The sequence below is a fragment of the Anoxynatronum sibiricum genome (assembly GCF_039414295.1).
Lineage (GTDB): Bacteria > Bacillota > Clostridia > Peptostreptococcales > Tindalliaceae > Anoxynatronum > Anoxynatronum sibiricum.
In genome coordinates this window covers 230,686-288,356 of the sequence record NZ_JBCITM010000001.1, presented here as the reverse complement: position 1 = coordinate 288,356, position 57,671 = coordinate 230,686, and the positions used below count along the sequence as shown (strand labels likewise).

52 protein-coding genes and 2 riboswitches (2 of these 54 only partly in view) are annotated in these 57,671 nt (G+C 48.4%); of the genes, 9 read left to right on the top strand and 43 right to left on the bottom strand.

Translation table 11 applies throughout. The features are described from left to right. On the bottom strand, positions 1 to 534 hold the 5' portion of the coding sequence (locus AAIG11_RS01265; RefSeq protein WP_343184468.1) for a YdcF family protein. 252 nt of this gene lie to the left of the window's left edge; 534 of the gene's 786 nt are visible here — the first part of the coding sequence; its start codon is at positions 532 to 534; its stop codon lies beyond the left edge, outside the window. A 151-nt stretch (positions 535 to 685) separates the two neighbouring features. Continuing rightward, positions 686 to 892, bottom strand: a complete 207-nt coding sequence (locus AAIG11_RS01260) for a hypothetical protein (protein WP_343184467.1) — start codon at positions 890 to 892, stop codon at positions 686 to 688. Here AAIG11_RS01260 and AAIG11_RS18165 point away from each other — a divergent pair. Beyond that, on the top strand, positions 803 to 1,411 hold the full coding sequence (locus AAIG11_RS18165; protein WP_425499397.1) for a TetR/AcrR family transcriptional regulator: 609 nt from the start codon (positions 803 to 805) through the stop codon (positions 1,409 to 1,411). The genes AAIG11_RS01260 and AAIG11_RS18165 overlap by 90 nt on opposite strands. Here AAIG11_RS18165 and AAIG11_RS01250 read toward each other — a convergent pair. From AAIG11_RS01250 to AAIG11_RS01180, 15 genes are all read right to left on the bottom strand, one after another. Further along, the gene (locus tag AAIG11_RS01250; protein ID WP_343184465.1) at positions 1,331 to 2,662 is read right to left on the bottom strand and encodes an ABC transporter permease; all 1,332 of its coding nucleotides are present in this window, start codon (positions 2,660 to 2,662) and stop codon (positions 1,331 to 1,333) included. The two genes, AAIG11_RS18165 and AAIG11_RS01250, sit on opposite strands and share 81 nt — an antisense overlap. Continuing rightward, positions 2,655 to 4,682 (bottom strand): COG1361 S-layer family protein, encoded by a 2,028-nt coding sequence (locus tag AAIG11_RS01245; protein ID WP_343184464.1) that lies wholly within the window; start codon positions 4,680 to 4,682, stop codon positions 2,655 to 2,657. Before AAIG11_RS01245 ends, AAIG11_RS01250 begins: the two co-directional genes overlap by 8 nt. Before the next feature lie 24 nt (positions 4,683 to 4,706). After that, complete coding sequence (locus AAIG11_RS01240; protein ID WP_343184463.1) at positions 4,707 to 5,396, bottom strand: ABC transporter ATP-binding protein; 690 nt, start codon at positions 5,394 to 5,396, stop codon at positions 4,707 to 4,709. Positions 5,397 to 5,574: 178 nt separating this feature from the next. Continuing rightward, positions 5,575 to 7,743, bottom strand: coding sequence for an SF1B family DNA helicase RecD2 (gene recD2 / locus AAIG11_RS01235; RefSeq protein ID WP_343184462.1), 2,169 nt, complete (start codon positions 7,741 to 7,743; stop codon positions 5,575 to 5,577). 92 nt (positions 7,744 to 7,835) lie between these two features. Next, complete coding sequence (locus AAIG11_RS01230; RefSeq protein ID WP_343184461.1) at positions 7,836 to 8,486, bottom strand: sortase; 651 nt, start codon at positions 8,484 to 8,486, stop codon at positions 7,836 to 7,838. Positions 8,487 to 8,511: 25 nt separating this feature from the next. Beyond that, the gene (locus tag AAIG11_RS01225; RefSeq protein ID WP_343184460.1) at positions 8,512 to 9,204 is read right to left on the bottom strand and encodes a hypothetical protein; all 693 of its coding nucleotides are present in this window, start codon (positions 9,202 to 9,204) and stop codon (positions 8,512 to 8,514) included. Positions 9,205 to 9,320: 116 nt separating this feature from the next. Then, entirely contained in the window at positions 9,321 to 10,169 is an 849-nt protein-coding gene (locus tag AAIG11_RS01220; protein ID WP_343184459.1) for an HDOD domain-containing protein, read from the bottom strand. Positions 10,170 to 10,327: 158 nt separating this feature from the next. Then, positions 10,328 to 10,828: a prolyl-tRNA synthetase associated domain-containing protein gene (locus tag AAIG11_RS01215; protein WP_343184458.1), complete on the bottom strand. Its 501-nt coding sequence runs from the start codon at positions 10,826 to 10,828 to the stop codon at positions 10,328 to 10,330. Positions 10,829 to 10,844: 16 nt separating this feature from the next. Then, positions 10,845 to 11,678, bottom strand: a complete 834-nt coding sequence (gene pgeF / locus AAIG11_RS01210) for a peptidoglycan editing factor PgeF (RefSeq protein WP_343184457.1) — start codon at positions 11,676 to 11,678, stop codon at positions 10,845 to 10,847. A 109-nt stretch (positions 11,679 to 11,787) separates the two neighbouring features. Further along, entirely contained in the window at positions 11,788 to 12,060 is a 273-nt protein-coding gene (locus AAIG11_RS01205; RefSeq protein ID WP_343184456.1) for a YkoF family thiamine/hydroxymethylpyrimidine-binding protein, read from the bottom strand. Further along, positions 12,036 to 12,710 (bottom strand): class I SAM-dependent methyltransferase, encoded by a 675-nt coding sequence (locus AAIG11_RS01200; RefSeq protein ID WP_343184455.1) that lies wholly within the window; start codon positions 12,708 to 12,710, stop codon positions 12,036 to 12,038. The genes AAIG11_RS01205 and AAIG11_RS01200 overlap by 25 nt, the downstream gene beginning before the upstream one ends. After that, entirely contained in the window at positions 12,707 to 13,783 is a 1,077-nt protein-coding gene (locus tag AAIG11_RS01195; RefSeq protein WP_343184454.1) for an ABC transporter substrate-binding protein, read from the bottom strand. Before AAIG11_RS01195 ends, AAIG11_RS01200 begins: the two co-directional genes overlap by 4 nt. Positions 13,784 to 13,869: 86 nt before the next feature. Then, positions 13,870 to 13,977: riboswitch (TPP riboswitch) on the bottom strand. A gap of 79 nt (positions 13,978 to 14,056) precedes the next feature. Further along, entirely contained in the window at positions 14,057 to 15,973 is a 1,917-nt protein-coding gene (locus AAIG11_RS01190; protein ID WP_343184453.1) for an LTA synthase family protein, read from the bottom strand. Between the two features lie 165 nt (positions 15,974 to 16,138). Then, the gene (locus AAIG11_RS01185) at positions 16,139 to 16,912 is read right to left on the bottom strand and encodes a copper amine oxidase N-terminal domain-containing protein (protein ID WP_343184452.1); all 774 of its coding nucleotides are present in this window, start codon (positions 16,910 to 16,912) and stop codon (positions 16,139 to 16,141) included. Positions 16,913 to 17,038: 126 nt separating this feature from the next. Next, positions 17,039 to 17,305, bottom strand: coding sequence for a MoaD-like domain-containing protein (locus AAIG11_RS01180; RefSeq protein WP_484477150.1), 267 nt, complete (start codon positions 17,303 to 17,305; stop codon positions 17,039 to 17,041). Between the two features lie 225 nt (positions 17,306 to 17,530). On the opposite strand from AAIG11_RS01180, the gene AAIG11_RS01175 reads away from it, so the two are divergent. After that, positions 17,531 to 17,854 carry a hypothetical protein gene (locus AAIG11_RS01175; protein ID WP_343184450.1) on the top strand — a complete coding sequence of 108 codons (324 nt, stop codon included), beginning with the start codon at positions 17,531 to 17,533 and terminating at the stop codon, positions 17,852 to 17,854. Between the two features lie 67 nt (positions 17,855 to 17,921). On the opposite strand, the gene AAIG11_RS01170 is transcribed toward AAIG11_RS01175, so the two are convergent. The 7 genes from AAIG11_RS01170 to AAIG11_RS01140 all read right to left on the bottom strand — a co-directional run bounded on the left by AAIG11_RS01170 (position 17,922) and on the right by AAIG11_RS01140 (position 26,737). Continuing rightward, positions 17,922 to 18,242 (bottom strand): CC/Se motif family (seleno)protein, encoded by a 321-nt coding sequence (locus tag AAIG11_RS01170; RefSeq protein WP_343184449.1) that lies wholly within the window; start codon positions 18,240 to 18,242, stop codon positions 17,922 to 17,924. A 157-nt stretch (positions 18,243 to 18,399) separates the two neighbouring features. Further along, positions 18,400 to 19,206 (bottom strand): ABC transporter ATP-binding protein, encoded by an 807-nt coding sequence (locus AAIG11_RS01165; RefSeq protein ID WP_343184448.1) that lies wholly within the window; start codon positions 19,204 to 19,206, stop codon positions 18,400 to 18,402. A gap of 157 nt (positions 19,207 to 19,363) precedes the next feature. Further along, a complete protein-coding gene (locus AAIG11_RS01160) occupies positions 19,364 to 21,301 on the bottom strand; it encodes a diguanylate cyclase domain-containing protein (RefSeq protein WP_343184447.1) in 1,938 nt (645 codons plus the stop codon). A gap of 214 nt (positions 21,302 to 21,515) precedes the next feature. Continuing rightward, the gene (locus tag AAIG11_RS01155) at positions 21,516 to 23,651 is read right to left on the bottom strand and encodes a heavy metal translocating P-type ATPase (RefSeq protein ID WP_343184446.1); all 2,136 of its coding nucleotides are present in this window, start codon (positions 23,649 to 23,651) and stop codon (positions 21,516 to 21,518) included. After that, positions 23,632 to 24,051 (bottom strand): ArsR/SmtB family transcription factor, encoded by a 420-nt coding sequence (locus tag AAIG11_RS01150; protein WP_343184445.1) that lies wholly within the window; start codon positions 24,049 to 24,051, stop codon positions 23,632 to 23,634. Before AAIG11_RS01150 ends, AAIG11_RS01155 begins: the two co-directional genes overlap by 20 nt. 374 nt (positions 24,052 to 24,425) lie before the next feature. Then, entirely contained in the window at positions 24,426 to 25,106 is a 681-nt protein-coding gene (locus AAIG11_RS01145; protein WP_343184444.1) for a response regulator, read from the bottom strand. Continuing rightward, complete coding sequence (locus AAIG11_RS01140; protein WP_343184443.1) at positions 25,103 to 26,737, bottom strand: ATP-binding protein; 1,635 nt, start codon at positions 26,735 to 26,737, stop codon at positions 25,103 to 25,105. The genes AAIG11_RS01145 and AAIG11_RS01140 overlap by 4 nt, the downstream gene beginning before the upstream one ends. Before the next feature lie 191 nt (positions 26,738 to 26,928). Then, a riboswitch (molybdenum cofactor riboswitch) is annotated at positions 26,929 to 27,049 on the top strand. Between the two features lie 85 nt (positions 27,050 to 27,134). Between AAIG11_RS01140 and AAIG11_RS01135 the strand changes: the two genes are divergently transcribed. Beyond that, positions 27,135 to 27,824 (top strand): ABC transporter permease, encoded by a 690-nt coding sequence (locus tag AAIG11_RS01135; protein ID WP_343184442.1) that lies wholly within the window; start codon positions 27,135 to 27,137, stop codon positions 27,822 to 27,824. Position 27,825: 1 nt separating this feature from the next. Next, complete coding sequence (locus tag AAIG11_RS01130) at positions 27,826 to 28,533, top strand: ATP-binding cassette domain-containing protein (protein WP_343184441.1); 708 nt, start codon at positions 27,826 to 27,828, stop codon at positions 28,531 to 28,533. On the opposite strand, the gene AAIG11_RS01125 is transcribed toward AAIG11_RS01130, so the two are convergent. Beyond that, positions 28,534 to 29,244: a helix-turn-helix domain-containing protein gene (locus AAIG11_RS01125; protein WP_343184440.1), complete on the bottom strand. Its 711-nt coding sequence runs from the start codon at positions 29,242 to 29,244 to the stop codon at positions 28,534 to 28,536. Positions 29,245 to 29,502: 258 nt separating this feature from the next. Between AAIG11_RS01125 and AAIG11_RS01120 the strand changes: the two genes are divergently transcribed. Beyond that, on the top strand, positions 29,503 to 30,093 hold the full coding sequence (locus tag AAIG11_RS01120; RefSeq protein ID WP_343184439.1) for a class I SAM-dependent methyltransferase: 591 nt from the start codon (positions 29,503 to 29,505) through the stop codon (positions 30,091 to 30,093). Between the two features lie 274 nt (positions 30,094 to 30,367). Here the strand turns inward: AAIG11_RS01120 and AAIG11_RS01115 are convergent, their stop codons facing one another. Next, positions 30,368 to 30,994: a cyclodeaminase/cyclohydrolase family protein gene (locus AAIG11_RS01115; RefSeq protein ID WP_343184438.1), complete on the bottom strand. Its 627-nt coding sequence runs from the start codon at positions 30,992 to 30,994 to the stop codon at positions 30,368 to 30,370. Positions 30,995 to 31,281: 287 nt separating this feature from the next. Here AAIG11_RS01115 and AAIG11_RS01110 point away from each other — a divergent pair, with 287 nt between their 5' ends. Next, positions 31,282 to 31,599, top strand: a complete 318-nt coding sequence (locus AAIG11_RS01110) for an ArsR/SmtB family transcription factor (RefSeq protein WP_343184437.1) — start codon at positions 31,282 to 31,284, stop codon at positions 31,597 to 31,599. A 103-nt stretch (positions 31,600 to 31,702) separates the two neighbouring features. Beyond that, positions 31,703 to 33,400: a CoA-disulfide reductase gene (locus tag AAIG11_RS01105; protein WP_343184436.1), complete on the top strand. Its 1,698-nt coding sequence runs from the start codon at positions 31,703 to 31,705 to the stop codon at positions 33,398 to 33,400. Positions 33,401 to 33,436: 36 nt separating this feature from the next. Here the strand turns inward: AAIG11_RS01105 and AAIG11_RS01100 are convergent, their stop codons facing one another. The 5 genes from AAIG11_RS01100 to AAIG11_RS01080 form a co-directional block, all read right to left on the bottom strand. Then, positions 33,437 to 34,378 carry a dihydroorotate dehydrogenase gene (locus AAIG11_RS01100; RefSeq protein ID WP_343184435.1) on the bottom strand — a complete coding sequence of 314 codons (942 nt, stop codon included), beginning with the start codon at positions 34,376 to 34,378 and terminating at the stop codon, positions 33,437 to 33,439. Further along, positions 34,368 to 35,168 (bottom strand): dihydroorotate dehydrogenase electron transfer subunit, encoded by an 801-nt coding sequence (locus AAIG11_RS01095; RefSeq protein WP_343184434.1) that lies wholly within the window; start codon positions 35,166 to 35,168, stop codon positions 34,368 to 34,370. The genes AAIG11_RS01100 and AAIG11_RS01095 overlap by 11 nt, the downstream gene beginning before the upstream one ends. Positions 35,169 to 35,197: 29 nt before the next feature. Beyond that, entirely contained in the window at positions 35,198 to 38,386 is a 3,189-nt protein-coding gene (carB, locus tag AAIG11_RS01090; RefSeq protein WP_343184433.1) for a carbamoyl-phosphate synthase large subunit, read from the bottom strand. Further along, positions 38,377 to 39,462, bottom strand: coding sequence for a carbamoyl phosphate synthase small subunit (locus tag AAIG11_RS01085; RefSeq protein WP_343184432.1), 1,086 nt, complete (start codon positions 39,460 to 39,462; stop codon positions 38,377 to 38,379). The genes carB and AAIG11_RS01085 overlap by 10 nt, the downstream gene beginning before the upstream one ends. Before the next feature lie 372 nt (positions 39,463 to 39,834). Then, positions 39,835 to 41,697, bottom strand: coding sequence for an ATP-binding protein (locus AAIG11_RS01080; RefSeq protein WP_343184431.1), 1,863 nt, complete (start codon positions 41,695 to 41,697; stop codon positions 39,835 to 39,837). Positions 41,698 to 41,923: 226 nt separating this feature from the next. Here AAIG11_RS01080 and AAIG11_RS01075 point away from each other — a divergent pair, with 226 nt between their 5' ends. Then, positions 41,924 to 42,328: a DUF2177 family protein gene (locus AAIG11_RS01075; protein WP_343184430.1), complete on the top strand. Its 405-nt coding sequence runs from the start codon at positions 41,924 to 41,926 to the stop codon at positions 42,326 to 42,328. Between the two features lie 9 nt (positions 42,329 to 42,337). On the opposite strand, the gene AAIG11_RS01070 is transcribed toward AAIG11_RS01075, so the two are convergent. The 6 genes from AAIG11_RS01070 to AAIG11_RS01045 all read right to left on the bottom strand — a co-directional run bounded on the left by AAIG11_RS01070 (position 42,338) and on the right by AAIG11_RS01045 (position 50,709). Beyond that, positions 42,338 to 44,518 carry a TIM-barrel domain-containing protein gene (locus AAIG11_RS01070; protein WP_343184429.1) on the bottom strand — a complete coding sequence of 727 codons (2,181 nt, stop codon included), beginning with the start codon at positions 44,516 to 44,518 and terminating at the stop codon, positions 42,338 to 42,340. A 388-nt stretch (positions 44,519 to 44,906) separates the two neighbouring features. Beyond that, entirely contained in the window at positions 44,907 to 45,923 is a 1,017-nt protein-coding gene (locus AAIG11_RS01065) for an ABC transporter ATP-binding protein (protein WP_343184428.1), read from the bottom strand. Continuing rightward, a complete protein-coding gene (locus AAIG11_RS01060) occupies positions 45,923 to 46,969 on the bottom strand; it encodes an ABC transporter ATP-binding protein (protein WP_343184427.1) in 1,047 nt (348 codons plus the stop codon). The genes AAIG11_RS01065 and AAIG11_RS01060 overlap by 1 nt, the downstream gene beginning before the upstream one ends. A gap of 2 nt (positions 46,970 to 46,971) precedes the next feature. Beyond that, a complete protein-coding gene (locus AAIG11_RS01055) occupies positions 46,972 to 47,868 on the bottom strand; it encodes an ABC transporter permease (protein ID WP_343184426.1) in 897 nt (298 codons plus the stop codon). Between the two features lie 21 nt (positions 47,869 to 47,889). Then, positions 47,890 to 48,861 carry an ABC transporter permease gene (locus AAIG11_RS01050; protein WP_343184425.1) on the bottom strand — a complete coding sequence of 324 codons (972 nt, stop codon included), beginning with the start codon at positions 48,859 to 48,861 and terminating at the stop codon, positions 47,890 to 47,892. A 162-nt stretch (positions 48,862 to 49,023) separates the two neighbouring features. Beyond that, the gene (locus tag AAIG11_RS01045; RefSeq protein WP_343184424.1) at positions 49,024 to 50,709 is read right to left on the bottom strand and encodes an ABC transporter substrate-binding protein; all 1,686 of its coding nucleotides are present in this window, start codon (positions 50,707 to 50,709) and stop codon (positions 49,024 to 49,026) included. Between the two features lie 417 nt (positions 50,710 to 51,126). On the opposite strand from AAIG11_RS01045, the gene AAIG11_RS01040 reads away from it, so the two are divergent. Next, positions 51,127 to 52,731 (top strand): methyl-accepting chemotaxis protein, encoded by a 1,605-nt coding sequence (locus AAIG11_RS01040; protein ID WP_343184423.1) that lies wholly within the window; start codon positions 51,127 to 51,129, stop codon positions 52,729 to 52,731. 3 nt (positions 52,732 to 52,734) lie between these two features. Here AAIG11_RS01040 and AAIG11_RS01035 read toward each other — a convergent pair whose 3' ends face one another. From AAIG11_RS01035 to AAIG11_RS01010, 6 genes are all read right to left on the bottom strand, one after another. Beyond that, positions 52,735 to 53,682, bottom strand: a complete 948-nt coding sequence (locus tag AAIG11_RS01035) for a hypothetical protein (RefSeq protein ID WP_343184422.1) — start codon at positions 53,680 to 53,682, stop codon at positions 52,735 to 52,737. Between the two features lie 129 nt (positions 53,683 to 53,811). Continuing rightward, the gene (locus AAIG11_RS01030; RefSeq protein WP_343184421.1) at positions 53,812 to 53,946 is read right to left on the bottom strand and encodes a hypothetical protein; all 135 of its coding nucleotides are present in this window, start codon (positions 53,944 to 53,946) and stop codon (positions 53,812 to 53,814) included. Between the two features lie 189 nt (positions 53,947 to 54,135). Beyond that, on the bottom strand, positions 54,136 to 54,726 hold the full coding sequence (locus tag AAIG11_RS01025) for a nucleotidyltransferase family protein (protein WP_343184420.1): 591 nt from the start codon (positions 54,724 to 54,726) through the stop codon (positions 54,136 to 54,138). Then, positions 54,723 to 55,511, bottom strand: a complete 789-nt coding sequence (yqeC, locus tag AAIG11_RS01020) for a selenium cofactor biosynthesis protein YqeC (RefSeq protein WP_343184419.1) — start codon at positions 55,509 to 55,511, stop codon at positions 54,723 to 54,725. The genes AAIG11_RS01025 and yqeC overlap by 4 nt, the downstream gene beginning before the upstream one ends. A 32-nt stretch (positions 55,512 to 55,543) precedes the next feature. After that, positions 55,544 to 57,268, bottom strand: coding sequence for an adenine deaminase (gene ade / locus AAIG11_RS01015; protein ID WP_343184418.1), 1,725 nt, complete (start codon positions 57,266 to 57,268; stop codon positions 55,544 to 55,546). Further along, positions 57,268 to 57,671 carry the 3' end of a xanthine dehydrogenase family protein molybdopterin-binding subunit gene (locus tag AAIG11_RS01010; RefSeq protein ID WP_343184417.1) on the bottom strand. Its footprint extends 595 nt past the window's final position, so only the last 404 of its 999 coding nucleotides appear in the window; the start codon falls outside the window, past its right edge; its stop codon occupies positions 57,268 to 57,270. Before AAIG11_RS01010 ends, ade begins: the two co-directional genes overlap by 1 nt.

Below are 57,671 nucleotides of genomic sequence, written 5' to 3'. Positions count from 1 at the left end.
TTCCATCGTGTTGGAAGCCTTCTCTTCCAGAATCATCCGTTCTGCATCAATTCCGTGACGTTCCAAATACCATGCCATTACCTGCGCTTCTGATGCCAACTGACCATCACTGTGGCCGCCGGTGAGAACAACCGTGCTGTTCGGGCGATCTTTCAGGAATAAGGCTGCGGTATCCAGTCGCCCCGCCAGAGTAAATGACGGCTCCTTTCTAATAATTCCGGCACCAGGCACCAGCGCTATTGCGTCAGCCGGCACATCTTTTGAGGTTGAAACCGCCAATAGAAGACCTTGTGTTACCAGAAATGTGCTGATCAACAGCATACACATCGCCGCCAGCCAATTGCGGATTTTATATGGCCATGGATATGTATTCTGACACTTCTTCTTCGATTCATCTCCCAAATACCTTGCAAACGCGATACTAAAGCAACCCAGACCCGCCAGAATCAATCCATAGCCAAGGAAGGTAAGCCCATTGGCTCGCACCGATGTGACAAGTGTCAGTATGAAACAACTTAGACCGGTAATAATCATTTCAAAACACCTTTCCAGAAAAATGAGCTTATTTGTTCATTTCATTTCGATTCATTTCTTTTCCAATTATAACCATTCTTCTTGATGAAAAACAAGCACCATCCCTTACTTCACACCTTAAAATGACAGCTTTCGCAGGAGCTGCGACATTTTAGTATTTTTTGGGGTATAATTGCAGTATCAATGTGGAAGGGAGTGCTTTGAATTGAGCAAAAAAGATGATTTGCTGCATCATACATATGAGTTGTTCTCTAAACAGGGTGATAGTGTGTCGCTTAGTACCATTGCAGAAGCTGCTTCCATCAAAAAAGCCTCCATTTACGCCCATTTCGACAGCAAAGAAGACTTGCTTTTTCAAGTGATTAATGCACATATTCAACATTACAGCTGTGCCACAAAAAAGCAGCTTGAAAAACTGAAAAAAGAGTCACTCGAAGTGACTCTCAAACAGTTTTACCAATTTAATTTACATTATTTCCATGAACCCACACGTCTTCTTTTTTGGAAACGGTGTTTGTTGCTGTCTGAAGGACCTCTGAAGGATCGGGTTGAGCAGGCCCACCGGAAAGTGCATGATCGCAATATGAAGTGCCTTGCTGACCGCTATCTTCAGGATACCCACACTCATCAAAAACCTGCCGGAAATCTGCCCATTTTCATTAACAGCTACCTGATACTGCTGCTGGGAATGCTCTACAGCCTGTTCACTTTTGAACACGATCTTTCCAGTTATGACCATGCTTTTGATATCTTTTGGAAAGGGCTTCGCCAGCATCAGATTGATTCTGATGTTTCATCAGTCATTTCGGATCGCCTCCAAAGCACTAAGCTTCATTGCCCGTCGGGCAGGAGAATATCCGGAAACAATCCCAATTAAGGTTGAAAATGCAATCGCCATCAGTGCCAGTTGCAGGGGGATCACTGACATGCCGCTGGTACTCCCTGGGCCCATAAAACCTGCACCAATGTGATTCAGACCAACTGAGATCAGATAACTGAAACAAACACCCACCACGCCGCCGCTAAACCCAATCAACCCCGCTTCGATCAAAAATAGTTTTTTAATATCTGTCAGCTGTGCACCAATAACTTTCATCACACCGATTTCCCGGGTGCGTTCATAAATACTCATGACCATGGTGTTGGTGATTCCAATCGCAGCAACCAACAGACTGACCGCTCCAATGCCTCCCAGAATCCCCTGGATCATGCGGGAGGTTTCTTTCATGGAATTCAGTATGTCTGTCAGACTGAATGTCTGATACCCCAGTGCCTGAATGGCAGTCTGAACCGATTCCACATCTTCGATGTTATCCACCTTGACACGCACCCGTTCAAACTGGCTTTGGTCGTTACGACTGCGATCGTTGCGATTGTTCCGCCGCTCTTCTTCCATGATTTTTTCCAGCGAGCTGCGATTCATGTAGGCTGAATAGTCTTTCTCACTGTTGCTCTCCTCCAGAATCCCCACACCTCGCACGTCATACACTTTCGGTGGCGTGCTGTCAGTATCATCCTGCCACCGATTTCTTGTTTCACCATACTGCATATCAGTGGTCATCACCATTTTTGCAGACAACACGTCAACCGGCGGTGGATTATCCCGGTTCATCCCATAGTAGTAATTGCGTTGCATTCTTGGATTATAGAAATCATAGGCAACGCTTTTTCCAAACACAATCGTATCACGGTCTGAAGCCTGAAGCAGACGTCCTTCTTCCACCGAAAACCCAAATGGTTCCATCACTTCGGGATCAATACCGATGACGTTCACATAGCCCACATACCTGCCGGCAGCCATTTTCATATAAATGCTCCGCACCGGCATGACTGCCGTTACCCGCGGAATTTTTTGGAACTGGAGCACTGACTTATCATCAAGCTTTACTTGTTGTCCACCTGATCCCATCCCGCCGTCATAGTAACCATAGTTGTTCACATCGATGATTGTCAGATCGCCCATATAGGAGAGTTGTTCCTGAAACCCCCGGTCCATGGCAATCCCCAGTGAAAGCATGACTACAATGGAGCAGGTTCCGATCACGACTCCCAATACCGTCAAAACTGTTCTGGTCTTCCGGCGGAATAAATTGCCCAGACCCATGAGCAGCAGATCCCGATTATTCATCGTCTTCCACTTCCTCTTTTTTGCGTTTCCTTTTGCGGTAAATCACTGCTCCTGCGATGGCAGCAGCTCCTGCAATAGCTACAATCACCCATTTCCAACTGGTGTTTCCACCAGAATCCTGTGGTTCATCGAACCAGAAATCATCAGGCGGCGCCATCATTTCCATCACTTCAATCGAAAATGTTTTTTCAATTTCATGTGACTGGTTAATTTCGTCGTCATACCTGAAGATGACTTTTCCTTCCAGTTTTCCGGGTTGCAGGGGAATCAGCTGGGCATCGTAGTAGTTGCTTTTGCCTGCCTCCATATTACCAATGTATAGTGATCCATCAGAGGTATCAAAGTCGCCTTCAATGCTGACAAGCAAATTTCTGACCAGTCCTCTCCCACCATTGTAAAATTCCAGACTAATGGGAATGGGGTTACCAACATAAGCTTCCATTCCAGTCTCCACTTCTCCGAAAACCAGTTTGGCCTCCTGGATCACCGGAATACCGATGAGTTCTTTGGATTGATGTGCTGTTCCATTCTCATCTTCATATTCAATATCAGCATAAAGATTATGGACTTTGTAAGAGGCATCGGGTTTGGGCCGGAGTGTGATTTGCTGCTGACTGCGGCTCCCTGGTGCAATGCGATTAATGTACATCGTGTTACTACTGCCCACCGGTGAAAAAACATCACCTTCTGAGGTGAAACTGATTCGAATATTTCGCACAGACTGGGCTGCATGCGTATTCAGGAAAGAGAGATCCAGCGGAAAACTATCGCCCGCCTGCACATAATCGGTGTGATAGTCGTATCTGTCAACAATAATTTTAGGAACTCCACTGCCGCCGGTATCTCCCACCAGCACGCCAGCATACTGAATCACTGCATTTTGATTTCCACTGCTTCTCACGGGCTCAACACGGATTTCCAGGGGATAATTCTTGGATTCAATGCCATCTTTTGCAAAAAAAGTGAATGTCACTTCTTTTGCTTCGCCGGCTTCTAAGGACGTGATCTGCTGCATTGCCGGCGTTTTGGGAAGAAGCGCTTCGCCGCCTTCTGCTTTTACCAAAATTTCTTCTATCCGCGTACCCGATGTGTTGCGAATATAAAGGGATACGGGAAAATCGGTGTAAGGCTGTACACTGTTTGCAGGAACCTGCAGATTCTCAATGGCAATCAAACCGCCTGTAAATCCACTGCCGGAAACCGGCAGATAGAGTTCTTCTTTTGATTCATAGACCGTTCCATAATCATCCTTGAATTTCATATTGAGCTGCAGCGGATATGTTCCTTCTTCAGCACCCGATTCCACCCTTAAAGAAAAGGGGACCGACCTGACTTCATCCGGCGCCAGCTTATCAATCTTTCGTGTGGGATAGGTGGTGTCCATATAAATCCCGCCTGTTCCAAAGCCTGAGAGTGTAAGATCTATTTCTTCCAACGGCAGGTCTCCCATGTTGCGGATATGAATATTAACAACGTTACTGCCACCGGCGGCCAGCCGTCCACCTGTCATCTGAACTTCCTGAATGATGAGTGTTGGAGACTGGAGGTCGTTTTCAATGCGCACATATGTCACATCCGAAAAGGAATAGCGGTTGTTTAGATCTTCATTGGCATACTCCACCCGAAAAGGAATGGTATAGAGGCCTGCCGGTGCATTGGTTCGGGCTGTGAGGGGAAAGAGAGCTTCTGTTCGTCCTCTTCCCCGAATGGAGGAAACACCTTTGCGAAAATTCAACCCCTCCATGACAAAGGGAAATTTCGCAGGGTCATCAATTTGCAAAGTCACCACCACATCCCGGGCCTCGCCCTGCCCGGTATTGTGCAGAGGAATGAGCAGGCGACTATCCTGCCCGGCTTTAAAGGTGGGAGTGCGCGACTGGGTTCCCATCGTGATATTGGGGTAATAAACAATTTTTTCCGGCTGCTCTCCATCGCCACCTACTGTAGCCCATGCCGTGAGCGGTGTCAGAAGTAAAAGTAATGCTATTATAAGTGCAAACCATTTCTTTCCATACTGCATTTGTCAATTCCCTCCCAGGTCTAATCAATGATTTTCTAAAATTGTTTCGATATTTCCGTCCAGAATGGTATACACACGATCAGCATACTTGGAAATACCGGGATCATGAGTAACGATAACCAGTGTTTGCTGATGGGCTCGGGCCATTTCCAGCATCAGGCCCATTACTTCCAGGCTGGTTTTAGAATCCAGGTTTCCTGTTGGCTCATCTGCAAAAACCACCGGTGGTTTACTCACAAAAGCCCGGGCAATCCCCACCCGTTGCTGCTGACCACCACTCATTTGCATGGGCCGGTGTTTCAGATACTTGCCCAACCCCACATTCTCAAGCATTTCTGCAGCCAATTGGTTGCGTTTTTTCAACGGCACGCCACGAAAGGTTAACGGCAAACTCACATTTTCCAATGCCGTCAACATGGGCATCAAATTGTAGGATTGAAATACAAATCCGATGTTGCGTTGCCTAAAGAGGGCCAGTTGCGTCTCCGACATTTTATCAACTCGTTTACCCTTAATGATAATTTTTCCTTTGCTGGGCTTTTCAAGGCCTGCCATTAAATTAAGCAGGGTGGATTTCCCTGAACCTGAGGTTCCCAAAAGGCAGCATATTTCTCCTTCTGTAATACTCAGGGATATGTTGTCCACCGCAACCACTTTTTCATCTCCCAGACGATAGACTTTTCTGGCGTTCTCCAATTCCACTGTCTTCTTCATTCTAAAGCCTCCAATAGTTACTTCAATCACCATGCAGCTCACTATCTCTTTCAGACCACCACTATTTATAGACGATCTTGTCCATAAAAATGTTTCAACAATCAATAAAAAGACTCCTGATGATAATTCTCAGAAGTCTCTTCACTGTCTGCCATTGTCTGAAGTGATCCCATGCCTGTTATTCGATGCCTGCTATTCGATTACCGATGTCTTCTTGTCGGCGATAGTATTGCAACCGCTGAGCCAACCGAGTGTTGCGTTGCATCACCCGATTATTTTTAATGGCCATGGCGATGGCTCTTTTGGTTCCAATCAGCACAAAAACCTTCTTTGCCCGGGTCACACAGGTATAGAGCAGATTCCTTTGTAGCATCATAAAATGTTGTGTGGTCAACGGCGCAATGACAATGGGGTACTCACTTCCCTGACTCTTATGCACTGTCATGGCGTAGGCCAGCACCACTTCATCCATTTCTGATAATTGGTACTCCACCGTCTGGCCATCAAAGTGAATGTAAACCACCCGGTTTGTCTGGTCAATGCCCGATATTCTTCCAATATCGCCATTATAGACATTTTTATCATAATTGTTCCTGATTTGCATCACCTTATCATGGATTCTGTAGATCGTTTGACCAAACTGAATGGTATTGGTTTGTGGATTCAGGGTCTCCTGCATCAGCCGGTTCAACTGATGGGTGCCTGTACTGCCCCGCTGCATGGGGCAAAGCACCTGAATATCCTGTACCGGATCTATTTGGTAGTAAGCCGGCAGTCGTTTTTGGCACAGCTCCAGAATTTGCCCGGGAATTTTTTCGGGATCATCTGATTCCAGAAAGAAAAAATCCCGTCGACCTTTTCCCGATAAGTATGGAAACTCACCCTGATTGATGCGATGGGCATTGGTCACAATGAGGCTGCCCTTTGCCTGACGAAAGATCCTCTCCAGTTGGACAACGGAAACGCATTGGGAGACAATCATATCTTTCAATACATTGCCCGGGCCTACAGATGGCAGTTGATCAACATCTCCCACAAAAATGACCACAGCCTCTTCCCTCAGTGCTTTGACCAGATGATATGTCAGAATAATATCCAGCATGGAAGCTTCATCAATAATGAGCACATCACAGTTCAAAGGGTGTTCTTCGGTTTTCTTAAACCCTTCTCCCGGTTTAAACTCCAACATCCGATGTATGGTTTTCGCTTCCCGGCGGGTGGTTTCTGCCAGGCGTTTGGCTGCTCTGCCGGTGGGTGCACATAATTGAATGCGGGCGCCCAAAGATTCAAAAATAGACAAAATTGCCATGGTGGTGGTTGTTTTTCCGGTACCAGGCCCACCGGTCAGCACCATGCATTTGGATTGAATTGCAGTGATCACAGCCCGCTGTTGAATCACATCATAGTTCATCTTTCGGGGTAATCGCTGAAGGATTTCTTCCTCTGACAGTTGAAAGGGAGATGGCTTCTGAATCATCCTGGAGATACGCCTTGCCACACCCTCTTCGCTGTGATAGAACACCGGAAGATAAAGTTCTCCGCCATCCGTTTCCACCAACTTTTTTTCGGTTACGAGTTGGTGAATGCCCTCTGCCATCTGAACGGATGACACTTCAAGTATTTTCATGCCTGCCTTTGTCAACTCATCCGGTGTTGCATAGCAGTGACCATCCCCTGACAGCTCATTGATGACATAAAGAATTCCTGCCATAATTCGAGCAGGGTGATCATGGGTGAACCCCAGGTTTGAAGCAATCTTATCGGCTGTTTTAAATCCAATTCCCCAAATATCCTCTGCCAGCCGGTAGGGATTTTCCTGAACCAGCGCAACACTTTTTTCCCGGTACGCTTTAAAGATTTTAACAGCATAGGCTGTTGATACACCATGGGACTGAAGAAAGAGCATCACATTCTTCACTTCTTTCTGCTCATCCCAGGCTTCACGAATAATAGTGGCGCGTTTTTTTCCGATACCAGGTATTTCAATGAGTCTTTCGGGTGTTTTTTCCAGAACATCCATGGTTTCTTCCCGAAAGAACTGTACGATGCGTTTTGCATTAACCGGGCCCACGCCTTTTATGAGGCCGCTTCCCAGATATTTTTCAAGGCCATGCAGAGTTGCCGGAACTTTTTCCCGGTATTCTGTCACTTCAAACTGCCGGCCAAAACGGGTATCTGTCTTCCAGTCGCCACGGGCTTCCAGTACAGCCCCCACACTGACACTGCCCATCGTCCCCACAAAGGTGATCAAATCACGATGACCGGGCATCTTCACTTTTAAAACACAATAGCCATTTTCCGGATTTTGATAAGTGATGCGTTCCACCAGCGCTTTCACCGTTTCCATCTGAGAGTCCTTCCTTTATGTCCAGATTGACTGATCCGTCACCCGTTCATGTTCATTCTATCACAGCCTCGCCCAGGTGAACAACGTAAGTATTATAGGGCAATTTCATCTTTAAGCACGGCAAAAACCACCAATCTGTGCGTTGCAATTCTGATGGGTGTGCAGGCAAAAAGTGTCAGCCTGGTTTCCCGCTGATCACCCAGCGTGATCCAGATTTCTGCCGGATCAACCACCGTTATTTGCTCTACCTGGAAGTGATAGGCAGTGGTTTCGTTGGAAAAATAGATCCAGTCATCAATATCCAGCTCATCCAAACGGTTGAGGTGGCTTCCAAATTCATACATGCGATGACCTGAAATCACTGCATTGCCAGGCGCGCCTGGCATATGGGTGCTTTTCATCAACGCCGGTGCCCGGTTCAAATTCGCTGGAGTTGCATCAGCAATCACTGCCATATTGAAATTAATCGCCGGAATTTCCAGCCGCCCCAGTGCACTTCCTGATGATACCTGGTTTGCAGCAAACTCAGGTATCAAGATGGCGGCAGGTTCCGTCGGTTCTTCCGGCTCTGCTTCCGGTTCAGGAAGCTCTGGTAAATCTGGCACCGTCGGCTCTTCCACCGAGGGCTGCTCTGGAGTTTCAGGGGGTTCCGGCTTCAACCATAATTCCCAAACAGCTACACCTGTTGCAAAAACAATGACAAGTATCCATAGCATCAGTCGCATGCGTGCGGTTTTTTTCATCTTCCAGCCCTCACTTTACATAGCATCAATTAAACCAGGTCCATGACAGGATTTCCACATCTTCCGGCAACAAAAAAAGATCCGGCGGAAAAGGCCCTTCCTGAAGATCTGTATACACCCGCTGGTGAATGCGGCCGTCAGCCATCACCATTTCCTCCTTTAGAGGCAGGCCATATTCCACAGAAATCCAGGCGCGGTAGGTCTCTTCCCCATTGCGATGAGGTGAACGCACTTCGAAATACAAAGCTTCCTGCTGAAGGTACTCCAGTTGTTCCACATTTTGTATGCGACTGAGAAAAACCGGATCATATCGATCGCCCGAGACAGCATAGCGACTTTCGTCAAGCACCCCCGGAGGAATTTCTTCTTCACGATAGCGAAAACCAATGGCTTCATTTCGCTGGGGATCAATCTGGTAATAAGCCCCATCCTGTTGCCTTGTGAGAAGAATGGTCATATCACCTGTACCGAAATTGTCAAGCTCAACCCGTTGTGCATATCCCTGATTCCAGACACGCATAATCCCATAATGGCCATTGCTGAAAGCATACGGTGTCGCATAATAGTACCCCTGTAACCCATCGGGTTTTTTCATGATTTCCCGCCATGTATCTGCCGCATCGGGCTGGTGTGTCCCCAAGATCACAAGCATCATGACAGTGATCAATATACTCACATAGCGGAAGTACTTCTTATTCATGGCATTTGAACTGTTCATTGTCGCCCCTCCTGACCATCACCATCATCTATGACATTATGAATACCCCAATGACAAAAAAACAATCCGGGAATCATTCTCATGGGAGTTCCCGGATTGTTATGCCGCGTCAGCATTCATTTTTTAAAAGCATCCTCATCTTCCAGCAGATCAATGAGTTCTGACATCAGCTGTTGAAGGTCGGTTTCATCAACACCCAGCAATGTCATGGCTTCCTGAGAAAAATGATAGGCTAGTCCATCAGCACCCATTTGTACTCCCAGCATCATCACCAGTGCGTCGGCCAAATGGGTGATGGCCACCAGACGGGGATTAATTTCCGCTCTTCCAGGTTCATGATGAAGGGCAATGGATTCTGCCAGGTCACTGGGTAAATGCCATTTTTCTGCGATGCTGGCCCCCACCTGGCCATGATGAAACCCCAGCACTTCTTCTTCCGCTTCCATAAAAGTGATCTGGTCGTTTTCCACTTTTTGCTGAATTAGTTGAACCTGATCTTTTAGATATGTGTCCAGAATCACCTTTCCAATATCCCGCAGTAATCCTGCCACATATGCTTCATCTGGTCTGGCATATTTCACTTTTTTGGCGATGAGCCTGGCTGCAATGGCGCAGGTCTGTGACTGCCGCCAAAGTGCTTCTTTTTCAAGGGCATAGCCTGGCAGCTCCCGGGCCATTAACTGGCTTACAGAGGCCGCCATGGCAATACTTTTGATGGCTTGAAAGCCCAATACAACCGTCGCCTGAGAGATGGTTGATATGGTTCGTGAGTAACCATAATGGGTTGAGTTAGCAAAGCGCAGTACCGTCGCTGTCAGGCTCTGATCTCGAATGACTTCATTTTCAATGTCATGAACCGTCGATTCCGGCGATTCTGCCAACTGAATAATACGAGTAATAGTATGCGGAAAAGCAGGTATGTCTCGAACCCGTTCAACGATTTCTTCCATCGATATCTTCGTCATATGCTCGCCCCATTATTGACAGATTAGTGCTTCTGTCTTCTATTATACCTTTATTCTCAAAATCCTCAATAGCTACAACGACTCACTTTCAATATCATCTATGTCATCGAAAGTCTGATATGACAATACCGCTTCTTGCCGGTGCCTTCGACAGACCCTTAAAGCATCATTAATTCACAGGGGTTTCCTGTCGATTGCACAAATACTTCAAAGTCTTCATAGCGCAAGGTGATTGTCATGGTATTCACATTGGGGTGAAAATTAATCAGTTCAGTCTGCCGAAGCGTCTCATCCAGAATCAACACCACCTGTTTGCTTTCATCATTAATGAGTCCAAAGGGACTCACTGAGCCTGGTTCCAATCCCAGATACTTCATCAAGCGCTCTGGTGAGGCAAAGCTGAGGTTCCCCAATCCCAGCTTTTGCCCCACCTCTTTCACCTGAATGACTTTTAGGTTTTCCGTTACCACCAGTATATGATTTCTCCCCTTATGATCTCTCAGAAACAGATTCTTGCAATGCAGCCCTTCGATTCCTGCATCATGTTTCATAGCCTCTTCCACAGTATACACTGCTGGATGACGGTGGAGAGTGTATGAAATTCCAAGCTGATCAAGTACCTGAAAGACTTTTTGAGACTGCTCTGCTTCATTGAGCATGGTACACCTCCCATCTCTATTTGCCATTAAGCTGCATGAGTGCCGCCATTGTTCCCCGCTGCTGCCCATGGGCCCTGTGGGAAAAGAGAATAGATGCATGACAGCAGGTACAAATTTGCGATTGAATGATTCTGTTGCTCGATATTCCAGCCTGCATCAGCAGCTGCCGATTGACTTCAGGAAGCGATAGTCGCCACTGTTGGTCATTGACATGGCTGATTGAAGCGTCTGCTAATGGAAGCTTCTCTCTGAAACTGTTGTAAACGTCTTCTCGAATGAGATAGCAGCATGCATCGATGGCGGGTCCAATGGCAGCCAGCAGGTTTTTGGGCTTTGATCCATAAGCTGCTGTCATTTCCTGAACAAGCTTCACCGCCAGTTGATTGACAGTTCCCCGCCATCCTGCGTGCCCCAACCCAATGGCTCTATTCACCGGATCCAAAATGTACAGGGGGACACAGTCAGCATGAAAAGTCATTAACGGAATTCCCGGTTCATTGGTGATCAGTGCATCCACATGGCTGTAATCTCTTTTTTGGGCCAACCCTTTGCCTACATCTTGTCTGGTGACCTGACGAACACAAGTTTCGTGTGTTTGATGAGTCAAAACAGCCAGGTGCCAATTAACACCCAATGCACCTGTGAATCGCCTGTAGTTTTCTGTGACATGGTCGGGATGATCACCGCTGTTATAGGCAAGATTCATGGTTTCATAAGAGCCGGTGCTGACACCACCCAGACGTGTGCTGAACCCGTGATTCACTATTCCTGTTGCTTCAAATGCCGGAAAATACCCATATGTAACCCCACTGGTTTCCCGCCATAAAAAATGCTGATGAGCCGATTCCATAGTGCTTCAACCCCAAATGTATACTCACTGCCTGTGCAGTCAATTCTCTTCTTTCTTATACCACAAAACCGGAACCCTGTCCATGTTATGGTAAGGTCCCGGTCTGTCTTTAGCGGCGACAGCCGCATTTGTTGGAAATCAACAGATTCATGGAGAACCGCACCTGGGAATCGTCCATGGTTTTATAAATGCGTTGGATTAATGCACACAATGCTTCCGCATCACCCCTGATCAGGGTGGATACCGGCCCCACTTCTGCTTCAAGGCCGCTGGATTCAATAATTTGAAGCACCTGCTCAACAGCGGCGTCGGAACTGGTTGTTTCCAGTGGCAAAAAGGCCAACTGGCAGGTACCTGTCACCGTTTTTGCCAGAGCGCACATATAAATCCTCCTCTATTGTGTTGCCGGAATTGGTCTTCCTGTTCCAGAGTCCACTGATCATCTGGTGTATCCGGCGGAAGAAACAGACAGCTACCGGTCTTCACCAGTTGGTTTGGCTCCCATGCCTTCATGTCATCCAATGACTTAAACGAAGCATGCTTAAAAACGGTGTTTTTTTGAAAGTCAGGAGAAGTATATAATTCTCCCCAGGCACTCTCCCGGTTAATGGTGCCCACCAGCAAAATACCGCCGGGCTTCAATACCCGAAATAATTCTTTCAGTGCTCTTTCAGGTTCGCGAATGAATTCAAAAGCCGCCATGGAGAAGACACCATCGAAGGTCTGATCCGAATAATCAAGTTGGTACATGTCCATTTCAACAAATGGAATCTCAAAATCGGCGACCTTGGCTTTTTCCCGGGCATAAGCAAGCATTTCGGGAGACATATCTATTCCCGTAACCACCACTCCCTGTTGTGCCAGTTTCAGGCTGAAGTTTCCGGTACCACACCCGGCATCCAGTACCTTCATCCCTGGCTGAAGGGGAAACAGCTTCATGGCCAAATCAGTTTCAACCTGGTCCACCAAACTACCCATGGGTGTTGTGTACCACTGGTCATATTCGTTGGCGATACTGTTGAAAAAGGTCATTTGATATCACCCGCTTCAGGCAGATAGGCGTTGGTAAAGGCTGCAGATGCGTCCAACTGGTTTTCCAGCAATCCCTGCTGAAACATCCAGTGGGCATAATCTTCCCAGACCGACAGCTTCATTTCTCCCCAGCGGGGGGCATCAGCCTGATACTGCTGCGCAAGGTACTGCTGGCTGGCCACCACCATCGCTTCATCCAGCTCAGGGACTGCGGCCAGCAAATGTGCTGCTGCTGCTTCCGGTTGTTGTATTGCAAATTGATATCCTCTGGCAGACGCCCTGAGAAAAGCTTGCACCAGCTCAGGATCTTCATCGATAAGCTTTTCGCTGGTAATCAATGCTGGTGTATAAAAATTCAGTGCCGGCACATAATCCTGCAGAAGAATGAAATTGATGTCGTAATCTCGCAGTTCAGCGGCAATCCCATCCCACCCATAGTAAATCCAGGTGAAATCAACGTGGTTTTCAACGGCATCAAAAAAATCAGCTGTTCCGATGCTCATCATTTCCACCTGAGAAAAATCACCACCATCACTGGTCATCAGTGCTTGCAGCATGGCTTCTTCCACCGGTGAACCCCAACCTCCATAGGTCTTTCCTTCAAAATCTCCAGGATGCTCGATGTTTTTGGATGCCGGCGAAGCAAATCCAGAGGTGTTATGCTGGATAATGGCGGCAATGGCCTTTATGGGCAATGGATCAGCAGCGGTGCGGGCATAAGTCACCTGTTCCTGATAGCTGATGCCAAACTCACCCTGGCCGGCTGCAATTAAGTCAGCACTGCCTCCGTGAGTGGGCTGAATGATCTCCACCTCCAGACCCTCTTCGGCAAAATATCCCATGGATACGGCGCTGTAAAACCCAGTGTGATTGGTATTGGGCACCCAGTCCAGCACCAGCGTGACAGCTCGCAGCGGCTCACCTGACACTCCGCTGTCGGAGACTGGTGGTGACTGACAACCGGTCATGGCCCCCGCAATCATAAGGCTTGCGATGAGCAATGCCGTGGCCCATCCCGGAAAACTCATGCCGTTTCTTTCTTTGCTCTTTATGCGGTTGTGTTGATACTTCATTTGGCTGTTCCTCCTGTTGATGTTTTTTGAGGCGTGATCCGGTCCAAAACATAAAAAAACCTGTAGCCACGGAGGTTACAGGGTTTCAATAATCGTATTGATCCCTCCGCTGGCATTATCCAGATCAGGTTGCGGGTCGGAACAAGATAGTTCCCTCTCAGCCGAGTCTGTCTCAGCTCCCCGTTTTCACTTGTGCCTTTTAATTATACTGCTCTTCGCAGGTTAAGTCAAGGGATGCACTTGATTCAACCCGACTCGAGCGTCCATTTCCATCTATTCAACAGGCATCTCTTCCAGCTGCAATGCCTGGCGAATTTCATCCAGGATGCCTTCCAGCCCTGCCTCCTGCACCCGTGGAATCAAATCATTTTGGAGGATGTACTCTGAAAGAGTGATTTCTGCCAGTGCACGTTCATAATTATCCCGACACTTTTCCAGCGCTACTGGTTCTCCAGTGCCCAGTCTCCAGGCACGGCTATTATCATAAAGCCCATCCGACGACATGATAAACACTTTTTCGTTATCAATGAACGAGCCCGCAGCCACATGAACCTGCTTTGCCACAAACCCTTCCATGATATTCAGCAGGTCTTTTCCCATCACACGATTTGGATGCAAAGGAACTCCTGCCAAATTGGCAATAGTGGGAAAAAAGTCTATTTGTCCTCCGGCAGTCTCGACAGTCTCCGCCAGACCGCTGCCGGGAATGTGAATGATGAGAGGCACCCGAAACATTTCATCTTCTTCGTAGGGTCGTCGAATAAAGTGGCTCACCAAATCGTTGGCTTCTTCATTTCGCATGTCAAGACCCTGATGGTCACCATAGATGATAATGGCAGCATTATCATAAAGTCCTTCTGATTTTAAGCGCTGGATAAAACGTCCGATCTCCTCATCCAGATAGTGAACTGACTGCAAATAGTGTCCCAAAACAGTGTCTTCATAATCAGCGCTCATTTCCAGCTTTTGCAGTTCATCAGGCATCACAAAAGGGTGGTGTGAAGTCAGCGTAATGTAAAAGGCATAAAAAGGTTCTGGTATCTGTTTGATGACAGTAATGGATTGTTGAAACAACTGCCGGTCACTGAGTCCCATACCTATGAGGTCGTTCATCTCAAAGTCTTCACTGGCATAAAAATGGTCAATACCCTGACCTTTATAAGCGTTTTCACGGTTCCAGAAGGACGGGTCGTTCCCATGAAAGACCATGGTGGTGTAGCCCTGCTTTTTTAAGTGATGTGGCAGTGAATAGAAAGCATTGTTCTCGTAGGCCCGATAGCTGAAGGTTTTCGTTGAGGGATAAAAACTGTTGTGACTCACAAACTCGGCGTCTGATGTGTTACCCCACCCAGCCTGTTCATAGAATCGCGAGAAATAGATACTGTCTTCCTGAACAAGCTGATTCAACACTGGTGTAATTTCCTGCCCTGCCAGAGGATGTTCCATAACAAACGTCTGCAGTGACTCTGCCTGTATGACAAAAACATTTCTCCCCTCCAGCAGCCCCTTGAATCGACGCTCGTCTGCTTCCTGAACAATTGCTGAAACAGCTTCCTCCGCCAGTTGAGGGTCTACCGTTGCCGGCTTGAAAAGTTGAATCACATCCACCAGGTGATAGTTCAGCATACCCAGGTTCAAGGGTGTCAGGTGGCCTTCCGTACGTTCTTCAAGCGTGCAAAAAGTAATCCCCATGCCGAAAATCAGCGGCAGTAAAAGTAGTACATACACTAAATTGTAACGCTTTTCTCTTCGGTTCATTTTCAACTGCTTTCGCAGGCAAAGGACCGCCAGCACCACGGTATCGATGAAATATAGGAAATAGATGGGTTTAATCAGCGCAGCAATGCTTTCTGTCACGCCCCCCAACTGTCCAATTTGAAATATACTGTGTGCCGGCACCAATGTGTAGAAATGACTGTAATACACGGTATTGATGAAAATCAACATTGTCAGTATGCCATGGATCCAGAGGTAACCAGTAAGGCGTTTTTCAGGCTTTAGTAAAAATGTCGCCAGCAAATAAACAGAGAAAACACTTGCCAGATTCATGAACGCCACCAGCCAGTAGTGTAGCTCAATGTGCATTTGCTGGTGGAGAATCATCATTTTAAACAACAGCGACAACGAAAAAAGGAGCAGCAGTTTGACTGTTTGATTGTCAGGCATGTTAATTGTCCAGTTTTTTTTCATCGGAAAAGCCTCCTGTGTAGTGAAAGCGGGGTTGCTTTCATTATCTTAACACACTCCGGCAATATTTCAATGTCCCAATCAAATGGCTTTCATGACAATACTCAATCAAAAAACCGGCACCATTTTCGGTACCGGTTTATCTTGTTTCTATACATGGAATAAGGTTTATACTTCCTCTTCTTCCTCTTCAACTTCTTCAGTTTCTTCTACTTCTTCTTCAGCTGCTTCCTCTTCTACTTCTTCAGCTTCTTCAACTTCTTCAGCTTCTTCAGCTTCTTCAGCTTCTTCAGCAACTTCTTCTTCGACAGGTTCTGCTGCAACAACCCCTTCGGTAACAGTCACTGTTTTGGCTTCTGCATTCCAAGCAACATCATAGCCAAGAACTTCGCTGACAAATTTAACCGGCACCATGGTGCGGCCTTCTGCGATGACGGGAGGTGCGTCCAGCTCAACTTCTACACCGTTCACCATTGCATGAGCGACATCAATATGCAGCACAATGACAGTATCGCCTTTTGTGTAAGTGACTGCTTTTTCATCAGCATTCCAGTCAACTTCAGCACCCAGTTCACGACTGACAAAGCTCACCGGAACAAGCGTTCTGTTGTTTTCGTCGACATAAGGAGCAACATCTAGGTCTTTGGCTTCGCCATTCACCAGTGCTGTTTTACTTCCCAGTGTCAGTACAATCACTGTTCCTTCTTGAACAGAAATAGGCTCTACTGCTTCACCTTCTTCAACAGCCTCTTCTTCAGCTTCTTCTTCTGTTTCTACAGCTTCTTCGGCTTCTTCAGCTTCTTCTTCAACAGCTTCAACCTCTTCGGCTTCTTCTTCTCCCACAACCTCTTCCTCTGTCATGTTTTCATCTGCATAGACAGCAAACGAAGAGAATACGAGCATCAGAACCAGTAATGCGGATAACCATACTTTTTTGTTCATCATGTCATCTCCTTTTCTGTATTTTTACGACCCTTGTCGCACATGCCCCATTATATCAAATAAAAGCAATGTGTAATCTTACAATTATGTAACAAAAAGATGTGTGAATCCGACTGCGACTCCGGCTTATCCGCCTGCAGAAAGAAACCGCATCCGAAACGCCTTCACCTGAATGGTTACAGCTTCTGGATCACCCCGAAAAACGAGAGTTGTTCTCTGCAGCTTCAGAGAGCCCATTTTTACATTTTCGTTTTTTTGAAGGGTGATCTGCCATTTGCTGCCCTTATAGGTACATCCCTCTACACTTTCAGAAACCGTCAGCAAATAATGGATAATTTCCTGGTACGGAGCGCCACTTTCTATCATCTGTTCATCACCCGGGTTCAACCCCATCACATAACGCCTCCTGAGCACCTCAAAACCGGATAAATTGTACCAGTTCTGTGATGCCGATGTTTGAAAATCCTTGACCCGTTGCTGATCCTCCGGTACAATGAAACAGTACACGATCATCGAATACATGGTAATGGATTTGATTCGAATGACTTCGAACGGGTATGTAACCTGTATAGTCTTTTTGTACTACCTGATGAGTCAATCAGCCTGGAGGTGAATGAAATGGATACATTTATTTATTCTGTTTTGCGAATCACGGTGATGGTTCTCATCTTTAGAACCATTTTGCGTTTTTTCAGTTATCGAAACACTGCTGCGTTTCAAGTAACGCGCAAAAAAGGACTGGCACGTACCGATACCCCTGTTGAAGAGCTGCCTGATAAAAAAGAGAACGCCGTCCCAGTGGAAATGGTGATGGATACCACCTGCAATTGTGAGATTCCCCGAAAGCAGGCTTATATACTGCTGGATGATCAGGATCAGCCTGTTTACTTTTGCAGCTGGGAATGTCGTGCAAAATACCTGGCAACACGCGTCTCTGCTTAGTTTGCCAGCCTGATCCCACCATTCTTCTAAAAACCCGTCATGCGACGGGTTTTTTATTTCCCACTTTTTAACGATCCTGCTGCCCACCGCTGCAAAGACAGACAGTATCCGGATCGTAAACAAAAATATTTTTCATCAGCAAAAAAGTACGCACGCTGATACACAGGGTTGGTTTAGAATACTTGATTTTGCGATGCCAATAAATAGAAACATGTTCTACAATGAAACACTCGAAATCTGTTTGATCTCTGGGTTTCCCCGCCTTGACAGAAGGCAGTGGCGGTCCTGCACAACAGACTTTTTTCATTTGCCTGTCCAATGTGACCGCTGTGATCTTCTTCTGAGAAAGATATTGCTTCAAATGATTGGTCAACATAATTTCAGTCATTCAGTATGCTTCCTTCCTTATGACATTTCCACTGTTTCTCCAGACTTCTGCCTGATCTTATGACAGCGTCACATGATCACTCTGAGGAAATGTTGCCTTTGCCTTTTGTATAGTACCCTTTTAGTACCCTTTGAATGCCAGCTCCAAATCAGATTGCTCACCAAGATGCGTCTTCTTCCTCCAAATGCCCTTGATCTTCCAATGTTACCCATATACGCTTGTGATGTCTGCTGACCTTCACCGGTTCATCAAAGAATGATGAAAGCACTTTTTCACTGAGGACTGCCTCAGTTTTGCCGGCTTCATAGACATGCCCTTTTTTTAACAGGATGGTGTGGGAAAAAATTGGCAGGATTTCTTCTGTTCGATGCGTCACATAGAGCAAGACTGGGGCATCTGGTTTTCTGCCCAGTGCTTCAACAAATGTGAGAAGCTGTTCCCTTGCAAACAGATCAAGACCAGTGCACGGCTCATCCAGCACCAGCAATTGCGGCTTCGCCATCAATGCCCGGGCAATGAGTACTTTTTGCTTTTCACCCTGTGAGAGCGTCTGATACGCTCGTTTCGCATAAGAACCACATCCCAGCTGATCCAGCAGCTTGTTTGCCTCAGCTGCATCTTCTTCTGACGGCTCTGTTAAAAGACCAATCATGGCTGATTTCCCGCTTACTACAATATCAACGGCAGATTCTGCCATATAAAAACGTTCCTGAAGTGCTGAGCTAACCCACCCGATGGATTTCCTCAGTTCTCTAAGATCATATTCACCAAAACGCTGTCCCAGTACCGTCACTTCTCCGCTGGAAGGAAACAAATAGCCGTTTATCATGTTCAGCAGGGTGGTTTTTCCAGAACCGTTAAGCCCAAGGATCGCCCAATGCTCTCCCGCATTCACTTTCCAACTGACATTTTTCAACAGGAAGGCACTTCCCCGCCATAATGAAACATTCCGAATGTCGATCATTACCGAACCCCTCTTCCATCGATTATCAGGCAACCTGTGAATGTTATTCATTCTACCAGAAAAGATCGCAAAGTGAAATCACCGGTTTTTTCCTTTACTGTAACTCTCATTACTAAAATGCCGACGGCTTTCACCGTCGGCTAAGTTCTCTCAGGCATTAGACAGACCGCTTTCGGTGAAAAGCGTATTTTTTGCCTGGCTCATGCTTGACTGCATACATGGCCTGGTCAGCAAAATGTATCAGTTCCCGGTCATTTGCCGAATCTTGCGGATACCTGGCAATGCCAACGCTCACACCTATGGTTAATAAATGCCCTTCAATCTCCAGTGGTTCCTGAAAACCAGCGATGATGTTTTCTGCGATTTTCTCGATAACTTCTTTACTGCTTTCCCGGAAGAAAAACGCAAACTCGTCGCCGCCAACCCTTGCCAGAATCCCCTCGCTGCCTGTCACTGCCAGGCGAATTTGATTGGCAACTGCTCGCAGCAAGTGATCTCCCAGTAAATGTCCGTAAGTGTCATTCACTTCTTTAAAGTGATCCAGGTCCATGAAAAAAAGCGCGTACGAATCACTGGGCTTCCGGCTGGTTATTTCCCTGATATAGAGTTCAAAAGCACCCCTGTTCTTCAACTCCGTCAGTGAATCGTGGTCAGCTCGATACCTGGCTTTTTCTTCCTGATGCCTTTTTTCTGTAATATCAGTGGCAAATCCTGCCACTTCATTCTCATTTTCCACCCGACTGATATAATGTTCATAAATCCGTCCGTTATAAGCCACTTCGAATCGCTGAGCAACTCCCGTCAGCGCCCTTTCAACATTCTCATGAAGGATTTGCGTGTAGGCTTCCGGGTAGATATCGTTCATTTTTAGATAATGCTTTTCCATCGCCACAGCTTGTTCGCGCGCCACCGACCGTCCGTCATTATAAGTAAGCAGCAAGGTGTCATCCTCGGTAATTTGACAACGGTAGATAAACTCAGGAAGCGCTGCAATGCTTCTGGCAAATGCCTCAGAAGCTTCTTTGCGCTCAATTTCAAATGTTAACTGTGACCGGTAGTGATGCATGACAAAAGATACTCCCAGCAGGACAATGACCAGCGCAATCAGTCCCATGAGTAAAAAAGAGTTGCCGGCATTTTCCCGCAACAGCCAGTGGTCACTGTCATCGATGAGAGCGGTCACCAGATAAGGGTGCTCTGCCACGCCTGCCGGTATAAGGTAAATCAGCGCTTCTCCCGATGCTGTCTTTAACACATGCCTTTGCATTTCTGTCATGGCATGCAATTCTTCAGGTGTTAATCCCAGTTGAATAAACAGGTTGCGGTCGAAGTTCCCGTATATAAAAGCAGGGTCTTCAGGATTGCTGTACTCATTGTGATATGCCACTTCCCAAGCATTCAAATCAATCAGTGAGCTGGACTGGATATAGCTGATTTCTTCATCCAGATAAGCAAAAAGATCATCCATGAGATTGCGTATATTATCATCATAGGAAGCAGCGTCTTCAATATAGCCATTAATCAGATACCCCTGTGCTTCATTGTGGTAATAGGCAAATCGAAAATACCCCTCCATATAATGTGAACGGCTTCGAGGGCCTACCCAGAAATTTTCCCTTGCATACCCTCTGCCCACATTCGGTGTTTCTCCCTGAAGCAATGCACTGAAAGCTTCATGCCAATAGCCCCAGAAAGCAGTGCGTTCTCCAATCTCCTCCACAACTGTTGACGCCGAAATAGCAATATCTTCGTCCGCAACGGGCGAAAAAATGGCCAACCCGGCAAGGTCATAGTTGTCCCTGTAAGTCATCAGCACCTCCGGGGTCAGCTGATCTGCAGCCACACTGGCCAACTCCTGATTCAATCCATAAAGCCTGTGGTAAAGATCTTCGTTAATCAGGCGGGTGTAAGTTTCTGTATAGCTTTCTGCCAAGTTGACAGTTTTACGGATGAGACTGGCGTGGTTGTCCATTTGTCTGGTGTAAAAAAGATCAAAGTCTTTTTCGGTACGCGATATAAAATACGCAAAAACAGCGGTCAAAACCACCGCAATAACCATTGTCAATGCCAGTATTATTTTGCCATCCCGTTTCATGTCGTACCCTCCACAGCTTTCGATCTCGTTGGAACTCCCACGGGTATATATAACCAAAATAAACACCGCTAACCATTTATTGGCCAGCAGTGTCTTTCCCAAATCTGTATAGGGGGCTCCACTTTTTAATTGGTAGCTCCACTTTTATAAAAGGATGAACCTGTCTCCTGAAGAACCCGGAACCGTATATGTTTGACGTGATCCACTGGTGTCGTCATTTCTGCCTGGGTGTTTTCATCACTCTCATGGCATTCAGCGTTGCCAGTACTGCCACGCCAACGTCGGCAAAAACCGCTTCCCAAATGGTTGCCAGGCCTCCGGCACCCAGAGCCAGCACAATGAGTTTGACGCCAATGGCCAGCACGATGTTTTGCCAGACAATGATCCGGGTACGCCGGGCAATCTTAAGAGCTGTGATCAGCCGGGCAGGCTCATCATCCATGATGACCACATCAGCCGCTTCAATGGCGGCGTCAGAACCAAGCCCGCCCATGGCTGTCCCAACATCGGCTCTGGCCAATACCGGTGCATCGTTAATACCATCTCCCACCACCATGACTTTGCGCTTGCCAGTCTGTTCAGCCATAATTTTTTCAGTGATGGTCACTTTGTCCTGTGGTAGCAACTCTGCATAGATTTCACTGATACCAGCTGCCTCACCCACCTGTCGGGCAATCATTTCCCGGTCACCCGTCAGCATTACCAACCGCTTGATGCCTGCCCTGCGAAGCCCTTCCATGGTCTCTCTAACTCCCGGTCGCATCTCATCACTGATGACCAAACTTCCCATCAACTGATCCTCGCGAACTACATGGACCAGTGTACCGGATTCAGCGACCTGGGGAGCATTTATTCCTGCCTCCTTCATAAAAGCTGCATTGCCTGCCCTGATCCTTTGACCGTCAACCAGAGCTTCCACTCCTTTTCCTGGCGTCTCCCTGACTGCATCCACCTGGTGTGCGGCCGTATTCCCTCCCCATGCTTTTTGAATGGAAACTGAAATAGGATGCGTCGACTGGCTCTCTACCAGCGCAGCCATTTCCAGCAGATGAGGCTCGTCTATTCCCTCTTGCGGCAAAAGATGGCTCACTCTGAAAATCCCTTTGGTCAGTGTACCTGTTTTATCAAATATGATAGTATCCACTTGATTCAGTGCTTCCAGATAATTGCCGCCTTTCACAAGAATACCCTGGCTGGAAGCCCCTCCAATGCCACCGAAAAAACCAAGAGGAATGGAAATCACCAACGCGCAGGGGCAAGAAATGACGAGAAAGATCAGAGCGCGGTAAACCCAGTCACCGAATGTCGCGTCAGCCAGTAAGAGTGGCGGAATCACTGCCAGCATTACAGCAGCTCCCACCACCAGCGGGGTGTATATCTGTGCGAATTTGGTGATGAACTGTTCTGTGCGGGCCTTTCGACTTCCGGCAGTTTGAACCAGTTCCAGTATTTTGGAAACCGCTGAATGTTCGTAAGTGCGGTTCACTTTTATTGTTAGAGCTCCTGATTGATTCACAAATCCTCCCAGCACCTCATCACCTGAAGAAACGTCCCGTGGCAGCGACTCGCCTGTTAAGGCAGCTGTGTCCACCAGACTGATTCCCTTGACGATAACACCATCCATGGGGACTTTTTCACCCGGCTTCACCAGGATTAACTGGCCTTTATCTACCTGTTCAGGTTTAACTGTTTGAACACGGCCATCCTGTATAAGATGTGCCGTATCCGGCCGTATGTCCATTAGTGCAGCAATGGATTTTCTCGAGCGATGAACTGCCAGATCTTGAAAATACTCACCAACCTGATAAAAGAGCATCACAGCGACACCTTCAGGGTATTCACCAATGGCAAAAGCGCCAATGGTGGCAACACTCATGAGAAAGTTTTCATCAAAGACCCTGCCATTCATCAGGTTACGCCCTGCCCGCAACAGTACCCGACCTCCTGATAACACATAAGCCGCAAGATAAAGCGTCAGTGCAAGGTTTCCCTCCAGCTTAAATGTCCAGGGAGCTGCAAAAAGAAGAAAAGCAGCCGCCATCATTCCTTTTGTTTTCCATTGGTTATCGTCATCCGGAAACTCATGTGAATGATCTTCCTTTTGTTGATAATCTGAAGCTGGCACTATGCGGACATCAGGTTCGATGCGTTGAATCACAGATGCTGTTTCTTTGATTATTTCGTCTGTCCTGTCTTTTTCGAGAAAATACACTGTCAGTCTTTGGGTGACAAAATCCACCGTTGCATCAGCCACACCATTGATTTGGCTGATTTCTCTTTCCATACGGCCGGCACAATCTGCACAGCCAAGCCCTTTCAGACGGTAAGTTTCATGGGGATGTGAGTTCATCTGAGGTCATCTCCTTTGGTAAAGTTCGGTCATCAAGGTGGCTTAGATGAGCCAGGCCCTGATCAAAAATACGTCGGATGTGATCATCATCCATGGAATAGTACACGACTTTTCCTTCCTTGCGCGACTTAACAACACGATTCGTTCTCAGCATTTTCAGCTGGTGAGAGATGGCCGACTGGGTCATTCCCAGTACGATGGAGAGATCGCAGACACACAACTCCTTCAGATTCAGAGCATACAAAATTTTTAAACGGGTGGCATCTCCAAAAACTTTGAAAAATACGGCCATTGCCTGTGCATGTTCATCGGCAATCATCTGATCTTCAACTTCACTTACCGCTTCTTCATGAATGATATTGCAGCCGCAGCGGTCTTTATCAATGGCATCACTCATCATATGACTTCGCCTCCTCTATATATGAATACTTGCTCATATGTTTAATTTAATGATACACCTTACACCGCCATGTTGTCAAGATTTCTTTTTTCTGATACTTCGTCAAATGGAAAACACGCACATAAAAGCGTCCGTTCCAAGCATGCTCGGAACAGACGCTTTTATTAATCCACTGTAACTCCGCTGCAGACAGCTTTGCTTATCGGCTAATCTTTTTAGGGCAGAAGCGATCCGATTAACACCTGTTTCAATGACAGTTGCTTCCACAGCCCGGGCGACCACTTTTCAGTTTCTTTCATCCACCGGTAATTCGGTGAACAACGTCAATCATCAATGGTACAGACGCTCTGTTGGTGGTATGGTTGATGTGCCGATTACTGGGATGCACTGAGATGATACAGGTGTCGCGGCCGACCTCCCGTATCATAGCGAATATCCAGTTCAAGAAAGCCTGTTTTCACCAGATACTCCAGGTAACGCCTGGCAGTGACGCGGGCAACACCAATTTCATCAGCTACCTGGGTGGCGTCCACCGGCTTCCGCCGGTTTAGAAGGTGTTCTTTTATGGTTGCCAGGGTTTTGGGATGAATCCCTTTTTCATAGTTCGTTGCTAATTCCGTCTCTGATCGGGAGATGATCAGACGATCGATGTCATCCTGAGAAACCAGCCGGGTATTCTCCAATGTTTTTTTCCGTAACCGGTAATTTTCCAACGCCTGTTTCAACCGCTTAAATTCGAAGGGCTTGACAAGGTAATCAAAGGCACCCAGTTTCAGCACCTCACCAATATGAGCAGGATCCTGAGAGGCAGTAACAAGAATCACGTCAATGGTCCAGTTTTGATTCCTGATCTTTTTCAGTAGCTGAAGCCCATTACTTCGGGGCATGTAAATATCAAGTATGATAAGATCGACAGTTTCTTTTTCAAGCATTTCCATCGCCTGTTCTCCGTTTCGGGCTATGGTTGCAACCCGAAAACCCTCTACAGAGTTGACATACCGGTGATTGATTTCTGCCACCATTGGATCGTCTTCAACAATCATGACACGAATCATTGATCCTCCCCCTCATTTTCCCTGACAGCAGGCCATTGTTTGGGCAGTCTCACCCAAAAAGTGGTTCCATTTCCTGTTTTCGACTGAACCCGAATAGTTCCATGAAGTGTTCCAACCACCTGATTGACAAGAAAAAGGCCCGTTCCCCTGTCTCCTTCACGGGTGGAAAATCCCCGATTGAAAATCTTTTCCTGTATGTCACATGACATGCCTTCTCCATTGTCCACCACCTGAAGCATGATGGCATGATCTGTTTCCTGAATACTCAGTGTCACCTGCCCGTTTTCCCGCTGATTCAGAGCGTCAAAAGCATTGTTCAGGAGGTTTCCGATGATGGTGACCAATGCATTGCTGCTAATGCGTCCCTGCAGAACAGACAGTTGACTGGCAGGGTCAACCATCATGGTTAACCCCGACTCTCTCGCCGCACTGAATCGCCCGATGATCAGCGCCGCCACGGCAGGTTCTTTAATGTGACGAATGACCTGACTGGTGATCTGCTGCTGGCTTTCTGTCTCCTCCAGTATATACTTCTCGGCGAGATCATAATTTTTCAGCTGCAGCAATCCCAACAGCACATGCATCTTGCTCATGAACTCATGGGTGTTGGCACGCAGAGAATCCACCAGCATCCGGGCACCTGTGAGCTGTTCAGCAAGAGTGGTCAATTCATCCCGGAGACGAAAACTGGATATCACACCCACAATTTCATTTTTGGCGTTTGTGATGGGAATGCGGTTGACCATAATGGGAACACCGTTCATGACATCCTGAATATCAAGCTCTGCCTGCCCGGTTTTCAATACCCGGGGCATTTTGGACTCAGGCATAATTTCACCGATGTGCATCCCTTCCTGTTTATCCGGAGAGATACTCAACATTGTTCGTGCCGCTTCGTTGATCATGGAAACATTTCCATCTGCATCAATAGCCATTACACCTTCTTTAATGGCTTTCAGAATCCCATTGCGCTCCTTTAACAGTTTTGAGATTTCGTAGGGTTCCAACCCCAGCAGAATTTTCTTCAGGTGCTTTGCCATCCAAATGGAGCCCAAGTGGCCCAATACTAGTCCAATTAAAGCAAAGCGATAGACCTGCCATCGCATTTCTGCCGTCGCCTGTTCGATGTTGCGATTCAGCGTGCCCACCGCCACCATACCAAGGCGATGGCCTGCAGGGTGGATAATGGGAGTCAGCGCCCTGGTGGAGATTCCCAGCGTTCCCTGTGCCACCGAAATATATTCGCTTCCTTCCTGCAGCACGGGCCCCTCATCGCCGCCTGCAAAAGGCTTCAGCAGCTGTTCAGGATTGGGATGGGAGTAGCGAATCCCCTCAATATTCGTTACCGTGATAAATTGTACATCGCGACTGCTGCTTCGAATCACTTTCATCAAGGGATCAATGGTTTCTTCAGGATGTGCTGTTTCAAATGCGCCAATCACCGTTGGCATGCGGGCAACAATACGGGCTGTATTGAGAACATTGTTTTCCACTTCTTTTAACAGGCTGGCTTCCATGGTTTTGAGAAACCCATAGCTGACACTCAGAACACTCAACGTCACAATAAAAGCAGAAAAGAACATGATTTTGGCCTGCAGGCTGATTTCTCTGCGCTGTCTATGCGTTTTCATACGTACCACATCATCCTTCCGGTAGTCCGGCCCGGTGCTGTTCCTGTAATTTGATTTATTTTATCACATAGTTGCCTTCTGGTCGACTTGCCTCTCTGCAATCAACGGCATGATACCGCCGGGTATCAACGTCTGCTCGTTGACAAGCCACCACCCCTTCGGTATAATCAGCAGTAAGCGTTATCACCAACCAGCGCTTAAGTCTCCGAGTTTTTGCGTCTACCGCGCTCAGCGCCATGACCAAAAACCATTAAGGTATTGCCGGAAACAGCGATGCCTCCCACTGTGGAAAGGAGCCGAAAAATCACCAAAACTCCCTTTCTGCATTTTCAGCTTCAGGGAGTTTTTTTGTTTCGTGGTTCCATGTAGTTGACTACTTTGACAAAGGGGCGTATTCATGGATAATCTCATACAGGGAACCCGGGATGCCGTTCATCTGCTCATCAGAATGGACCCGGAATTCCTAGAAATTGTCGGCCTGTCTCTCTTTGTTTCACTGACTGCCACTTTTTTGGCAGGCATTGTGGCAATCCCCTTTGGCCTTACCATCGGTATCAAAGAATTTCCTGGTAAAAAAATGCTGGTTCGATTGATTTATACGCTAATGAGCATGCCGCCGGTGGTCATTGGGCTGGTCATTTTTCTGTTACTGCTTCGCAGCGGCCCTTTGGGGCAATTTCGCCTCAACTTTACCCCCACGGCCATGATCATTGCCCAGTTTTGCCTGGTGACACCCATTATCACCGGTGTTGTGTTTAATGGCACCAAAGAAAGAGGCAGCGAGATCAGAGACCTTGCCAAAACCATGGGGGCTTCTCCTTCTCAAACACTCTGGCTGCTCATTCGAGAATTGCGTATCAATATCATGTCGGCTGTTGTCACCGGGTATGGCCGGGCTATTTCTGAGGTGGGGGCTGTCATGGTGGTGGGTGGAAATATTCGGGGGCACACCCGGGTCATGACCACCACCATTGCCATGCTTCGCAATATGGGAGAGTATTCCCTGGCCATCGCCACCGGCATTGTGCTGCTGCTGATTTCTTTCATCATCAATTCACTGCTGTATCATTGGCAACAGGAGCGATAACATGCATCTTTTCATCGAACACCTCACCAAAAGCTATGATGAAAAAAAGGTGCTGGATATCTCCCGGTTGGAGATTGACAGTGGCTGTTTTTGGGGAATCATCGGCCCCAACGGTTCCGGAAAAAGCACCCTGCTTAAAATCATCTCTTCCCTGACAGCACCCTGTCAGAGTCGGATTTTATACGATGGTCTGCCTCTGAATGACCGATTACTTCTTGACATGACTTTGGTTTTCCAAAAGCCTTACCTGTTACGCACTTCTGTTTTTCAAAACATAGCGTACCCGCTGCAGCTGCGCCATGTTCCCGCGCAGCAACTTAAAGAGCAAGTGGAGGAAATGCTGACATGCTTTCAAATTGAACATTTGCGAGATCAAAAAGCCTGGACACTTTCAGGTGGCGAGGCTCAGAAAGTGGCTTTGGCCAGGGCCCTTGTTTTCAAGCCCCGGTTGATCATGCTGGATGAGCCCACTGCCAATATTGACCCCACTTCTATTCTGCTTCTTGAAAAACAGATTCGCATCCACTACGAAGCCTATCACCCCACGGTGTTAATGGTCACCCATAACCTGCAACAGACAAAACGCATGTGTGACCAGGTAGCCTTTTTGTATGAGGGTACTCTTCAGGATGCCGGCCCCCTTGAAAAAGTCTTTGGCAGTCACGCACACCCTCTGGTGCATTCTTTTATCCAGCAGGGTTTAATTTAATCAGACTCTGAACTCAACGCTGACACAGCGGCCAATCAGCTTTAATTGCTTCTCAGTGACAGCTGTGGGTACTTCCCCTGAACTTCCGGTGGATAACAGAATTTTTTTCTGCTGATCTTTCGAAAGTTTGCGAATCATTTTTTGGCCGTTTACTTCGATGACATGGATTTTACCATTGATGATTTCAGTTGTTTCACAGACCATTACCAGATCGTCCTTAAAAATTCGCAGGGACTGTAATTGGCCGTCTGCCACCTGAAAAAATCGAACTCTCTCCCAGGGAACTCCCTCTATTTTTTTGCCCAATACCGGCAGTTCTTTTTGCGCCACTATTTTCCCTGTTGCCAGATTTTCTACAGGGAAACGCCTGATGATATGGGCCAGGGCATCAGTCCACTGATCATTGGGTTCGATGGAAAGGGAGGCATCCCGTTTCACCGCCTGATTTCTGGTTGACCGATTGTTTTCAGTTTCACGGTCATCCTCGTTCTCCCCAGAGTCCCGACGAAGATGGGACCCCTGCTGCAATACATCCGTCTCTTCTCCCAACACCTGTAAAATACGCTGGGCTGCCTGTTCTTGGATCACTTTCCTGCCCGACTCCACCTGTTTGATATAGTTTTCAGCCAAGCCACATTTTTTTGCCAGCATTTTTTCAGTCATGCCGGCACGCAAACGCGCTTTTCGAATGGCTTCTGCAATTGGATTCATCTTTTCACTTCCTCTCAGTCATCATCTTTTTTGCTTTTCACGATGAATCTATTTTCCTGATCATCTATTATAACATGACTTATCATTCCGGTACCACGTTGGCCAGTATTGCGCGGTGTTTATGTTGTTCAATGAGCCTATTCAGGAAACCCTGCTGGTCCCGGCGATTTTCTGAGAAAGCCTTTGTTTATTTGATTTTAGGGTATCTATTACCGGAACAAATGAACTGATCACACATGTTGAAACGAGGTGTTCCCCATGTCTGCAGGTGATTCTCTTTATGATTTACTGATGCGTCCGCTGGAAAAAAGGCTGCTTGAAAAAGTTCGGCGGTCTTTGATGGTCCGCCCCAGAGGGATGGTGCTTGAAATTGGTGTGGGTACTGGTGCCAATTTGCCCTACTACCGTTATGAGTATATTGATCATCTTGATCTTCTCGACCTGACCATTGGCGAAAAAGTACGTCGTCACCATTACCCCGACCACCTGCCGCTGCGCTTTTTGGAAGGACAGGCCGAAGCATTGCCTTTCGCCGATGAGTCTTATGATTTTGTTGTCGTTTCGCTGGTGCTCTGCTCTGTCACTGATGTCATGGGCAGCCTTGCAGAAATTTTTCGAGTATTAAAGCCTGGCGGTCGGTTCATTTTTATTGAGCACGTGCTGCCTGAAAACCAGCGGCTAAAAAATGTGTTTCAACGATTGACACCTCTTTGGAAGCGCATGGCCAACCAATGTCATCTCAACAGAGAGACTCTGGATGCCATTGCCGCAACAGGATTTGAGCAATTGGAACTTTACCCGGTCTACAGGGACATTTTCATTGGCGGCGTGGCTCATAGGCCCCATTAAATCACGCTCGTTCACCAGTACAGGCGGAATCATCTGAGTGATTAATGTGTATATTAAACCGCCTGTAGCGGGTTTTCAAGTAACAGTTGATAGCATCGAGTGGATCATGAATGTCAAAAGCTGAAATTATTTAAAACGCTGTCCACAGCTTTTTCGAACAGCCTCTATTTCTATGCCACAAAAAAACCGGCACGTTCGCATTCTTCTTATGTGAGAATGCTGGCATGCCAGTGGTTATTGAGTGGATTGAAAGAATGTTGATAAGACAAAATATTTAAAGCTGTTTTTCCACTTCCTGATAGAGACTGTCTGCCAATGCAAGATTATCTGCCAGCAGTTTTTCTCCTTTAGCCCGATACTCGCTGACAAAGGTTTCGTCTTTGATGCTGCCCAGGTTTATTTTCACATTAAGCCAAGCTCCCTGCATAGCCGCTTTCAGACCAAGGGCACCAACTCCCAGGTCACTCACTGCATTGGGATTTGAATGACCCATTGCCTTTTGAAGCACCACCAGCACTTTTGCAGCTTCCTCCATCATGGTATATGGAACAATGGTTGCTTCTTTCAGAGCCTGCTGCATAGCTTCTTTTCGCTTTGCCTTTTCTTCATCTGTCGTTTTAGGCATGGTCAGTACATCACCCACCGCATTGTACACTTCGGTATCTTTCTCAATCAGATTGTTAAATGATGCCATTAACCCTTCTGTTTCTTTCAATACTTCCTGCATGCGCTCTTCATAAGCAGCGTATTTTTCTTTGCCCGTTGTCAGGTTTGCCACCATTGATACCAAGGCAGTTCCCAGAGCTCCAAACAACGCTGAAGCGCTTCCGCCGCCTGGTGCAGGTGCATCTGATGCCAGCGTGCTGACAAATTCTTTTGTTTTCAGCTCAGTCAGTTTCATGAAATTTCTCCTCTCCGTATGTAAGCTGTTTTCACCATATCAATTCTACAAGATCATGTCAATGTAGTATCCTGACAAATGAGACTGTCATTAACAGTGAATCTCCAGATAGTTCCTGTGAATTCCAAACAATTTCTTTGAAGAAGAGTTCATCAGCCACCCATCAAAAGATGACTCCAAATTAACGATTGACATCGGATCTATTATATCGTAATATTCTAATATAGCGTTTTACCCGACACCCTTCAACATAATGGCATTTAATGACTCACTGAAAGGAGGCTATCATGCCGCACAACAACGACAATGTCACAATAATTCAACTTCAGCAAGCAGCAGATCTGCTGAAGGCCATGGGGCACCCGGTTCGTTTATGCATTTTGAAACGACTTGCAGATTACGGCGTCGCCAATGTACAGCAGCTCCAGCATTGTTTGTCTGTACCACAATCCACCGTTTCCCAGCACCTGGCTGTCCTGCGAAACACAGGGATCATTCAGGGTCAGCGCCAGGGATTGGAAATTCATTACCGGATTATTCATCCTCAAGTACCGGCGCTCATCCAGCAGTTGCAATTGTCCATGAATGACCCCAGCTCTCCGTGACAGGTGTATATTTTCCTCAAATAATCGTTATCATATACAGTCATTCCAACTTATTATTATCTTGAACGATATTTATCCATCATCACTCAAGGAGGATTTTTTCATGCGTAAAAAAATTGTTATTGTGGGCGGCGTGGCCGGCGGCGCCACAGCCGCTGCCCGTTTGAGACGGCTTGATGAACAGGCTGAAATTGTTTTATTGGAAAGGGGCGGCTACATTTCTTTTGCCAATTGCGGTCTGCCATATCACATCGGTGGCATCATTGAAAACCGGGATGATTTACTGGTGCAGACTGCCGAAGGCATGGCAGCCCGTTTCAATCTTTCGGTACGTCCCTACAATGAAGTCACCGCCATTCACCGCAATAAAAAAGAACTGACAGTGCACAATCATTTGACCGATGAAACATATACTGAAATGTATGATGTCTTGATCTTGTCACCAGGTGCCAGCCCGGTGAAGCCTCCCATCTCAGGGTTGCAGGAAACGGACAATGTGTTCACTCTTCGCTCTATTCCCGACACCGACCAAATCAATCATTACATTGATTTGCATCAGCCCAAAAAGGCTGTTGTGATTGGCGGTGGTTTCATCGGTGTTGAAATGGCCGAAAATCTCCATGCGCGGGAAATCCATGTCACGTTGGTGGAAATGCAGGATCAGGTGATGGCCCCCATGGATTATGAAATGGCTGCCATTCTTCACAATCACATCCGCCAGCAGGGTGTTCAACTGATCTTGGCGGATGGCGTTTCGGCTTTTCTGCAATCCGGAAACCAAATTCAACTTTCCAGCGGCAAGCTGCTTCACACCGATCTGACTATCATGGCCATCGGTGTGAAGCCTGAAAATCAACTGGCCAAAGAAGCCGGCTTAACCTTGGGCGAGCGGGGCGGTATTCTGGTGAACAATGCCATGCAAACCAGTGATCCTTCTATTTATGCCATTGGTGATGCCGTAGAGGTCACCGATTATATCAACCGACAGCCCGCCATGATTCCTTTGGCCGGCCCAGCCAACAAGCAGGGCCGCCTGGTGGCCGATCACATCTGCGGACGCCCGGTGGCTTACCCCGGCACCCTCGGCTCTGCCGTAGTAAAAGTATTTCAGTTGACTGCGGCATCAACGGGCAACAACGAAAAACGCCTGAAGCAGCTCCACATTCCTTATGAAGCCCTGCACATTCACCCCGGTGCCCATGCCGGATACTACCCCGGGGCAGATCCCATTTCCATGAAAATGCTCTACGACCCTGTCACCGGAAAAATTCTGGGTGCACAGGCCATCGGTTCCAAAGGGGTGGAGAAGCGTATTGATGTGCTGGCGACGGCCATGCGGGGCAGATTAACAGTTGAAGATCTGCAGGAGCTGGAACTGTCTTACGCACCTCCTTATTCCTCTGCCAAAGATCCGGTAAACATGCTGGGATTCGCCGCCACCAACTTACGGGAAGGAATGGTGACTTCTTTTCAGTGGCATGAGGTGGATAATTTGAATGCTTCCGGTGCTTTTTTCCTTGATGTGCGGGATGATGACGAGGTGGTTCAGGGAATCATTCCGGATGCCCATCACATTCCCCTTAGCCAGCTTCGCACCCGTCTTCAGGAGCTTCCCGAAAACAAAACCGTTCACGTATACTGCCGGGTAGGGGTTCGGGGTTACATTGCCGCCCGTATGCTTTCACAGCGGGGCTATGATGTCAAAAATCTTGACGGGGGATATGCCACCTGGCAGGCTGTGTTCCGTCCTGAAGAAGCAGCTGTCACAGCGTTACCCATGGATGATTCTGGTACGATTTAAATAAGACGCCTCCTTTAGGGGGGCGTCTTTACTCATTTATTGTTCGTGGGCAACACCCGTGAGTTCACTCACCCGGCGAAGCCCATGTTTCTCCATATACGAATTGATTCCCACAGCCACATCGATGCAGGCGGTGGGATTCACAAAGTTGCCGGTTCCCACCGAAACCGCCGCCGCCCCGGCCATGAGAAACTCCAGGGCGTCTTCCGCCGTCATAATGCCTCCCATGCCAATGATGGGAATTTTCACCACCTGGTACACCTGCCAGACCTGGCGCAGGGCGATGGGTTTGACCGCCGGCCCGGAGAGACCGCCCATAACCCGTTTCAGCACAGGCTGCCGGGTCTTGATGTCAATGGCCATGCCCAGCACTGTGTTGATGAGAGAAACGGCGTCTGCTCCCCCCGCTTCAGCACTTTGGGCAATGAGTCCAATATCAGTCACATTGGGAGACAGTTTGACGATCACCGGCAACGTAGTCACGTTGACCACTTCTTCTGTGATCGTCCGTACCATCTCCGGGTTGGTGGCAAAAACTTCACCTCCCCGATGAATATTTGGACAAGACACATTCACTTCCAGCCCGTGAATGCCAGGTATTGACTCCAATCGAGTGGCCATGGCTGTAAATTCTGCCACGGTGTTGCCCGAAATATTGGCGATTACCGCCGTTTCATATGTGCGGAGAAAAGGCATCTCTTCTTTGATGAATCCTTCAAGTCCAGGATTTTGCAAACCAATGGAATTAAGCATTCCCATGGGGGTTTCTACAATTCGGGGAATGGGGTTCCCTTCCCGGGGTTCCGGAGTCAGCCCTTTGACAGCAATGCCTCCCAGCTGATTCAAGTCCAGGTAATCTCCGTATTCCCGGCCAAAACCGAAGGTGCCGGAGGCAGCAATCACTGGATTTCCCAGCATCAAAGAGCGGGCACCCTTCCTTCTGCCAGGGATGACCACCTGCAATCCCTTATGCTTCATTAAAAATCACCTCCGAGGCTTTGAACACCGGCCCATCCATGCAAGCCTTCTCATAATGGCTTCCCATCTCATCCCGGATCCTCACCACACAGCCCAGACAGGCCCCAATGCCACAGGCCATTTTTTCTTCCATGGAAATCCAGGCATCAATCCCCGCTTCGCCGCATACTTTTGCCACATTTTCCAGCATGGCATGGGGACCGCAGGCAAAGACAGCCTGAACAAACTCTCTCGCCAATACTTCGTGTAGCAATAAGGTAGGATACCCATGGTAGCCTTCGCTGCCGTCTTCAGTAGTCATGTGAACGGTTGCCCCAGTTTGGGTAAAGTCACTGGCCAACATGGCCCGGTCTTGTGAAGGGAATCCCAGGATCACCCGGGTCTTTCTGCCGGCAGTCTGTAACCAACTGGCTGTATGCAACAGCGGCGCCGTTCCCAAACCACCACCCACCAGCACCACCTCACCAGTGGAGGGAGGCAGGTGGGGAAACCCAGTCCCCAGCGGACCCAGCAAGGTGACGGTTTTTCCCGGCAGGTCTGCCGCCATGATCCGAGTACCCTGGCCCACCACGGCGTAAAGCAACGACAAGGTGCCCTGTTCCTGGTCAATACTGTGGATACTGAAGGGTCGTCTCAGCAAAGGCCCCCCCAGCGGATTGATTCTCAAGTGAACAAACTGCCCTGGCAAAGCCTGTTGCAGCAAGTCTGCATCTGTTTTCAGTACCATTCGGTAACAGTCTTCCAGCAGCTGTTCCTGATAAATGATGTTGCCTGTGTACTCCCGTTTCATGTGTGCCCCTCCCCTTCTTTGACAGCTCATCATGATAATCCGGTCACTTTAAAGGAAATACTTTTCAGCACCTCCAGAACCGCACGCGCCGTATCCATGGAGGTGACGCAGGGCACTCCAGACTCCACCGCTGCCCGACGAATCTTAAAGCCGTCCCTTTTTGGTTGTTTTCCTTTTGCAGGCGTATTGATCACCAGATGAATTTTTTCTTCCTGAATCAGGTTCAGCAGGTTGGGTACAGGTTCGTCAAGTTTGCGAACCTCTCGAACTTCAATTCCTCCCCGTCGCAGTGCCTGAGCTGTGCCACTGGTGGCGTAAAGGGAAAAACCGATTTCCCACAGCTCTCGAATGATGGGGATGGCTTCATCCTTGTCTTTGTCGGCAACGGTTACCAAAATACTGCCGTCTGCCGGCACTTCCAACCCTGAGGCCGTGAGTGCTTTGTAGAGTGCTTTGGGATAAAACTCATCCAATCCGATGGACTCACCAGTGGATTTCATTTCCGGCCCCAGGGAGGTGTCCACTTCAATGAGTTTGGAAAAAGAGAATACCGGTGCCTTCACCGCATAGCCTTCCGGCGGCGGCATGAGACCCGGGCGAACGCCCTGTTCCCGAAGGCTCATACCCATAGCAGCCTGGGTGGCCAACTTAATCAAGGGAACACCTGTCACTTTACTGAGAAAGGGCACAGTGCGGCTGGACCTGGGATTTACTTCCAGCAGATACACCCTGTTGTAGCGAATGACGAACTGCAGATTGATCATTCCCTTTATTTTCAGCGCTTTTGCCAGTCGCAGGGTATAGTCCATCACCGTTTCCTGCATATGCCGGTTCAGATGCAATGGTGGAATCACTGCGATACTGTCGCCGGAATGCACTCCGGCCCGCTCGATATGTTCCATAATACCCGGCACCAGGATGGCTTCGCCGTCAGAAACGGCATCCACCTCCACCTCCATGCCCTGAAGATACTGGTCCAGCAGTACCGGATGCCGGGGTGACACCAGTGCTGCATTCGTCATGTATTCTTCCAGTTCTTCCATGGAATAGAGAATTTCCATGTTGCGCCCCCCCAGCACATAAGAAGGACGAATCACCAGGGGAAACCCAATCTCGCCTGCGCAAGCCACCGCTTCTGCTTCTGATCGGGCGGTTTTTCCAAAGGGCATGGGAATGCCCAGCGACTGCACCAGTTGGTTGAACTTATCCCGGTCTTCAGCAGCGTCAATGTCTGCCACACTGGTGCCCAGAATGGTCACGCCTGCTTTCTCAAGTGATTCTGCCAGATTAATGGCCGTCTGGCCGCCAAACTGAACAATGACTCCCTCCGGTTTTTCTAAATCAATGACATTCATCACATCTTCTGTGGTAAGGGGATCGAAGTAGAGCCGGTCAGAGGTATTGAAATCAGTACTGACGGTTTCGGGATTGTTGTTAATGACAATGGATTCAATGCCCATTTCCCGAAGCGCCCACAAGGAATGAACGGTGCAGTAGTCAAACTCCACCCCCTGCCCGATGCGTATGGGGCCTGAACCAAGAATCAATACCTTGCGGCGCGAGGTGGGCTCTGCTTCATTGGTGCCTTCGTAACTGGCGTAAAAGTAGGGCGTCACAGCCGGAAATTCACCGGCGCAGGTATCCACCATGTGGTAGGCTGGCGTGACTCCCCGTTCTTTTCGATACTGACGCAGAGACATTTCATCAGTTCCCACCAGGGTTGCAATGTGTTCGTCCCCTAAATTCATGGCTTTTGCTTCCCGCAGCAGGCTTTCTGAGAGAGTTTGCAGTGTTTCCTGTTCCAATCGCTTTTCCAGCAGTGCCAGGTGGTTGATTTTTGTCAGAAAGAAGGGGTCCATTCCTGTGAGGCGGTGGATGGTCATCATGTCCATTCCCCGGTAGAGGGCAGTGGCAATGTAGAAAATCCGTTCGTCGTCCCGGGCACCAATCCGTTCCAACAGGGCTTCATCTGTCAGATCTGCCAGTTCCCGGAGCACTAGGCTGTTGCGGTTCAGTTCCAGGGACCGGATCCCCTTCATCAGCGCGCCTTCAAAACTTCTGTCGAGAGCCATCACTTCTCCCGTGGCCTTCATCTGGGTACCCAGTTTTCTGTCGGCCAGTGCAAACTTATCAAAGGGCCATCGGGGTATTTTCAGCACCACATAGTCCAACGCAGGCTCGAAAGCGGCATGACCCATTCCGGTGATGGGATTTGGAATTTCGTCAAGATGGAGCCCTACAGCGATTTTAGAGGCAATGCGGGCAATGGGATACCCGGTGGCTTTGGAAGCCAGGGCACTGGAGCGGCTGACCCGGGGATTTACTTCAATTACCACATAGTTCATGCTCTCTGGGTCCAGGGCATACTGCACATTACAGCCCCCTTCCACTCCCAGAGCGCGGATGATTTTCAGGGAAGCGGTACGCAGCATCTGATATTCCTGGTTTGCCAATGTCTGACTGGGTGCCGCTACAATGCTGTCACCGGTGTGTACTCCTACCGGATCCACATTTTCCATGCTGCAGACAGTAATGCAGGTGTTATTGGCATCCCGCATGACTTCAAATTCGATTTCTTTCCATCCTGAAACGCAACGTTCCACCAGAATTTGGTTCACCCGGCTGCTTTTCAGGCCGATGCGGGCAATTTCCCTGAGCTCTGTTTCATTCTCAGCGATACCGCCGCCGGTGCCCCCCATGGTGTATGCAGGTCGCACGATCACCGGGTACCCGATGACTGTGGCAAACGCCAGCGCCTCTGTCACCTGATCCACCACCCGGCTTTCGGCGATGGGCTCACCGATGCTTTCCAGCATCTGGTTGAACAGCTCCCGATCTTCTGCCCGCTGAATGGCCTCCACAGGCGTACCCAGCAATGTCACGCCTTCTGCTTCCAGAAACCCCTCTTCTGCCAGTTCCACTGCCAGATTTAGACCCACCTGCCCTCCCAGTGTGGGCAAAAGTCCGTCGGGCTTTTCTTTTCGAATGATTTTTTTGATGAATGCGGGGGTCAGCGGCTCCATATACACCGTGTCGGCAATGCCCGGGTCTGTCATGATGGTGGCAGGATTGCTGTTCACCAATACCACGTGAATGCCTTCTTCTTTCAGCGCCAGGCAGGCCTGGGTACCGGCATAATCAAACTCAGCCGCCTGGCCAATGATGATAGGACCCGAGCCGATGACCATCACTTTTTTCAGTTGTTGATTTAATGGCATGGTTTTTCCTCCTTTTGAAGCGTCTTTTCAACCATCTGCTGAAAGGTATCGAAAAGGGCAACCGAATCGGCAGGACCGGGAGAAGCTTCAGGGTGATACTGTACTGAAAAAACTGGCTTCTGCCGATGCCGGATGCCTTCCACCGTGCCATCGTTGAGATTTCGGTGTGTGACTGTCAGGCAGTCTGGCAGACAGTCTTCTTTCACTGCATAGCTGTGATTCTGAGAAGTGATCGTCACAACGCCGGTTTCCAAATGCTTCACCGGATGATTACCGCCCCGGTGACCAAAGGGAAGTTTGTACACATCGCCGCCACAGGCCAGGTTAAGCAGTTGGTGTCCCAGGCAGATTCCCATGAGAGGTAAGTCCCTTTTCAACAAATCGTTCACTGCTTTAATGGCCACCGGTAAATCTTTGGGGTTACCCGGACCATTGGAAAGTAAAATACCCGAGGGTTGGAAAGCCAGCATCTCTTTTGCGGTTGTCTGGGCAGGATATAAGCTGACGCACATGCCACGGTTAACCAGATGTTTGACAATAGCATGTTTGATTCCGAAATCAAGAACGGCAATACGGGTACCCTCAGGATTCCCCAGTGTCTTAACCTTGGAAGTGGTCACTGACGCCACCGGATCAGGCAGTGGTGCTGTGAGCCATTTCTGATCCGGCATTTCGTCACCAGCAACCAGCGCTCCCCGCATCATGCCTTTTTCGCGAATGTGGATGGTCAGCGCACGGGTATCTATGCCTTCAATACCTGTAATACCGTGTTCTTTCAGATAATGCTCCAGTTGACCCACCGAACGGAAATGACTGGGGGTGCGGCATAGCTCCTTCACAATCAGCGCATTCACTTTTGGACTGGCTGATTCCACATCTTCCCAGTTGAAGCCATAGTTTCCCACCAACGGATAGGTCAACACCACCATCTGGTTAACATAAGAAGGATCTGTCAGCAATTCCTGATAACCGGTCATTCCTGTATTAAACACCACTTCTCCCCGCACCTGCTTCATGGCTCCAAACAGCTTCCCTTCAAATATTGTGCCATCTTCCAGAATCAGTTTTCCCTTCATTGTACGCCTCCCTCATTCCTTTTGAGCTGCCCTATCTACTTGAGATCACCAGAACCTCTTTTGACAACGCTTATGTGATTTCACTTTCATGAGTATGTGCCACTGATTATCTTTGATCAAACCTGGTCCACTGTAACCACATCTCAAAACACAAAAATCCTCACTGTCACGTTGGACAGCAAGGATTTGCTTTTTCGCACAAAGAAGCCTTCCTTTGCGCGAGAAAGGAAGGCTCAGGTTCTGATGGCCTGTTTGCGTTTCCTTACCAGTCTCACGGGACCAGTTTAAAGGACATATGGTTTTCACCAGTATAGCGGAAGCGCTGTTGTCTGTCAAGGGAAATGTGCCCGACCAGCTGATCTGTCATATAATCTATTCAGACATTTCGGGAAAAGGAATGGTGCATGTGACGGCGGTCCCTTGCCCTGGCCGGCTTTCCAGATTCACCCGACCACCCATGAGGGTGACAATATGCCGCACAATGGACAGGCCCAATCCCGTGCCGCCATAACGCCGGGTGGTGGATGTTTCCGCCTGAACAAAGGGCTCAAAGAGACGGCTTTGCATTGTTTCAGAAATTCCAATACCAGTATCAATGACACGAAACACAATCATGGGTTCATCTTCATCCGCCAAAGGCGTCTCACTTACTGTTGCATGAACCAGGACTGATCCTGCATCAGTGAATTTCACTGCATTGCTCGCCAAGTTTGTCAGCACCTGCCTTAACCTGATGGGATCACCCATCACCTGCCGTGGCACTTCTGAATCAATCATCACACTTAGTTCCAGCCCTTTCTCCCGGGCTCGCAGGGAAAAAGGCATCACTGCCGCTTTCATTTCTTCCCTTAAATCAAAGGCTATGTACTCCAGTTCCAGCTTTCCAGATTCTATGCGGCTGATATCAAGAATATCATTAACAATTGAAAGCAGGGTGTCTATCGACTGACGCATATGTGCCAGATATTCCTGCTGTTCGCCATTTAGCTCTGTCAACTCCATCAACTGAAGAAAACCATAAAGTCCATTCATGGGTGTTCTGATTTCGTGGCTCATATTGGCCAGAAACTGACTTTTGGCGAGATTGGCCGACTCGGCAGCATCCCGGGCTTGCCGCATGGCTCTCTCCATAGCCTTCCGTTCAGAAAGATCAATCACCAGCCCTTCCAAAGCCTCCACTTCGCCATTGTCATTGTAAATGGGAACCCCCTGCTCCCACACCCATTTTTCTGTGTTGTCAGCCATCAGAATACGGTACTCCGCCCGCATGGGTTTTTTTCCCGCTGCTGCCTGAGCCCACGCCTCCCACAGTTGCTCCCGGTACTCTTCCAAAATCAAGTCGTTATAGGAACAGTCCCGGTTACCAATGAGCTGTTCTGGTGCATACCCTGTCAGCACCCGACATCCCTCTGAAACAAACTCCATGGTCCAGTACCGATCATAGCGACATCGATACGCCATCCCCGGCAAATTTGAAAGTAGCACACTTTTACTGCGCTCACTTTCCTCCAGTGCCAGAGCTGCTGTACGACTCTCACTTATGTCCCGGATCACAATGTTGTAACGCCAGCGGCCAAAGCTGTCTTGGCGACCAAGGTATACTGCCTGGTACCATCGTTCTTCACCAGTGTGCCATGAGGGATATTCCATCATCGAATTGGAATCACTTTGTTGCACCATTTGAAGGTTTTCAAGTGTTTTAAGAGCCATTGCCTCATCGAAAACTTCTTCAATAGATTTGCCGATAAGAAACTCTTTTGGAAACAACAACTGGCTTTCATCAGTGGTGTACACACCCGTGAATCGAAAGGCATCATCGAGATCCAGCACAATGTCATTCAGTGCCGAAGCCACTGACCTGAATCTCTCCATCTGCTCCTTCTCAGCAGTTATGTTGGTTATATAGCAAATAAAATGGAATTCTTCTGCAGGTACCGCTTTGATCCGATAGTAGCATTCCAATGACGACACATACTGTTCTGTTTCAACTGTTTTTCCTTCCAACGCTGCCTGGGCATAAAACCCGACCCAGTCAAAACCATCTGTCAGCACCGCCGGCACTGCCTGGCTAAGGCGTTTACCCAGCATTTTTTCTCTTTTTAGCCCTGTCATCTCTTCATAAGCCCGATTGACATCAATAAAAACATAGTCCACGGGCTGCCCATCAGCATCGCACTCCATGCGATGATAAGCGTATCCCATGGGAGCCTGTTCCATAAATGTACGCAATTTCACCGTCTCCACTTCATCACATCCGTTTCAGAAATTCTGTTGTACCAATGCATCCGGCTTGGCTGCCAGCACAATATCATTTTTGTCAGGTTTATTTGCCATCATTGATACATACCCTATCTTTCAAACGAATGATTGAATAACCTATTGCAGGGTATTTCTACCAGGAAGCCCCTCAACCAACAAGCTAATTTCTCTCATTTCTCGAACGATAAAGGAGGTTTGTTGCATGTACTGGTTCCGCCTGTACCTCGTAGCCGTAATGGTTTTCTTTGGTATCGACCTGATTTGGCTGGGGGTAGTTGCCCAGCGTTTTTACCAGCAACAGATTGGTTTTCTTCTCAGTCCCCGTGTGAACTGGCCTGCGGCGATTACATTCTATCTGTTGTACGTGGCGGGCATGGTTTTCTTCGCCCTGCGGCCTGCCATTGCCCATGAAAGCTGGCAGACAGCTCTCTTCACAGGTGCATTTTTTGGTTTTATCACCTATGCCACCTATGATCTGACCAATCTGGCCACCCTGAGAGACTGGCCGCTGCTGGTAACCCTGGTTGATCTGGCCTGGGGCACCACCCTGGGGGCCGCTGTCACCACTGGAACTTTCTTGATCACACGGGCACTTCACTGGCAGTAGGTCGGCGACTTATTTGAAAGCCTCTGGCACTACCTGAATAACTTGTTCCTGTTGCTTTCCTGCCGCATTAACCATCACCAGTTTCAGCACGTTGACTTCGACATGGGATGATGCTGCCACCTTCACCTGAAAATCCCCCGATTGATGGGTGATGGTCAGGTGAATTTCAGTGTAAGCGCCTTCCCGGTGATCATGGGTGAGCCCGTCATCGTCATAAAGCACATAGGTGGCAGTATCTTCCACAAAAGCCAGCACCTTCATGGTGGAGAGATCCATCTTTTCCACACTCATGGCCGGCTCTCCCAATACCAGAATCCTGTTTTTCCGAATAAAAATCAGGTTTTCTGCCAATTCAGCCTTTAAATAATGGTGCCCTTGTGGCACCACTTCCAGTTGACCACCCGCTGGTCCTGTTGTTTTCCAGAGAAGCATGGTTTCAGGCAGGTAGACATGTCTTCCCCTGGCATTTTCCCGATAAATGGGAGCTGCCATGAGAGACTCTCCCACCAGCAGCTGGTCATCGGTTAAGGCGGCCTGTTCTTCAGCGTATTCAAAAGAGAGGGGCATGAAAAAGAGCCCGCTGTTTTTAGCTGCCTTCATGTATTCGCTGTATAAATAGGGGATCAACGCATATCTTAACCGAATTACGTCTCTCAAGACAGCTGTCAAAGCTCCATCAAAAGCATAAGGCTCCTGGTGCCGGGTGTGCAGAGCCGCATGATTGCGAAACAGAGGTGTGAAAAGACTGAACTGACTCCATCGAATCATCAGTTGAGCATTGGCATTGTCACTAAAACCGCCGGTGTCTGCACCTGTATAAAGGATGCCACACTGATTCACGGCGGGCATCATTTGAAGGTTTAGCAAAATATGTTCCCACCATGAATGGTTATCCCCTGTCCAGATGCCGGCATAGCGCCCCTGCCCTACGGTGGAGGCTCTTGAAAAGAGGAGAAAGCGCTTATTGGGCTCCAGTTCTGCCAGTCCTTCAGCAGCTGAACGGGTCATATTGAATCCATAAAGATTGTGAATTTTGGCGTGGTTCACCATCTCTCCTTTCACCTGGTGATACATTTGCTGATAATCATCAGGATGATTAAACAACGCTTTAAAAGTGTCGGTGAGGCGGAAAAAGGCATCAATATCCAGATTTTGGCCTTCACTATCCTTTGCCAGGTCAATGGCCTGCTGCAACCGCTCTTCTGTATAAAAAATGGATGGTTCGTTCATATCGTTCCAAAACCCTTCGATCCCCTGGTCTGTCAGAAACTGATAGTGCAGTCCAAACCAGCGGCGAGCTTCCGGATTCAAAAAGTCGGGAAAATGGACCTTACCCGGCCACACTGCGGCCACAAAAGGTTCATCTTTGCGATTGAGGCAAAAGTAACCCCGATCTTTGCCTTCTTCGTAAACAGGGTAGTCTGCTTCGATTTTGACACCTGCATCGATGATGGGGATAAGTCGAAATCCTTTTTCTTTCAGAGAGGCCACCAATCCGCGAAAATCGGGGAAAGCTTCCTTATCAACGGTAAAGTCCTTGTAGCGTTCCATATAGTCAATATCCAGATAAATGGTATCGCATGGGATCTCATTTTCCAGAAAGGCTGCTGCCACTGCTTCCACTTCTTTGCGTGTTCTGTAACTCCACCGGGACTGTTGAAAGCCAAAAGCCCATTTGGGAGGTATGTAACTTTCACCCATGAGTCGCCTGAAGGCAAGTGCCAGTTCCTTGAGATTCCCCTCCTGAAACAGGTAAATATCCACATCACTCCCTGTGATGGTGATGATCATCTGGTCATGCCTGGTATATCCGATATCGTAAATCACTTTCCCCGGATAGTCAATAAATATTCCGTAGGGCACTGCACCCTCCACCAGCAGAAAATTATGAGCACCATACAGCGATTTTTTACCGGGGGTATGAACTGGGTCATCGGTGCAAAAGGACTCGTAAATACCGCCCCGTTTGTTCATCCCCCGCAAGTTTTCCCCCAGTCCCAGTACCCTGGCATCGTCTGACAACGAGTCTATTAACTGCAATCGCTCGTTTTCAATGGAGAGATTCACCGGCAGCGGCGGTGTTTTGTTCAGCAACGCAGCCTGCTCCCTGTCAAACATGAGGCTTTCCGTCTCAAAAGGGGTTCCAAAGGTCAACCACAGGGTTTGCGGGTTAATTTGACGTGTAATCATGGATTTTACCTCCTTTTCCACATTTCCTTGTCTGCACCATGCCTTCCAATACAATCCCGTTCTTATACTCATACGCCAGATCAAGCTTCTCTAATCATTTTACCAGTGCTGTTTCAAATCACTCCATGAAAAAAACCGCCCGGATAGGCGGTTTTAGACTGTAACCATAATGCGATGAAGGCAAGGTATTTGGTAAAGGGCAGCCCCGGAAAACTTGTCAGTGTTTTCGAAAAGGTGAGAAAACTGCCAGCATCTACTGTTTGAGCGCAATGAGTTCAGGCGCTGTTTTCGAGACTTTCGACTAAAAACACACAAGATTGGAGTCAGCTTCCCTGACCAAAGTCCTTCGTCTTCAACCTCAAGCCGTCAAGATAGGCAGCTTATCATTTTAAGTGGTTGTGTTTATTCGGGGTCTCAAGGCTTCTTTTTCAAAAATGCAGGCATGATAGTGGTCTTCGCCCACCTGAGTGAAGCTGTGGTCGCAGCTTGTGCAGGCTTCCTGGGCAAAGGGACAACGGGGGCTGAACCGACAGCCAACCGGCAGATTGATCTGGTCCGGTGCCTCATCATCAATGATGATCCGTTCTTTCTGATAGTCAGGGTCAGCCACCGGCACAGCAGACAGTAACACCTGGGTGTAAGGATGCCGGGGATTGGCCACGACTTCGTCCACAGGACCAATTTCCATGATTTTTCCCAGGTACATGATGGCGATACGGTCGCACAGGTATTTGATGGTGGAGAGGTCGTGGGATACGTAGAGCATGGTGAGGCCCATGTCCTGACGCAGCCGCTTCAGGAGATTGAGAATATCAGCCCGGATGGAAACATCCAGCATGGATACGGGCTCATCTGCCACCAGCACCTTCGGCTCCACCACGATGCCCCGGGCAATGGCCACCCGCTGACGCTGGCCCCCGGAAAGTTCGTGGGGATACCGGAAGATAAAATGCTCTGCGGGTTTCAACTCCGCAATTTCAAGCACTTTAACCACTTTTTCATAAAGGGCTTTTTTGTCTTTGATTCCATGAATCCGTAATGGCTCTGCTATGGTATCGAACACATTAAATCGTGGATTCAGGGTTTCGTAGGGATCCTGAAAAATCATTTGCACTTCCTTTCGGAAGCTTTTTTCCAGTCTTTTATCCTTCACATCCAAGGGATGTCCGTCGATGGTGATGCTGCCCTCGGTGGCATCCTGAAGGCGCACCAGAATTTCTCCAGTCGTGGTTTTGCCAGAACCGCTTTCGCCGGCCAGTCCCAGTATTTCCCCCTTGTGGATCGTCAGGTCAATACCGTCAATTGCTTTGACAAAAACTTTTTCTTTGGTGAATATGTCTTTCAATCCTTTGTTCACCGGATAGTGCTTTTTCAGATCCTGAATCTGTATCAAAGGTGTTCCCACTATGACACACCCCGCTTTCTCTCTTCAATCATGCGATCCCGCACCAGTTCCCATGTTTCCCGTTTTTTGCAGGCTTCCCGAAAAGATTCCACCTTGTTGTTGTAATGACAGGCTGAAAAATGGCCAGGAGCCACTTCTTCCAATTCAGGCACCTTGTTTTCGCAGGTCTCTGTCTTAAAGGGGCAACGCTCCTGGAATCGGCAGCCCTTCTGTTCATCCATCAGGTTGGGCGGTGCTCCTGGGATGGAGATCAACTCTTCGCCAATTTCATGAATGCTGGGAAATGCATTGTTCAGCCCCAAAGAATAGGGATGCACAGGGGTTTTGAAGAAAATCCGAGTAGGTGCTTTTTCCATAACTTTACCACCATACATGACAATGATGGTTTCGCAGGTTTCAGAAACAACGGAAATATCGTGGGTAATGAGGATCATGGAACTGTTGATTTCTTTCTGAATCTGGATGATCTGCTGCAATATCCTGTCCTGCACGACCACATCCAAGGCGGTGGTGGGTTCATCGGCAATAATGAGGGAAGGGTTCAGCGTTAAGGCCATGGCAATAATGGCCCGCTGTTTCATTCCACCGCTCATCTGATGAGGAAAACTTTTCAGACGTTTGGCTTCCAGCCCCACCATGCGAAATACCTCAATAGCCCGGTCAGTGGCTTCTTTTTTTGTCATTTTTGTATGGGTCATAATGCCTTCCACCAGCTGGTCTCCCACGGTATACACCGGGTTCAGAGCATTCATGGCGCTTTGAGACACCATGGCGATTTCATTGAGCCGCAGCTGACGAATTTCTTCATCAGATTTGGTCACCAAATCTTCACCTTTGAACAGCATTTGACCGGTGCTGACGCTGCCGTTTTTGGCCAGCAACCGCATAATGGATTTGGCCAGGGTGGTTTTCCCGCAGCCACTTTCACCAACCAGTCCCACACTTTCTCCCACTTCCAGGCTGAAGGAGACGTCATCCACCGCTTTCAGCACACCGGCTTCAGTGGTGTACTCAATGCTCACATTTTTCACATTCAACAGTGTCACGGTTATCGCCTCCTTAATCTGGGATCCACCACTTCTTCCAAGGCTCTTGCCACAAAGAAAATGGATAGTAACAACAAAACGATGGCCACCCCAGGTGCGGTGATCCACCACCAGGCCACCCGAGAGTTACCTGTCGAAAACACAATGTGGAGAATCTGGCCCCAACTGGGTACTGACGGGTCTCCAAAACCCAGAAAGGCAATACTGGCTTCTGCTGCGATGGCCCAGTTGACCATAAAGGCCATCTCCAGCATAATCAGTGGCACCACATTGGGCAAAATGTACTTAAACATGATGCGTGCATTGCTGGCACCAGCCACCCGGGCTGCCTTGATAAAGGGTCTTTTGGCAATAGACAGCACCTGTGACCTGACAAGACGAGCCACTGTTCGCCATGAGAGCAGGGAAACTGCCAAAATAATGTTCCAGATACTGGGCTTTAGCACTGCTGACAGAACAATGACAAAGGGGATAAAAGGAATGGCATAGAAAAAGTCAACCACCCGCATGATGACGGTGTCCACCCAGCCACCGTAATAACCGGCGATGATCCCCACGACGGAGCCCACCACGGTTACCAGCAGCGCTGCCAGGATTCCCACCGTCAGTGCAGTTTTGGTTCCCAGTACCACCTGGGAGTAGATATCTCGCCCCACATCGGTGGTTCCGAAGGGGTGAGCCGCTGATGGAGCTTCCAGACGTCTGATTTTTCCTTCTTCGTTATAGTGTCTGTCCCGGGGCCCATAAGGGGCAATGATGTCGGAAAAAGCAGCTACGCCGATGAAAAACACCAGCAGCACAACGCCGATCAGGGCCAGTTTATCCCGTTTTAGGTTTTTGAAAAAGAGCCGAATAACGCTCTGGCTGTTTGCTTTTTTATGAAGGGTTGCCGTACTCATGCATTCACCTCTTTTCGCTGATTATTTGTAGGAAATCCGTGGATCCAGCACTGCATAAAGCATGTCTGCCACCAGGTTCATGAACATAACCATGGCAGATATGATGATGAAACAGCCCTGTGCCAGAGGATAATCGTGTCGGGTCACTGCAGTGACGATTTCTCGTCCCAAACCAGGCCAGCTGAACACCACTTCGATGAGCACCTGTCCGCCAATGGCAGCGCCAATGAACAGTGCACCGGCGGTGACAACAGGCAAAAGGGCGTTTCTGGCAGCGTGACGGTACAAGATATTTCGTTCTTTGATACCCTTTGCCCTGGCCATTTCGATGTAGTCTTCTGACATAACCTCCAACATGCTGTTACGCATAATCAGCAGGGGTGTTGCCACAAAGTATAACCCGGCCACCAGAGCAGGCAGCACCAGGTGTTTAAGAAAGTCGGTATTTAAGAACATCTCTGAGAAAGTGCCGCCGCCGGTGCCGGCGGTGCGCATCCCCTGTGCCGGGAACCAGCCCAGACGCACGGAAAACAGGAGTATCACCATTAAACCCACCCAGAAAGTAGGTGCCGACCTGAATATGAGGGATATGGTAATCCCCACAGATTCCAGTGGAGTGCCCCTCTTCCAAGCCATCCAGGCGCCTCCAAAAATGCCGATGACATAGGCAAACACCATGGCGGTGAGCATGAGAATCAACGTGGCTGCCAACTTTTCCCCGATAACCTCCATGGCTGGTCGATTGTAAAAGAAAGAGTCGCCAAAATCAAGTTTCACCAGGTCTTTCATAAACACCTGGTATTGCACCCACAGGCTGTCATTCAATCCGTAACGCTCCAGCAGCTGTTGCCTTGCTTCTGCAGGAATGGATGGGTCAACCACAAAGGCTGTTGGATCACCAGGCATGGTGCGAAACAGGAAAAAAATCATGGTGGAAACCAGAAAAATCATTAACAGCATCACTGCCAAACGTCTCGCAAAATAACCTAACAAGCTTTCACCTTCCTTCTTTCTGTCGTGGTTTTCAGTACTTAATCGCGCATAATGCCAGACAAAACATGAAAGCCGCTTGTTCCGGCTTTCATGTTTGTTTGGTTATTTATGTTTGTCAATTCTTGTTCATGCTGATTATCTTGATTGCTTCAGGCAGTTAGTCTATTCCACCGGCATCCTCAGACGACCTTCGCTGTCCCAGGTAAAGCCGGCTTCCGCCAGGATTTCTCTGGCCCGTTCCGGGTCATATGTGTCGTAAACAAGAGCATCTGGGTTGTGCCAGAATTCGTTGGCTTCCACGATTACCAGTCCGCCACCGCCACGAGCACCGTAACCGTTCAGGTGAACATCCAGTGCCAGATCGTAGTCTGTGACATGGGCCACCGCAATACGGAAAGCTTTGTTGTTGAAAGGCGCGCGATCAAGGTTCATCCCCAGATAGAAGAAGCCGATATCCTGAGCCTCTGTCAACTCAAGGTGATCATATTTGCCACCTTCATTGTTGGCAATCTGTTCGGTGTGAGCCGGTACCAGGTCATAAGAAACCATGTCTACGGTGCCCAGCTCAAGCGCTGTGAGAACGCCTTCAGGAGATGCAAAGATCTGGAAGATATAACCATCGATGATGGGCTGTTCAAAATAGTCATCAAAACGGGATACCACTAATTCTTCTCCCGTTTGAAAACGTTCCATTTTGAAGGGACCGCTGCCAATGGCTTCCATGTTGGCATATTGTACCGGATTTTCAATATCTTCCCAGATGTGCATAGGCAAAATGGGAATTTGTGCCAATGTGTTGGTGATGAAAGGTGCATAGGCATATTGCAGATTGAAACGCACGGTGTTTTCGTCCATGATTTCGATGTTATCAATAGGTGCAAGGAATGAAGCAAAGTATTCTACATTTTCATTGATGAACAGTTCGTAGGAGAACTTTACGTCTTCCACGGTCACCGGTTCACCATCATGGAAAGTCATACCCTGGCGCAGTTCCACATCAATTACATCATCTTCCACCACGTCCCAGCCTACAGCTGCCCATGGTACTGGTTCAATTTCCGGTGACAAGCGTACCAGCTTATCATAGATGAGGCGCAGGTTACGCCATCCGTAAACACTCTTTGAACTTAAGGGGTTAATATCGTCAATATTGACGTTACTGGCCACCGTGAGAACAGTTTTGTCTGTTAGGGGGCGGATGGAGAAAGGTGTCCATTCGTTAAAGAGCCCTTCGCCGGGAATATTGATGACATCAGCAAACAACTCTTTATTGTATGTCTGCATGTTGGCTCTGGAATACAAAGTTACCTGAGGAACGTCCTGTGCAAGAACTTCCTGGGCTTCGAAAACGATCTCGCGACGTGCATTGATGTCCATTTCCTGACGTTGGGCGTCAGCCAGGGCATCGAATGCCGGATTTCGGTAACGGTTGGTGTTGTTTCCACCCGGTTCAGCATTGTCGGAGTGGTTAATGGAATGGATGAACATGTCAGGGTCCAAACGCTCCACACGACCAGACCAACCGATGGTGTAAGCATCAAAATCACTATCTTCGCCATATAAAACATCCAGCAGGACGGCAAAGTCCATTGGCTGTGCTACAGCGTCTACGCCCAAAAGTCGCAGTTCTTCAGCAATTTCCTCGGCCATTTCGTAATTGACCATGTTGGCTTCCGGTAATGAGCTGAGCAGTGTGATGGAAGGGACAATTTCACCCATTTCTTCATCTGGTATATCCGACTCTGTCGGTGCAGCAGGGGCAGATGTGCCTCCACCGCCGCAGGCGGTCAATAACAGCACCCCCACCACCAGTAAGCTGATCCACATTCTCTTTTTCATTAAATTCATAGTACTCCTCCTTTGTTTGTATACATTGATGCATAGCTCAAGGCTCATTCCAATTTACCACCATCAGCACTTTCTGTCAATTGCAAAGTCGTTCAATATTTGCGCAATTTCTTTTATTGCTCTTCTCGCGATTGATATAGCTCGTTTTGATGGATAACAGATTTTTGAGCTTTTAACAATCTTGATGAATGTATTTCCAAAGAATTTCATTTATTGATAAAATCGCGTTTATAGAAAAATCACAATCACTATTTGAATAATTACCGTCATTTTTTTAAATAATAGCTTTTTCATGCCATGTAAACTCAATTTTCGACTCATGCTGTTAAATGATTTGATGTTTCATTTTTAACAAAGCAGGAGATTCTCGGTTACTGTCGAATATCATACCAAGACATCTATTCAAGGAGGTTCCCTATGGAGAGAAAAAAAATCAATCCCCTGCTGGTCATCGCATTCATTACCCTCATTGCCTTCGCCACAACTTTAGTGCTGCAACCGGGTTCGCTGCTGAATCTCAGCACTGCATCCCTGACCATTTTGCTACTGTTGGCAGTTAACCGATATCAGAGCGAAGCCAACCGGCTTCTCATGAAAGAAATCAAGCCGCTGACCCAGGGACGGTTAGCCCACCGCATCAAGGGGACTGCCACCACCCGGGAGTTGAGCCGCGACATTAATCAGTTGTCTCTTAACACTAAAAAAATACTGTCTGAAATGGCCGCCATGTCCCAAAAGCTCTTTGTCTTGTCTGATGAACTGCAAAGCAACATCCGCCAAACACAACAATCTTCACAGGAAATTGCCGTGTCCATCAATGAAGTGGCGGAGAATGCCACCAGACAATTTGAGTCACTGGAAGAGGCGCGCACCACGACAAACCATATGATTCAAAAGGTTGACGCCATCAACCAGCATGCAGAAACCACACTGCAGACAGCTCAGGGGATGATTCAGATCGTCGAGAAAAGCAGCCAGGTATTCGAATCCCTCATTCAAAAAATGAACGAAAACGCAACGGCAAACCAGCAGGTGACTCATCAGATCACTGCGCTGGAACAGGAAGCCCGTCGTATCTATGAGATCTCTGCCGTTGTTTCCGGGATCAGCGAAACCACCAATCTCTTGGCACTGAATGCAGCCATTGAGGCAGCCCGGGCCGGTGAGCACGGGCGGGGTTTTGCCGTGGTGGCTGATGAAGTACGCAAGCTGGCAGAACAAACTGCAGCATCCACTTCTGAAATTCAGACTCTCATTGACGGCATCACGGCTTCCATCGAGACAATTGCCGGTTCCACCGGTGCCGCTGCCCAAAAAACCACCCAGGATATCGCCTTTGCTGATGCCTCCAAGGCTTCTTTTCAACAGGTACTTTCATCCACCCAGGATACTTTTTCTGCAGTCAATGACATCAAAGTGCTGGCTTCCGACACAGCGGGCCTATCTCAGCACACCAGTCAGTTGATGGACCACATCGCTGCCAGTACAGAAAATGCCGCTGCTTTTACGCAGGAAGTATCTGCTTCAGCAGAAGAACAATCCGCATTAATGCATGAAGTTATGGAGGGTGTTCATCGAATGCACGAAGATGCAGAAAGTATCGACGCCTATTTGAATACTTTCATCGGAAATGTTGAATTAAGTGCGGACCAGCGAAAAGGGATCGATGGTGATTTTATTGTGTTAAGGGACGCAGCCGGCCAGGTGGCAAAGCAACAGGTTCCACTTTCCAAAGCATCTCCTTTGCTGAAAGAGGTTCAGATGAAAAACGTCCAGTTTGAAAACATTGGACTCATAGAAAAAAGCGGCCTGATGGTGGCCGCTAACATTGATTTGCCTGATGAGCCCCTTGAATACAGTCATCGGCCTTATTTTATTGAAGCCATTGCAGGGCGTGACTTTGTCACAGACCCCTATATTTCCAGTGCCACTTATCACTACTGTGTTTCACTGGCTGTCCCAATAAAAACTGGTACCGGTGAGATTATCGGGGTGCTGGTGGGCGATTTATCCATTGAATAGCTTTTAATCCCGCAGGTTCATTTTACTTTTCTTCATTGCCATCAGCACCACCACCGTCACCAAAACCAGTACTGCCAGCACCAGTGCCGCTGGTATAATCAAGAGAAGGATATAGGGGTCGCTGAGGATTCTCAGCAACCCCGTTTCCGGTTTTTGGCGATGATACATTCTGAAAACCAGGTCTTGATCTGGCAGGGTTTCAAAAGATCCGGTGTAGTGTTGTGTTGCTTGATCATAGGCAAGGGACAAACTGCTTTCCAGCAAAAAAGGCTGCTCTTCATGGGGAATGACCGTGACGGTAAGGTTTTCAAAAGACTGCCATCTGGAAGCCGGACGAAGAAAATAGGCCACCAGTGAACTGTATTTCACCGTCTCAGAACGATCCTGAGAAGTTCTGACTGTATACTGTACCTGTACTTCCCGGACCTCTCCAGGGGCAAAGTCAACGTCATAGGTAAATGCACCCACATGGATTTCATCGCCATCTGCCTTTGTTTCAGGTCTTATCGGCAGATCATCGCCATCTTTCATGACTTCGATGATTTTATCCAGTGTGGTTGCCTGAAGTTGCTGCACATATTCTTCGTATGCCGATCCGTCACCCCGCATGTAGTGGTCCATGGGAAGATTAAAGAGATGATGTGCTTCCACAGGAATGGATACACCGTCCACCTGAATCACGACTTCCTCCAGTGAAGAATGTCCATAAACAGAAATGAAAGGAAACAGCATTCCCTGCCGCAGTTCCTCATGATGCTGGTTTTGCATGTGATAGGTGGCTTTTATATGAGCCGTGAAGCGACCTTCCTGGCTTAAATCAATCACCAAATCTTCTTCAATAACAGCAAGTTTACTATCATTGTCCGCCATGATGGAAAACACCGGGTCTTCATCATAAATGACAGGGCCGGCATTTCCATGGGCCTGAACCGGAAGTAACAAGATCAGCATTATGAAGCAGACTGACAGTATCTTTAACAGTCGTTGCATTTTTTCACCTCTCCCGGAAAACAGGATGATTCACCATATGAATGGGATCTCCTGCCATGTATTACTTCAGATTTGTTGCTGCCAGCACCGTCAGCCGCCTGCGCGCTTCAATGTGTAGCCATCCAATACCAAGAACATTACCGGTTTCATCAATACACTGCCCTGTTCATCGTTCATGAGCATAACCCTGCCCCCATGGACTGCTTCCATCGTCGTCACTGACATCACTATCACCGAATTTCATCATGATCTCATCATATGAACCTCATGCTATCATGAGTTATCATATCATTTTATGCCACATGTCACATGCATTTTTTGTATTTTTCACCTTGTTTGCAATCATGAACGCTCTTTGTCTGAAAAGGCATTTTTAGAAGAGGCGATGCTATTTCACAAGATTAGCACTTTTCATCATTTGACTGACTTTAGCTTCTCCGTGAGATCTACATACGATTCCCAGGTGTCCACATCTTTTCCGGCAACTGAATCTTCTACATCAATCAAGACCACCGATTTTCCATGGGATTCCATCACTACCCGCCCACCCTGGTCTCCCGACAGTTGTAAAAGCAGGGGCCAGAATTCGGAGGGAAAAAGAACAGGGCTGCCTCGTTTACCCTGGTAGACGGGTACGATAATTTTTTGAGGCTGCTGCTCATGTTCCCGAATCAATTGATTGAAAATCTGAGGCTGAATCAGGGGTTGGTCTCCCATGACAAAAAAACAGGCATGGCTTGCAGGGTGAAGGTGCCGGATTCCCAGCTTGATGGCCTCACTCTGACCCTGATGAGCCCCTGAATTAAAAACAGACCGACTCACCAGTTCGGCAACTGCCTCTTTCACCTGGTTTTCCCGATAGATCAACAGGCTTTCATCGACGCAGGAGGCCTTCACTGCCTGTGCCACCCGGCGGATCATGGGAACTCCCTCCACTGGTAACAATAACTTAGGTTGCTTCATGCGGGTCCCATATCCCGATGCCAGCAATATGGCAGAAATCATCGTCTCTCCCCCCATAACAAGCGGTACTCTGTGGGATGAAGCTGTGTCGTCACCACGCCTTGAACACCACTGTCACTTTTCATCACCTGTTCAGCCAGCTTAACCGCAGTCAGACGTTGTTGTGCCGTATCTGCCTGGTTGAGCAGGACGATTTTTGCCGCAGCTGGCGGCGCATCTTTAAAGAGTCCTTTTTCATGAAAGATCAGCCGTCTCAGATGATCAACTGAAATCCTGTCACCTGGCTGACTCTCTGTCACACGACAAAAGGGGTCCAGTCGGTGAACGTTTTCAACGTTCACCGGTGCACCCATTGCCTTTAATCCAATGACACCAATCACCATCTTTGTTGACACAGGAATCACCGGTTCATGATCTGCCGGTGCTTTCACAGGCCTCTTTCGGGAACCATCGGCTTCCACCAGCAGCGGCACGCCTGAATGATCTTCCTTCCACCTGCTGACTGCGTCCAGTGAAATCCCTGTCAGCTTATCACCACCTGAGTCACCTCTTTGAATCCCACTTCCCCACACCAGGATTTGCGGATGGACAGTCCCATTTTCCCTCTTTGCGGGGAAGCAGTGAGGAAGCAGCGTGGGGTGGGTCCATTGATGATCCACAGGTTCTCTTTTGGGAACATACATGGCGGTGGTGGTGGTCACCATCACCGCATTCCCCGCAGCCCGCAGTTCTGCTGCCAATGTGAACATGGCGGTGGTTTTGCCGCCGGCGCCAACAAAGGAGATGACAGGGATGTCTGCCCGTTGCAGATTGAATAAATCTCTCAAGGCCATAACCATCGCCCCTTTGATTCTGACACTTACTCCTTTACGTGAATATCCATGAAGGCAAAAGCGTTGACATCAAACAATCCCATGTCTGTCAGTTTTATTTCGGGAATCACCGGCAGCGCCAGAAAAGACAGGGTCATAAAAGGATCAATGTCGTGGCTGACGCACAGTTTTTCATGGGCCAACCGGAGCATCGCCATCAGTTGTTGGTTCACTTCCTCCAGAGGTGCGTCCGACATGAGCCCGCCAATGGGAAGGGGAAGAGTCTGCAGGGTCTCCCCCTGGCTGCAAAGGGTGATGCCGCCACCCACCTGTCGAAGGGTCTCGACAGCCAGAAGCATGTCAGTATCGTTGTCACCAATCACAATCAGATTATGGGAATCATGACCAATGGTGGTGGCAATGGCCCCCTGCTTCAGCCCGAAACCTTCCACCAAACCCAGTCCCATCTGCCCGGTGGCGTGATGGCGTTCAATCACTGCCATCTTCAGTATATCCAGGCTGCGGTGATAGGCAAAGCCGCCTTCTTCCACATTGACTTTTCGCACGGTTTTTCGAGTGACCAGACTGTGGGGCTGCAACTGGATGACATGAACAATGTCTGATGAAAGCGCCAGTTTCAGCTGTGCTGCTGTCAGTGGCGGTAAATGCACTGTTTGACTGACCAGGTTGGTTCCCTGGGGTCCTGATTCAAAGAGGGCTTTTCCATCACGGGCCACCAGTTTGCCTTCCCGAAAGACTTTTTGTGCATTGAAATCCCTGAGATTGTCAAAAACCACCAGATCGGCCCGGTATCCGGGTGCCACCGCTCCCACCCGTTTCATTCCATAGCATTCTGCAGCGTTGATGGTGGCCATCTGAATGGCGGCCACAGGATCAATGCCTTCTTCCACAGCCATTCTCAGATTATTGTCAATATGACCTCGCTGCAATAGATCTTCAGGGTGTTTATCGTCGGTGCAAAACAGGCAGCGTCGTAGATTCTCCCGATTCACCAATTTCACCAGTTCTTTCAGATTTCTGGCAGCTGATCCTTCGCGAATGAGAATATACATGCCCAGACGCAGGCGTTCCAGCATTTCATCTGCCGTGGAACATTCGTGTTCTGTCTGAATACCTGCAGTCACATAGGCATTCAGCTCCTTTTTTTCAATGATGGGCCCGTGGCCATCCATCACCCGGCCGCCGGCACCCACTATTTTATCCAGAATAGCCGCCTCACCGCCAACCACTCCGGGATAATCCATCAACTCTCCCAGTCCCAGCACCCGTTCCTCACCATAGAGAGGTGCCAAATCGTCGGCTTTCAGAACCGCTCCTGCATTTTCAAAGGAGGTGGCCGGTACACAGGAAGGCAGCATCACCCGAACATCCAGGGGAAGTTCTTTGGTGGCCTCAAGGATGTACTGAATGCCTTGAATGCCCGCCACATTGGCAATTTCGTGGGGGTCTGCCACCACGGCGGTGGTACCCCGGGGCACCACCGCCCGGGCAAACTCTGCGGGTGCCACCATGGCCGATTCAAGGTGAACATGACCGTCAATAAGTCCTGGTGACAGATAGGCCCATTCCAGGTCCAACGTTTCCCGGCCTTCATAATTGCCGATGCCGGCGATCAAGCCGTCTTGTATGGCAACGTCACCTTTAATGATTTCTGACGTGAACACATTGACAATTTGGGCGTTTTTCAGAACAAGGTCTGCCGGTTCCCGGCCGGCAGCCACATCAATGCGTTTTTTCAGCGCCGTTTTCATCAGATCCCTTCCTTCCCCTCATGTTGCTTGAGTGCCACCAGCAAACGGTCTGGCGTCACTGGAATCTCTGTCATTCGAATCCCAACTGCGTCATAGATGGCGTTTAGAATAGCCGGTGCCACCCCCAGCATTACTGGCTCGCCAATCCCTTTCGCCCCGAAGGGTGCGGTGGACTCCGGCGCTTCCACAATGATTTTTTCCAGGTCGGGCAAGTCCATGGCCGTGGGGATCAGATAATTGGAATAGCGGTCATGCTTCATATGGCCCTGCTGCAGATTCACATCTTCCATCAGCGCATACCCCAGCCCCATGGCAAATCCGCCATCCATCTGCCCTTCAATGAGTTTGGGATTCACGGCCCGTCCCACATCCTGGGCACAGACAGCTTTCGTTACTGAGACTT

Coding starts and splice junctions, on each gene's coding strand:
- AAIG11_RS01070 (WP_343184429.1), bottom strand. CDS start 44,518: ATGATTACACGTCAAATTAACCCGCAAACCCTGTGGTTGACCTTTGGA.
- AAIG11_RS01055 (WP_343184426.1), bottom strand. CDS start 47,868: ATGAGTACGGCAACCCTTCATAAAAAAGCAAACAGCCAGAGCGTTATT.
- AAIG11_RS01185 (WP_343184452.1), bottom strand. CDS start 16,912: ATGAACAAAAAAGTATGGTTATCCGCATTACTGGTTCTGATGCTCGTA.
- AAIG11_RS01160 (WP_343184447.1), bottom strand. CDS start 21,301: ATGAAACGGGATGGCAAAATAATACTGGCATTGACAATGGTTATTGCG.
- AAIG11_RS01195 (WP_343184454.1), bottom strand. CDS start 13,783: ATGAAGTATCAACACAACCGCATAAAGAGCAAAGAAAGAAACGGCATG.
- AAIG11_RS01190 (WP_343184453.1), bottom strand. CDS start 15,973: ATGAAAAAAAACTGGACAATTAACATGCCTGACAATCAAACAGTCAAA.
- AAIG11_RS01140 (WP_343184443.1), bottom strand. CDS start 26,737: ATGAAAACGCATAGACAGCGCAGAGAAATCAGCCTGCAGGCCAAAATC.
- AAIG11_RS01250 (WP_343184465.1), bottom strand. CDS start 2,662: ATGAATAATCGGGATCTGCTGCTCATGGGTCTGGGCAATTTATTCCGC.
- recD2 (WP_343184462.1), bottom strand. CDS start 7,743: ATGGAAACGGTGAAAGCGCTGGTGGAACGCATCACTTATCAAAATCCG.
- AAIG11_RS01230 (WP_343184461.1), bottom strand. CDS start 8,486: ATGAAAAAAACCGCACGCATGCGACTGATGCTATGGATACTTGTCATT.
- ade (WP_343184418.1), bottom strand. CDS start 57,268: ATGAAAACGGCGCTGAAAAAACGCATTGATGTGGCTGCCGGCCGGGAA.
- AAIG11_RS01165 (WP_343184448.1), bottom strand. CDS start 19,206: ATGATCGACATTCGGAATGTTTCATTATGGCGGGGAAGTGCCTTCCTG.
- AAIG11_RS01095 (WP_343184434.1), bottom strand. CDS start 35,168: ATGAAACGGGAGTACACAGGCAACATCATTTATCAGGAACAGCTGCTG.
- AAIG11_RS01145 (WP_343184444.1), bottom strand. CDS start 25,106: ATGATTCGTGTCATGATTGTTGAAGACGATCCAATGGTGGCAGAAATC.
- AAIG11_RS01075 (WP_343184430.1), top strand. CDS start 41,924: ATGTACTGGTTCCGCCTGTACCTCGTAGCCGTAATGGTTTTCTTTGGT.
- AAIG11_RS01200 (WP_343184455.1), bottom strand. CDS start 12,710: ATGACCTTTTTCAACAGTATCGCCAACGAATATGACCAGTGGTACACA.
- AAIG11_RS01125 (WP_343184440.1), bottom strand. CDS start 29,244: ATGAATCCAATTGCAGAAGCCATTCGAAAAGCGCGTTTGCGTGCCGGC.
- AAIG11_RS01220 (WP_343184459.1), bottom strand. CDS start 10,169: ATGACGAAGATATCGATGGAAGAAATCGTTGAACGGGTTCGAGACATA.
- AAIG11_RS01240 (WP_343184463.1), bottom strand. CDS start 5,396: ATGAAGAAGACAGTGGAATTGGAGAACGCCAGAAAAGTCTATCGTCTG.
- AAIG11_RS01130 (WP_343184441.1), top strand. CDS start 27,826: ATGCATCTTTTCATCGAACACCTCACCAAAAGCTATGATGAAAAAAAG.
- AAIG11_RS01115 (WP_343184438.1), bottom strand. CDS start 30,994: ATGAAACTGACTGAGCTGAAAACAAAAGAATTTGTCAGCACGCTGGCA.
- AAIG11_RS01025 (WP_343184420.1), bottom strand. CDS start 54,726: ATGATTTCTGCCATATTGCTGGCATCGGGATATGGGACCCGCATGAAG.
- AAIG11_RS01105 (WP_343184436.1), top strand. CDS start 31,703: ATGCGTAAAAAAATTGTTATTGTGGGCGGCGTGGCCGGCGGCGCCACA.
- AAIG11_RS01205 (WP_343184456.1), bottom strand. CDS start 12,060: ATGTGCGCTCTGGCAAAAACGGTGACAGGTACCTGCCAGTTGGCCTTT.
- AAIG11_RS01110 (WP_343184437.1), top strand. CDS start 31,282: ATGCCGCACAACAACGACAATGTCACAATAATTCAACTTCAGCAAGCA.
- AAIG11_RS01225 (WP_343184460.1), bottom strand. CDS start 9,204: ATGAACAGTTCAAATGCCATGAATAAGAAGTACTTCCGCTATGTGAGT.
- AAIG11_RS01030 (WP_343184421.1), bottom strand. CDS start 53,946: ATGTCAGTGACGACGATGGAAGCAGTCCATGGGGGCAGGGTTATGCTC.
- AAIG11_RS01120 (WP_343184439.1), top strand. CDS start 29,503: ATGTCTGCAGGTGATTCTCTTTATGATTTACTGATGCGTCCGCTGGAA.
- carB (WP_343184433.1), bottom strand. CDS start 38,386: ATGCCATTAAATCAACAACTGAAAAAAGTGATGGTCATCGGCTCGGGT.
- AAIG11_RS01175 (WP_343184450.1), top strand. CDS start 17,531: ATGGATACATTTATTTATTCTGTTTTGCGAATCACGGTGATGGTTCTC.
- AAIG11_RS01100 (WP_343184435.1), bottom strand. CDS start 34,378: ATGAAGCATAAGGGATTGCAGGTGGTCATCCCTGGCAGAAGGAAGGGT.
- AAIG11_RS01035 (WP_343184422.1), bottom strand. CDS start 53,682: ATGCTGATCTTGTTACTTCCGGTTCAGGCCCATGGAAATGCCGGCCCT.
- AAIG11_RS01040 (WP_343184423.1), top strand. CDS start 51,127: ATGGAGAGAAAAAAAATCAATCCCCTGCTGGTCATCGCATTCATTACC.
- AAIG11_RS01170 (WP_343184449.1), bottom strand. CDS start 18,242: ATGACTGAAATTATGTTGACCAATCATTTGAAGCAATATCTTTCTCAG.
- AAIG11_RS01180 (WP_484477150.1), bottom strand. CDS start 17,305: ATGGGGTTGAACCCGGGTGATGAACAGATGATAGAAAGTGGCGCTCCG.
- AAIG11_RS01155 (WP_343184446.1), bottom strand. CDS start 23,651: ATGAACTCACATCCCCATGAAACTTACCGTCTGAAAGGGCTTGGCTGT.
- AAIG11_RS01245 (WP_343184464.1), bottom strand. CDS start 4,682: ATGCAGTATGGAAAGAAATGGTTTGCACTTATAATAGCATTACTTTTA.
- AAIG11_RS01135 (WP_343184442.1), top strand. CDS start 27,135: ATGGATAATCTCATACAGGGAACCCGGGATGCCGTTCATCTGCTCATC.
- AAIG11_RS01045 (WP_343184424.1), bottom strand. CDS start 50,709: ATGAATTTAATGAAAAAGAGAATGTGGATCAGCTTACTGGTGGTGGGG.
- pgeF (WP_343184457.1), bottom strand. CDS start 11,678: ATGGAATCGGCTCATCAGCATTTTTTATGGCGGGAAACCAGTGGGGTT.
- AAIG11_RS01085 (WP_343184432.1), bottom strand. CDS start 39,462: ATGAAGGGAAAACTGATTCTGGAAGATGGCACAATATTTGAAGGGAAG.
- AAIG11_RS01150 (WP_343184445.1), bottom strand. CDS start 24,051: ATGATGAGTGATGCCATTGATAAAGACCGCTGCGGCTGCAATATCATT.
- AAIG11_RS01215 (WP_343184458.1), bottom strand. CDS start 10,828: ATGCTCAATGAAGCAGAGCAGTCTCAAAAAGTCTTTCAGGTACTTGAT.